We start from the raw sequence: 57671 nt of genomic DNA on the forward strand, positions 1-57671 counted from the left end.
AAGTTAAGACTCCTGTACTTTTAACAGCTATTAAAGAATTAAATGAACCAAGATATATGAACATAAAGAGCATTTTTGAAATGTTCCAAACTAAAGAAGTAAAAGTTTGGAATGCAGCAGATATCGGAGCAGACATAACTCTTCTTGGACTTAAAGGTTCACCAACAAAGGTTAAAAAGTCAATGACTAAAGAACCTAAAGGAAAAGGCGAATTAATAGAATTACCAGCAGGAGAAGCTGCATTATATGTAGTTTCAAAATTAAAAGAAAATCACTATATCTAAGACGTAGGAGGGATTATGTTATGAATTTAGAAGATTACAAAGGCGTATGGGTCTTTGCAGAACAAAGAGATGGAGAACTTCAAAAAATTTCATTCGAACTTTTAGGTAAGGGACGTGAAATTGCTGATAAGTTAGGAGAAAAATTAACAGCTGTATTACTTGGAGATAAAACAGATGATATAGTGAAAGAGCTAGTAGCATATGGAGCAGACGAAGTAATAGTTGCTAGTCATCCATTACTCGGTCATTTTACAACTGATGCATATACAAAGGTTATATGTGACCTTGCAAACGAGAGAAAACCAGAAATAATATTTGTTGGAGCAACTTATTTAGGAAGAGATTTAGGACCTAGAATATCAGCAAGACTTGCAACAGGTCTTACTGCAGATTGTACTTCATTGGATATAGATACTGAAAACAACAATTTAATGATGACAAGACCAGCATTTGGAGGAAACTTAATGGCTACTATAGTTTGTGGAGATCATAGACCACAAATGGCTACTATTAGACCTGGAGTTTTTGAAAAATTAACTAAAGATACTAATAGAACTTGCCCTATAGAAAAAGTTACTGTAAATCTTAATGAATCCGATATCAGAACTAAAAGTATAGATGTTGTAAAAGTTGCTTCAGTTTTAGCAGATATTGGCGAAGCAAATATTATAGTATCTGGCGGTCGTGGAGTTGGGAGCAAAGAAAACTTTATTTTGCTTGAAAAACTTGCAGCTACGCTAGGTGGAGTAGTTGGAGCATCAAGAGCTGCAGTTGAAAATGGTTGGATAGATAAAGCAGTTCAAGTAGGTCAAACAGGAAAAACTGTTAGACCTACAGTGTATATAGCATGTGGTATTTCAGGAGCAATTCAGCATTTAGCTGGTATGCAGGATTCTGATTTTATAATAGCTATAAACAAAGATGCAACAGCGCCTATAATGAAAGCTGCGGACGTTGCAATAGCTGGAGATTTCATAAAAGTTATCCCAGAAATGATAGCTCAAATCAATACATTAAAGAATAAATAATTTAAAGCGATTTTGATGTTTTTTACATCGAAATCGCTTTTTTTAAGTATAAAGTATTATTATATAAATAAAATTCAATAACTCACTTTTCAAATAGGTATAAATAAACTAATATAGTAGTATTAGAGTAACTCTTTAAACACACTATATATTAGGGAGCTGGTTTTATAATGGATTTTGAAAAAGATGCTTTAGAAATATTGAAAACACTAGTAGATAATGCATACGATGGTATTGTCATTGTAGATAATAATGCAATTATAACTATGATTAGCAAATCATATTGTGACTTTATAGGAACCTCGCAGGAAAATGCTGTAGGAAGGCTTGTTACAGATGTTATAGAAAATACAAGAATGCATATAGTTGCGCAAACAGGCGAAATGGAAAATGCTCAACTACAATACATAAAAGGTAGTTATATGATCGCCAGTAGAATAGCTATATTTAAAAATGGCAAAATAATTGGTGCAATTGGTAAAGTTTTATTTAGAAATCTAAAAGAACTTAATAATCTTTATAGCAAAATTAAAAACATGAAAAAGGAACTTGAAACATATAAAACACGTTTAAAAGAACTGAACACAGCAATTTATTCCTTTGATGACATTATAGGAACAAGTGAACAAATTCTTATAGCTAAAGCTATTGCACGCAAAGCAGCTCAAACACATTCCAATGTACTCATACTTGGCGAGAGTGGCACAGGAAAGGAATTGTTTGCCCATGCAATACACTTAGCTAGTGATAGAATGTATGCACCTTTTGTAAAAGTAAACTGTGGGGCTATTCCTAGCGATTTATTAGAGTCTGAGCTTTTCGGCTACGAAGGAGGTGCATTTACTGGCGCTAAAAAGGAAGGCAAAACAGGAAAGTTTGAACAAGCGGATGGCGGGACAATATTTTTAGATGAAATTGGCGATATGCCTCTTCATATGCAAGTAAAGTTATTGAGAGCTATTCAAGAAAAAGAAGTTGATAAAATTGGATCAATAGGTAGTAAAAAGGTTGATATCCGTATAATAGCTGCAACAAATAAAAACCTTGAAAACTCTATGCACGAAGGTAATTTTAGACAGGATCTCTATTATAGATTAAATGTTGTTACTATTATGATTCCATCTCTTCGTGAACGTAAAGATGATATCTTACTAATAGCAAATCATCTTATCAATAAAATCTCTAAGGACTTAAACAAAAAAGTAATAGGCGTTTCCAATGATGCTGAATATTATCTAAAAAATTATTCCTGGGAGGGAAATATTCGTGAACTTGAAAACATCTTGGAGAGAGCAATTAATTTGATAGAGGATAGTAATATTATCTCCCCCATTGACCTCCCTAGAAATATTACAGGAAGAAATGAAATTAAAATTATTAAAAGTCTTGAAGAAACTATTTTCGCAGCAGAAAAACAAGCTATTATAGATGCACTTAAATCAACAGATGGAAATAAAACTAAAGCTTCAAAAATTCTAAAAATTGGAAGAACAAGCTTATATGAAAAAATACAAAAATATAATATACCCTTATAAGTGTTTTAAATTATGAACATTATTCTTAGATTCTAAGAATAATGTTCATTTTTTCGTACAAAATGATAATGTTTACATAATTTATGTTCTACTTATCGTACATATATCCATATTTATCACATGTTTTTTTGTCTAAAACAGTGAAATTACACTAATTATCTGTTTTTATGTATTAATTTGTTTTATTTTGTTGGCATGATTATTGCTCGTTATAAATATATCAAGTCTTAATAATATAATAAAAGAGGGGTATATAAATGAAAAAGATTATGTCAAGTCAAGACGCAATATCCTTAATTAAAAATGGTGACACTGTAGCCATTGGAGGATTTATAGGTTCTGGCCACCCTGAGGAATTGACCATAGAAATTAATCAGTGTTTTGAGCAAAAGGGAGTTCCCAATAACTTAACTTTGGTGTACTCAGCCGGACAAGGAGATGCAAAGGAAAAAGGATTAAACCGCCTTGCTCATGAGGGCTTAGTTTCAAAGGTAATAGGTGGTCACTGGGGTCTTTCTCCTAAACTAGCGAAACTTGCTATTGAAAATAAGATTCAGGCTTATAACCTTCCTCAAGGAGTAATTTCTAATCTTTTTCGAGATATTGCAGCAGGTAAACCTGGAAGTATAACTCATGTTGGTTTAAAAACTTTTGTAGATCCCCGAATTGAGGGAGGCAAACTTAACTCTTGTACAAAAGAAGATATAGTTAAAGTCATTGAAATTGAAAATAAGGAATACTTATTTTATAAAACTTTCCCTATAAATGTAGCACTTATTAGAGCTACTTATGCTGATGAGAGTGGAAACGCTACTATGGAAAAAGAAGCTGTAGTATTAGATGTATTATCTATTGCACAAGCAGCCAAAAATTCTGGGGGGATTGTAATACTTCAGGTTGAAAAAGTTGTTGCAAATGGCACTCTTGATCCTAGGAATGTTAAAATCCCAGGAATACTTGTGGATGCTATAGTAATTTCAAAACCCGAGAATCATATGCAAACTTATGCTGAGCAATTCAATCCATCATATAATGGTGAGATAAAAATGGCAGTTGATAATATTCAAAGTTTAGAACTAAACGTTCGTAAAATAATATCTAGAAGAGCATCAATGGAGCTTATTCCTAATGCCATCACTAACCTTGGAATTGGAGTTCCTGAGGGAATATCAATGGTAGCAAACGAAGAAGGTATTGGTGACAAAATGGTACTTACTTTAGAATCCGGTCCAATAGGTGGAATCCCTGCAGGTGGCTTAAGCTTTGGCGCTTCAATAAATCCCGAAATGATCCTGGATCAAAATAGTCAATTTGACTTTTATGATGGAGGTGGTCTTGATGTAGCCTTCCTTGGTCTTGCGCAATGTGATGCTCGTGGAAATATTAATGTAAGTAAATTTGGTCCTAAAATTGCAGGTTGTGGCGGTTTTATTAATATCACTCAAAACTCTAAGAAAGTTGTTTTCTGTGGTACTTTTACAGCTGGTGGTCTAAATATTGCTATACAAGATGGAAAATTAAAAATAATCCACGAAGGTAAAACTAATAAATTTACGAGCGCCGTTGAGCAGATTACATTTAGTGGTGAGTATGCAGTAGATGTAGCACAAAGTGTATTATATATTACTGAAAGAGCTGTTTTTGAACTTAGCAATAAAGGAGTAGTCCTTACTGAAATTGCCCCAGGAATTGATCTTGAAAAAGACATCCTTGCACATATGGATTTCAAACCAATAATTTCTGAAAATCTACATTTAATGGACGAGCGAATATTCAAAGAAGAAAAAATGGGATTAAAATTATAATTTTTAATTAATATAAAACAAAGGGAGGAACTATCATGTTTGGTCTTATTGGTATTATTATTTCTTTAGGTTTATTAATGTACTTAGCCTACAGAGGAATTACAGTTCTTATTTTGGCACCAGTTTTAGCAATACTTGCCGTTTTATTTCAAAGCGGAGATGCTCATGTTCTAGCAAACTATACTGAAGTTTTTATGGTTAATTTTGCAGCGTATGCTAAGGCATATTTCCCAATATTCTTACTAGGTGCGATTTTCGGTAAAATAATGGATGATTCAGGAGCTGCCAAATCTATAGCTTATGCAATCAGTAGTAAACTCGGAAAAGACAAAGCAATACTCGCCGTAGTATTATCTTGCGCAATATTAACATATGGCGGAGTTTCATTATTTGTTGTTGCGTTCGCAGTATATCCTATAGCTGCAGCATTGTTTAAAGAAGCAGGTATTCCAAAAAGATTTTTACCTGGATCAATTGCTCTTGGTGCATTTACATTTACTATGACAGCATTACCAGGAACACCACAAATACAAAACGCTATTCCAATGCCTTTCTTTGGAACAAATGCATATGCAGCACCTCTAATAGGTCTTATAGGATCAGGTGTAATGTTTGGTGTGGGTATGCTTTGGCTTACAAGGAGAGCAAAGAAAGCTATGGCTACAGGCGAAGGATATGGTAATCATAATGAAGAAATAATCAAAGAAGTTGATTTATCTAAATTACCTAAGTTCCCACTTGCTATAACTCCAATAATTTTAGTTCTAGTTGTTAACTTTTTATTAGGAAAATATGTTTTCGCCTCAATGGATGGAACATTTTTAAAGGCTTTCGGTGGAATTAAGATATCAAGTGTACAAGGTATATGGAGTTTGATTTCAGCATTAGTTGTCTCTATAGTTATTAGTTTAATTTTATTTTGGAAAAACATTGAAAGTGTTACTAATACAGTTAATAAAGGAGCTATAGGTTCACTCCTTGCAATTGCAAATACTTCATCAGAAGTTGGTTATGGAAATGTAATTAAAACACTTGGTGGATTTGCTATTCTCCAGGCTGGTATACTTGCTATACCGGGTTCACCACTTATATCACTTGCCGCATCTACTAGTATTCTTGCAGGTATAACAGGTTCAGCCTCTGGTGGTATGAGTATTGCCCTAGGAGTCCTGGGTGAGACTTATATGCAAAAGGCTATTGTGCTTGGAATTAATCCACAAGTACTCCATAGAATAGCAGCAATAGCATGTGGCGGACTTGATACACTTCCACATAATGGAGCCGTAATAACTCTACTAGGTATTACAGGAATGACACATAAGCAATCCTACTTAGATATTGGAATGTGTACAGTAGTTATACCACTTCTAGCTACAATTGCATGTATTATATTTGGATCTTTGGGAATTGTATAATAATTATTACTATAAATAAGCATTAAATTGTTCATTTATGCGAACAGTATTGATATTTTCAAAAAATACTGTTCGCTTTTAAGTACCATATGATAAGGTTTACATTTAAAGTGTTCTCTTTAATGTACATGTTTTTACACATAACGACATTTTTTTCAAATTAAACGCTAAAAAATCGAGGATATCTCAATTTTTATTATATTTTTCTTGGCACGACAATTGCTATTAATAATTATGAGTAATTTAATTAATAATTATAAGGATTTTGACTAATAATATAGTAAAAAGGAGGTCAAAAATAAAATGAAAAAGATTATGTCTAGTGACGAAGCAATCTCTTTAATTAAAAGTGGAGACACCGTTGCTATTGGAGGATTTATCGGTTGTGGCCACCCTGAAGAATTAACAATAAAGATTAGTGAATGTTTTCTTGAAAAAGGTACCCCTAATAATTTAACTTTAATATATGCAGCTGGCCAAGGAGATTCAAAAGAAAAGGGTTTAAATCATCTGGGTGAAGAGGGTTTAGTTTCTAAGGTAATCGGTGGTCACTGGGGACTTGCACCTAAACTAGTAAAGCTTGCTATAGATAATAAAATTGAAGCTTATAATCTCCCTCAAGGTGTAATATCTCACCTTTACAGAGATATTGCAGCAGGTAAACCTGGAACCATAACTCATGTTGGTTTAAAAACTTTTGTTGATCCTAGGATAGATGGAGGTAAATTAAACTCTTTCACAAAAAAAGATATAGTTAAAGTTCTTGAAATCGATAATAAGGAATACTTATTTTACAAAACTTTTCCTATAAATGTAACACTTATTAGAGCATCTTATGCTGATGAGAGTGGGAATGCAACTATGGAAAAAGAAGCCGTAACATTAGATGGATTATCTATGGCACAAGCAGCTAAAAATTCCGGTGGAATTGTAATTCTGCAGGTTGAAAAAATAGTAGCCAACGGTTCTCTAGATCCAAGAAAAGTTAAAATTCCTGGAATACTTGTTGATGCAATAGTAATTTCAAAACCTGAAAATCATATGCAAACTTATGCTGAGCAATACAATCCATCTTATAATGGTGAGATAAAAATGGCATTAAATGATATTCAAGGTTTAAAATTAGATGAGAGAAAGATAATATCTAGAAGAGCTGCAATGGAACTTATCCCGAATGCCATTACTAACCTTGGAATAGGTGTACCTGAAGGAATATCCATGGTAGCAAATGAAGAAGGTATTGGTAGAGAAATGAAAGTTACCTTGGAATCGGGGCCAATAGGCGGAATTCCTGCAGGTGGTTTAAGCTTTGGAGCCTCAATAAATCCCGAAAGCATACTAGATCAAAGTAATCAATTCGATTTTTATGATGGAGGCGGTCTTGATATCGCATTCCTAGGCCTTGCACAATGCGATGAAAAAGGAAATATTAATGTAAGTAAATTTGGCCCTAAAATTGCAGGTTGCGGTGGTTTTATAAATATAACTCAAAACTCTAAAAAAGTTATATTTTGCGGTACTTTTACAGCTGGTGGATTAAAGATTGAAATACAAGATAAAAAATTAAACATAATAAAAGAAGGCAAATCAAATAAATTCATTAAAAATGTTGAGCAAATTACTTTTAGTGGCGAATATGCAATAGATGTAGCTCAACCAGTATTATATATTACCGAAAGAGCAGTTTTCAGATTAACTAAAGAAGGTGTTACTTTAGAAGAAATTGCCCCAGGAGTTAATCTTGAAAAAGATATTTTAGCACATATGGATTTTAAACCAATAATTTCAGAAAATTTAACTCTGATGGATGAAAGAATTTTTGAAGATAAGATTATGGGATTAAATGTTTAAATTTCAATATGTTTATTTCTAAATATAAAAAATTATAAATTAAGGGAGGACTTATTATGTTGGGACTTATTGGTATTATTATTTCTTTAGGACTTTTAATGTATTTAGCTTACAAAGGAATTTCAGTTCTTATTTTGGCACCAGTTTTAGCATTACTTGCTGTTTTATTTCAAAGCGGCCAGACTCATGTCTTAGCTAATTATACTGAAGTATTTATGGTTAATTTTGCAGCATATGCTAAGGCATATTTTCCTATATTCTTATTAGGAGCAATTTTCGGTAAAATTATGGATGACTCAGGAGCTGCTAAATCTATAGCTTATGCCATTAGCAGTAAACTCGGAAAAGATAAAGCAATTCTTGCAGTAGTTTTATCTTGTGCAATATTAACATACGGTGGTGTTTCATTATTCGTAGTTGCATTCGCAGTATATCCTATTGCAGCAGCATTGTTTAAAGAAGCAGATATTCCAAAAAGATTTTTACCTGGTTCAATAGCTCTTGGTGCATTTACATTTACTATGACAGCATTACCAGGAACACCACAAATACAAAATGCAATCCCTATGCCTTTCTTTGGTACAAATGCATATGCAGCGCCAATAATCGGACTTATAGGGTCAGCAGTAATGTTTGGTGGCGGTATGTTATGGCTTACTCGTAGAACAAAAAAAGCCATGGCTGCAGGAGAAGGTTATGGTAATCATAAAGAGGAAGTAATCAAAGACGTTGATATATCTAAGTTACCTAAGTTTTCGCTCGCTATAATACCAATAATCTTAGTTCTAGTTGTAAATTATTTATTAGGTAAGTATGTTTTTGCTACAATGAATGGAGATTTCTTAAAAAGTTTCGGAGGAATAAAATTAGCAAGTGTACAGGGTATATGGAGCTTAATTTCAGCGTTAGTTGTCGCTATCGTTATTAGTTTAATTATATTTTGGAAAAACATCGAAAACGTAACTAATACAGTTAATAAAGGCGCTATTGGTTCACTGCTTGCAATTGCAAATACTTCATCAGAAGTTGGTTATGGAAATGTTATTAAAACACTAGGTGGATTTGCTATCCTTCAAGCTGGGATACTTGCAATACCAGGAACGCCCCTTATATCATTAGCTGCATCTACAAGCATCCTTGCAGGTATCACAGGTTCCGCATCTGGCGGTATGAGTATCGCTCTTGGAGTACTAGGTGAAACCTACCTTCAAAAAGCTCAAGTACTCGGAATTAATCCACAAGTTCTTCATAGAATAGCTGCAATAGCATGTGGTGGACTTGATACACTTCCACATAACGGAGCCGTAATAACTTTACTTGGTATAACAGGAATGACTCATAAACAATCATACGTAGATATAGGAATGTGTACAGTTGTTATACCACTTATAGCTACCGCAGTATGTATTCTATTTGCATCATTTGGAGTAGTATAATTTATAAAAATAAGGTTGTGTAATTTATAAAAAACAGGAGGAATTATTAATGAAAGGTTTAACAATGAATGAACTAAATATTGGGGATAAGGATTCTTTTGAAAAAACTGTAAGCGAATCTGATGTATATCTTTATGCAGGTATAACAGGAGATTTAAATCCTGCTCACATAAATGAACGAGAAGCACAAACAACAATGTTTAAAGGTAGAATCGCACATGGAATGCTTACTGCAGGTTTTATATCAGCAGTCCTCGGAACTAAATTGCCAGGACCAGGAACTATTTATCTTGGTCAAGAGCTTAAATTTACAGCACCAGTTAGATTCGGAGATACAATAAAAGCCGAAGTTGAAGTTATTGAAAAGAAGGAAGAAAAAAACATTATGAAATTGAGTACAACATGTACTAATCAAGATGGAGTTGTTGTTCTTAAAGGTATTGCAACTGTTATGCCACCTAAATAGTAAAATATATTCTACTATTATAAAAAATGACATTCTTAAAATCTAAGAATGTCATTTTTTTATTCTTCATATGAAATTGTATTATTGCGACCACTTTCTTTTGCTTTGTATAAAGCCTTATCTGCTCTATTAATAAAATCTTCTATTGAACAATCATCACTTGGCAAAATTGTTGCCACTCCCAAACTTATAGTAATGTAGGGTGCTACATTTGAGTACTCATTTCTAAGAGCCAATTCATTAATTTTTTTTCTTACTTTCTCTGCTACGGTTATTGCTCCATCCTTATCTGTTTCTGCCAAAACAATAGCAAACTCTTCTCCACCATATCTTGTTACTAAATCAGTTGGACGCCTTACACTAGAAGCCATAGCTTTCGCTACCTCAATAATAGATTCATCACCTTTTATATGCCCATAATTATCATTGTATCTTTTAAAATAATCAATGTCCGCCATTATCAAAGATAATGGTTTACCTGAACGCCTCCTGCTTTTATATGTTGTTTCTAAATACTTATCAAAATGCCTCCTGTTTGAAATCCCAGTAAGGGCATCACAAATTGAAAGATTCTCTAATCTAGAGTTAGCTTCCCTAAGCTCTAATAATTCCTCAACCTTTAACTTAAGTAATTCTGACTGCTCCTCAACTATTTTCTTTTGATTATAAAGGTCAATAAAAACCCTAACCTTAGATTGTAGTATTACTGGTTCAATAGGTTTAAAAAGATAGTCTACAGCTCCAACCTCATAACCCTTAAATATACATTTTTGCTCCTTACTTATCGCAGTTACAAATATTACAGGTATATACCTTGTTCTAGCGCTACTTCTCATTAATTCTGCGGTTTCGAACCCATCCATATCTGGCATTTGAACATCAAGAAGTACAAGTGCAAAATCATAATCAAGCAATAAACTTAATGCCTGATTCCCTGCTAAAGCCTTTACAATATTACAATTCATATTTTCAAGTACACTTTCCAAAACAAGCAGATTCTCTGGCCTGTCATCTACAATTAATATATTAATATTATCGATTTGGTTCATTCATATCAACCACCAATTCATTAAGTTTATTGCTAATTTCGCTAAGCTTTAATACATAATCCACCTTGGTTAGAGCTATTGCCGCCATTGGCATTGTATTTGATGTTGCTGTTCTTGGATCTTGAACTATAGTAATTCCACCTAGTTCCTTTATACGTTTTAATCCATTACTACCATCACGGTTTGCACCAGTTAATATAATTCCTATAAGTCCATTTCCATATACATTTGCCGCTGAATCAAAGAGCACATCAATAGATGGTCTTGCATAATTTACTTTTGGTTCAACTGTAAGTGATAATGTTTCATCACCTTCTACCAATAAATGATAATTAGGTGGAGCGATATAAGCATTTCCAGGTAATACTTTCTCTTTTTCCTCAGCTTCATATACATTTATATTACATATATCATTAAGGTACTTAACCATATATTTGGAAGGATGTCTTCCTATATGTTGAACTATTAAAATAGGCACACTAAAGTCCTCTTTAAGCCCGCTAATCACTGTACTAATAGCATCTAGGCCTCCAGCAGAGGCTCCTATGACTAAAGCCTTAATTTTCATTCTCTCCCCTCCTATCAATCTTTTTAAAGAAGATATTATTAAAGAAGATATTTTTTACTATAAATTTTCTCATTAGCAACAAATTCTTGAAAATTTTCAGCACTAGTCGTAAATTTAATGTTTTCCTTTGATCCAAGACAAAGGAAACAACCATTGGATAAACTATCTGAAAACAGTTTTATAACACTACTTTGTAATTCTTTATTAAAATATATTAATACATTTCTACAAATAATAACATGCATTTCACCGAAAACTCCGTCTGTTACTAAGTTATGCTCAGCAAATGTAATCTTTTTTTTAAGTGATGAGTTAAATATTACTGACTCATATTGGGCAACATAATAATCTGAAAATGAGGCATTCCCACCTGCCCTCTGATAATTATAAGTATATTCTTTAATATCGTCAATGTCGTAAATCCCCTCTTTTGCCCTTTTCAAAACAGTTTTATTAAAATCCGTTGCATAAATTTGTGCCCGATCATATAGCCCTTCTTCTTTTAATAAAATAGCCATTGAATATATTTCTTCACCTGTAGAACATCCGGCATGCCATATTCTTATAAATGGGTATGTTTTTAGTATAGGAATAACATGTTTTCTGAATTCTATATAAAAAGATGGATCCCTAAACATTTCAGTTACATTAATAGAAAAGTCTGATAATATTTGATTAAAGAATTCCTTGTTATAGATAATTTTGTGCATCATCTCTGATACACTTACAATCCCGGATAATAACATTCTATTGTGAATCCTACGCCTCATATGGGCACTTGAATAGTTTCTAAAATCATATCCATATTTCATATTTATAGCTTCTAGAAGAAGCTTAATCTCTATTTCCTCATTTTCTAATTCTTTATTTATCATTTATATAACCACACCCTTAAAAGGGAGATAAGCTTATCCATATCAATAGGTTTTGTTAGGTAATCATCAGCTCCGGCATCAATACATTTTTGTTTTTCATCCTTCATTGCCTTTGCTGTTATTGCAATAATCGGTTTTCTTTTAAATTTCTCTCCACGTCTTATATTACACATTGCTTCATATCCGTCCATATCCGGCATCATAATATCCATTAAAATCAGATCAATATCCGGATTTTCATTAAGTCTTTTTATTCCCTCAAGTCCCGTTCGTCCTACAACTACTTCTATCCCCTTTTCTTCAAGCAGACTAGTAAGTGCAAATATATTTCGCATGTCATCATCAACCACAAGAACTTTTTTATTTTTTAATGAATTTTCCATTTCATGTTCACATTTTATAATATTAATTTTCTTTCCCTCTATCTTAGAATCTAAATCATGGAGAAAAAGACTCACCTCAGAAACAAGTCTTTCAGTTGATCGTGCCCCTTTAATAATAATGCTTTGAGTATATTTTTGAAGTTCTAGTTCATCGTCTTGCGAAAGTTCATCTTCCGTGTGAATAATTATTTGCAAACCGAAAACATTATCTCTGTTTAACTTAGCTAGCAAGTCAAACCCAGAGATATCTTTAGTCTTTAAATTCAGTATTAAGCAATCAAACAGTTCAGTCTTTAACAAATTATAGGCCTCTAGTCCACTGTCTGATAATGTTATCTGATAACCTTTTTTACCTAAAACATCTTCAACAGTTCCAAATTCATCTATATTTACATCTAAAATAAGTATTTTTTTTACCGGTTTTAAAATATTATGTTGAATTTTAATAAATACATCCTCAAGCCCCTCTAAACTTACTGGTTTTTTAAGGTAACTCAAAACATTATTTATTTTTTCTGATGAATTACAATAATTACCACCAGATATTACATGCACTGAAATATTCATTGTCTTCTTATTTTTCTTAAGATTCTCTACTACCTTCCATCCACTAATATCAGGAAGTCCTATATCTAGTAAAATAGCATCTGGCTCATATTTAACTGCAAAATCTATGCCTGTTAATCCATCTTTTGCAATTAAACACTTATAGCCCTTTTCATGAGCAAGTTCTAAAAGTACCTTTGCAAAATCCTCATCATCTTCGATTATAAGTAAAAACCTTTCATTTGAGTTTATAATTTTTATATCATTGATACTATCATTTTTAATAGTAGTATCATATTCTGATATTTCGTTTTTCACTCTAATATTTTCTATAATAAAATCTTCTGCTGACTGTTTTTGACCATTCCCTATAAGTGGAAGTATTAACGTAAAGGTACTTCCAAGTCCTTCATTACTCACTAGATAAATCCAGCCTCCAAGCAATTGTGCTAATTCAGTTGAAATTGAAAGCCCCAGACCAGTACCTCCATACTTTCTGCTAGTAGTACCATCAGATTGTTTAAAGGCATCAAAAATAACTGATTGCTTATCAATTGGTATTCCAATACCGGTATCTGTAATTGATATTCCAATAAAATCTTGAATATCGTTGTAAGAATTTAAAACACCAAGATTTTCAGCAGCATGAATAGTCATTGTAACATCACCATTACTAGTAAATTTAATTGCATTAGATATCAAATTATTCACTATTTGTTGCACCCTTTGTGAATCAGATACAATATCTTCTGGCAATCCATCTTCAATTTGGAATTTAAAACTAAGTCCCTTCTGAGTTGCTACTGCCCTAAAAGTTCGATCAACATACTTAGCCAATTCTGATAAATTTAATTTTTCAAAATTTATATCCATCTTTCCTGCTTGAACTTTTGATAAGTCTAAAATGTCATTTATAATAGTTAATAAATCCTTACCAGATGAATGTATGGTTTTCGCAAACTCTAGCTGTTTAATCGTTAGGGGTGTAGTATCATTTTTGCCAGCAAGCATTTGAGACAGAACCAAAATACTATTTAGAGGAGTTCTAAGCTCATGAGACATATTTGCTAAAAATTCTGATTTATAGTTACTTGCGATTTCGAGTGCTTTAGCCTTCTCTTGAATTTGTATCTGTGCTTTTTTCAAATTTTCATTTTTATTATATATATCATTTTTCTGTTTAACAAGTACTTTTGTATGCTCTTCAAGCTCTTCATTAGCAACTCTGAGTTGTTCCTGTTGCTTTTGAAGGTATGCTTCTGACTCCTTTAATGCCCTTGTCTGTTCTTCTAACTCCTCATTATTTTGCCTTAATTCCTCTTGTTGCGATTGCAATTCTTCTGATTGCTCCATGGTTTTATAGAGTAGTTTCGCCACCTTAACTCTAACCTCTTGAGAATTCACAGTGCTTGCAATACCAGAACTCACTACTTCTAAAAAATTTAATTGTACCGCAGTGAATTTATTGAAAGATCCTAATTCTATGACCCCTATAACTTCATTATCATATACAAAAGGTGTAACAAGAATATTTCTAGGTGTAGCCATCCCCATTCCTGATTCTATTTTAATATAGTCCTCAGGTACATTTTCAACCACAATAGTATTTTTTTCTAAAATAGCTTGTCCTATAATTCCTCGACCTGCTATAATTTTCTTTGATAAATTCTCAGGTTGACTATAGGCATAACTTCCAAATAAGTTAAAGGTATTATCCGCTGCTTTAATATATACTGCACCAACTTGAGCATTTAAATATTTAGATATATATGTAATTATGTTACTTGATAATGCAACTATATCTTGTTCTCCTCTTGTTTTTTCATTTAACTCAGCCTGACCTGTTTTAATCCAACTATAATTTTGATTTTCAATAATAAGTTCCTTTAACTTTGTCATAAAAGTGTTAAAATACCTTGCCATCTCTCCAAGTTCATCATCAGAACTAGTCTTTAACCTAACATCTAAGTCAACATCTCCATCTGATATTTCCTTAAAAGTATTAGTTACTGTCACAATTGGCTCAACTACCATTCTAATTACTAAAATTGATATAACAATAGACAGTAACGTAGCTAAAAGACCACCCAATGACAGTACAATTGCAGTTTGGCTTTCCATTTTAGCAAGCTTATTTTGCCTCTCAACTAGTATCTGCTCTTCCTCTTTGACAATATCATCAAGTATTATGCGCGAAGTATCCATCTGGTCTTTACCTTCTCCAGATGCAATAATTGCTATCAAATCCTCCATTTTAGCCAGACCTACAGTTATTTTTCTTCTAACATCTAATATTTTAGTATTCTCCCATTGTAACCATGTTTGATATGAGTTATTAAGATTTTCTAGCCTATCCTGCTGATGATAATTATCTGTAGTAAGTTGTTTAATCTTGTTATAATGCATCTCATAGCTAGCTTTTCCTTGGTTAAAAGGTTCTAAAAATTTTTCATCTCCTGTAAGTGCAAAACCTCTTGCCCCTGTTTCCATGTTTATTAGACTTATAATCATAGTGTCTGTTTCTCTTATTACATTGTATGTTTGAAGATTGAGATTCACATCTTTGCTTTGTTTACTAAAATTAATATATGAATATCCAAGTATGGTAAGCATTAAAATTGTAATCATGCCGAAACCTAAGAACATCTTTTCACCTATCTTTAGTTTTTTTAAAAACACCCTTCATCCTCCTTTACTAATACATTTTCAATAAATACCTTTACCATTTCAGGATCAAATTGACTCCCTGAATTGTTTTGTAACTCGTCTATTGCACTCTTTTTTGGTATTGCAATTTTATAACTTCTCACACTTGTCATAAAATCATAGGCATCTGCTATAGCTATAATTCTTGATGTTACAGGGATTTCATTTCCTTTTAAACCCTTTGGATATCCTGTTCCATCCCATCTTTCATGGTGTGACAATACACACATAGCTATATCCGTCATATCGTTTACTGTATTTAGTATTCTATATCCTATTTCTGGATGACGTTTAATTTCTTCCCATTCGTAATCTGTAAGTTTACCTACTTTATTTAGCAATTTTTCGTCAATTGCTATTTTTCCTATGTCATGAAGTAGTCCCGCTGACTTAAGCTCTTCCTTTTCATATCCATTCATACCTAGTACCTCACCCATTGTTTTGCATAATTCTGAAACCCTATTGGAATGTTCTTCTTCACCTTGATCTTTTTCATGAAGAGTATTTATTATAGCCTTGATTGTTTTACCTCTCATACTTGGACCTTCAAATAGTTTTTTCTTATACATATTATCCTCAGCATCTTTTAATATATCTTCATTTTTTTCTTTCTCATTTTTCTTAGTTTTGTAACCAAAAGAAATAGAAATATCAACAAATCCCACTTTTTCGCTAAGTGACAATTTAGTGATTCTTTTAATTATTTGCTCTGCTTCAAAATCATCTGTTTTTGGCAATATAATAACAAATTCATCCCCTCCCAGCCTAGCAACAATGTCATTAACCCTGCACCCTACAATTATCACTTCTGCTACTTTTTTAAGAAGGTTATCACCCATGACATGTCCAAAGGAATCATTTATAAGTTTTAAACCATTTACATCACCCATAACAATTGTCAGAGGATAATTTTGAATAGTATCAAGTCTATTTAACTCTTCCTCATAAAACCTACGATTGTATAAACCAGTTAGCTGATCATGATAACTTAAATAGTAAATTTCTTCATTCTTTTTTTTATTATCCGTTATATCAATACCTACACCTGCTAGATACTGCTTACCATCCAAATATAATGCACTAGCTGTAAGATGCAAAGCCACTGTTGTACCATCCTTTCTTTGCAGGTTCGCCTCCGCATCACCATACCCCTCAGTTGCTGCCTTAGTAATACCCTCTATGACAGCCTTCTGACTTTCTTCATCACCCTTAAACCAATCCATTATGTTAATTTTAGATAATTCCTCTGATGAGTACCCTGTTAAATCTTCATGTTTTTTATTCCATCTAACTAATCTACTCTGATCATCATAGAGGTAAATCATACCTGGAGCACTTTGAAATATCGCATCTGTTAGTATTCTCTCGTTCAATAGTTCATCTTCTGCCCGTCTACGCGATATAACCATGCCTAATTGCCTTGAATATACTTCTGCCAAGGTATCCTTATTAAAGGTTTCACCTTTTTTCATAATTAAAGTAAAATGACCAAGCATAATATTATTTCTTAAAATGGTTATTAATATTATTTCCCCCAGATTAAATGTTTTCTCAATTAAAACAACTAATGGCGCTGGTATAACCTTCCCTACTAATTCTCTGAAAGAATTAAAACGTGAAATAGTTGAATTCTTTATTTTTTCGCCAATTAGGGTGTCAGCATCCCACTTCTTTCCCTCAATTTTAAATCCAAGCAAAAGAGAAATTTTTTTAATCATTCCCCTATCCCCAGAGATTGATATGGTTGTGAAACTCTTTCCGCCTTCGTCAAATAAATTAAATGCAGCATATTTAGCTCCGCATATGTTTAAAAAGTCATCTGATATCTTTTGATAATTAATTTTATGATCATTTATTTGTAAAAATTCTTCTGATATCTCAATTAACCTTTCCATATCAGATAATTGATTCATCTGCTTGGTTATATCAATTAAATATGTAGCAAAATAATATTTTTCAGGTGAGTGGACAATTATCTTATACCAACGCTGTAAAAATTCGTAGTACTGCTCTATTTCTTTTTCCCCACCATTGATAGCAACATCTCCATATAAGCGAACTAAATTAATATTACTTTTTACGATTTCTGGTAAAACACTACTAACTTTTCGACCAACTATATCAAACTTGTTTAGACCAGTGAGTTTTTCAAAGGCATCATTAACTTCAATAAATTCATAATCACACGGAATACCGTCTTCATCACATATTATTTTGTGGTATGCATACCCTGTTGGTGATGCTTCAATTAATTTTTTGTAAAAATTATCATTCATTTTGCATACCCCTTTAATTGATATTTATAACTAACTATCTTTTTATATATTATATCGTTAATTTCGCACAAATTCTACATTTTTTTTACTATATATTACTAATAAACAAGACCTATACTTAAATAATTAAGAACAATAAAAAATAAAAAACACATTGAATTTCTTAAAAATATTAAAAATGAAGAAAATGTAAAATCACACACTTTTCACATAATTATAAGATATTTACAATAAGATTAGAGGTTATAATTACATTATTAATAAAAAAAGAATAAAAACAATACAATTACTGGAGGCAAATAATGAAGAGTAAAACAATTAAAGCAATAATAATAGGTATAGTTGTGATTGTAATTGGTACTGGTAGTTATGCTGGATATAATAAATTTTTTAATAAAACTACAGCAGTTGCTACCACAAAATTTTCATCCTCAATTGTTAAAACTATGAGTTTATCAAAAACAATTCAAGGTACAGGAGCGGCTTATGCTGGTACAAGCTCCGAGGTGGCACCTAACAATAATGGCAACATACAAGGTATAACTGTCAAAGCTGGCGATACCGTTACTAAAGGTCAGAAACTTTTTGTTTGCACAAATACTGATCTTACAAAAGCTGTAACTACTGCAACAAGAAAATTAACAAAGGCAAAAACACAACTTGCAACTGATCGAAGTACTCTTGCTACTTCAAAGGCTTCACTTGTAACCGATTCAGCTGCTCTTACAGCTGCAAATACTCAACTTGCAACCGATCAAGGTGCTACACCTGTTAATTCAAATAGTGTATCCTCTGATGAAAAGACAATATCTGAAGCTACTAGTAAAATAGCAGATGATAAAAAAACAATAACTGATACCACTAGTAAAATAACAGATGATATTGATTCAGTAACTGATGCTAATGCTGAACTAGTTGATGCAAACAATGCAGTTGCCAATATGACTGTTAAGTCTCCTATAGCTGGTCTTGTAACATCTGTAGTTAGTGGTAATGGTTCTACTGGAAAAGCTGGCGAAGTTTCACTTACTGTTTCTGATATGAGCACAATGAAAGTTAAGGTTTCTGTAGATGAACTGGATATAACAACTGTAGCAGCCGGCCAGAAAGCTACTATTAAATTTGATGCATTAGCTGATAAAACTTTTACTGGCACTGTTGAGTCAGCAGCGCAATCTGGTACCACTACTGATAATACTACAACATACGATGTTATTGTAAGCGTTAATGCTCCAACAGGAATAAGACTTGGCATGAATGCAAATGTTACAATCGCAATTCAAAGTAAAGAAAATGCAATTGTAATACCAGCGGAAGCTCTAATTGAGAGCAATAATAAAAAATTTGTAAGAGTTGCAGCTACCGATACTACAACTAGCGATGAAAAGAGTAGTACCTCTACTGCATCTACTGGTAAATTAGTAGAAATTACAACTGGCATAGAAACTGAAGACTATATTGAAGTTACAAAAGGTGTTACAGAAGGACAATCATTGATAGTCCAATTAGCTTCAAGTACCAGCAGCACTAATACTCGAGGTGGTATGGGCGGCCAAATGGGTGGCGGTGAACGGCCAAGTGGTGGTCAAATGCCAAGTGGCGGTGCCCAATCAGGCGTTACTAGTGGAGGAACAGGTACTAAATCAACAACTGCTAAATAATATGGCTCAATACAGGAGGGTAAGTGCATGTCAGAAATATCAAATAGTGATTACTTAATTGAAATAACTAATGTAGAAAAAATATATAAAATGGGTAATGGTACTTTTAAAGCTATAGAAAACGTTAATTTAAAAATATCTAAAGGAGAATATGTAGCAATTATTGGGCCCTCAGGCGCAGGAAAGTCCACGCTAATGAATATTATTGGATGCCTAGACAATGCCTCTGCCGGAGAATATTTTTTAGATGGTGAAGACACTAAATGCAATGACAACAAACTCGCAGAAATAAGAAATAAAAAAATAGGTTTTATTTTTCAAAACTATAATTTAATATCGAAACTAAGTATATTAGATAACGTAACATTACCATTATTGTATTTAGGATATACAAATAAGATTGCAAGAGAAAAAGCAAAAGCACAACTTGAAAAGGTAGGACTAGGTACGCACATAAAACATAACCCAACAGAGTTATCTGGTGGACAAATGCAAAGAGTTGCAATTGCCCGCGCTTTAGTTACCAAACCACAGATGATACTTGCGGATGAACCTACAGGTGCACTTGACAGTAAATCTGGAGATGAAGTACTTAAAATTCTAGAAGATTTAAATAATGAGGGAAATACAATAGTAATAATTACTCACGATAGAGATATAGCATCCCATGCAAAACGAATTATTACCGTTAGAGATGGTCACATAACTTCCGATGAATTAAATTACAACGAGGTGACGGCATGAGAATATCACAATTATTTAAAATAGCGCTATATTCTGTGTGGTCAAACAAAATACGTTCATTCCTTACAATGCTTGGTATTATTATCGGTATATCATCTGTAATTATTCTTGTAGGAATGGGTAAAGGTGCAGAAAAAGAGATTAGCGATCAAATAAGCAGTTTAGGAACAAACCTTATAACAGTGTCACTAACTAAAACTGCAACCATAGATGATGGGGACTTAAAAGAACTTAAATCTAAACCAGGTATCAAAGCTATATCACCACAAGTTTCATCAAGCAATGTTAATATAAAAGCAGGAAGTAAAACGAGTACTACATCAATAGAAGCATCAAATGAAAGCTATGCCGAAGTAAAGAGTTATACAGTTAGTTCTGGTAGATTTATAACCTCTAGAGATGTTAAAAACAGATATAATGTACTTGTAATCGGAACTGAAACTGCCAATAATATTTTCGGGACTACAAATGTTGTTGGTGAGACAATGTATGTTAGTGGTATTCAGTTTAAAGTAGTAGGAGTTCTTAAATCAGCTGGAACTTCAACTACTGGAAGCAGTGATGACAAAATAATACTTCCATTATCAACAGCACAGAGACTACTTAAGTCAAGTAGTATAAAAACCTATTATATCGAGGCTAAAAGTCAAGCAGAAGTAGATACAGCAATGTCATATATCAAAATGTTCCTAAACAAAAAGTATGGACTTAACAATTTAGCAATTAGCACAACTACTGATACCTATTACAGGGTATTAAGTCAGACAAGCTTACTTACTACTGCTACATCAACTACTAAAAGTATGAGTAACATGTTAAGTGGTGTTGCCGCTATATCCCTTTTAGTTGGTGGAATTGGAATTATGAACATAATGCTTGTTTCAGTAATTGAAAGAACTAAAGAAATAGGAACAAGAAAAGCAATTGGAGCTAAAAGAAGAACTATACTAACACAATTTTTGATTGAAGCAGCGATTGTAAGTGGTCTTGGAGGACTTTTAGGGGTGCTCATCGGCTATTTAGGCGCCTATGTTGGAAAGACATTCTTTGCCACATCAATTGTAATTTCAGGCAATATAGTAGTTGCCGCTTTCGCATTTTCAGTTGTTGTAGGATTGGTGTTTGGAATTTATCCTGCAGATAAAGCTTCAAAATTAAATCCAATTGATGCATTAAGATACGAATAGTGTTTCTTATTAAATAAGTTTGAGGTACAAAATAAAAAGCTCTGATAATTCAGTGCTTTTTATTTTTTAATATTTTTTATAGAACAACTTGACGAATGTATCGGTAGGTGATATATTGTTATTACAGTAACCGATATATCGGTAGTAGTAATATTAGGAGGTTATGATATGGGTGAAAGTTCAGAAAGAGGTGCTTTAACAGAAGCTGTTTTTTACATTTTACTATCCCTCTATGCACCAATGCATGGGTATGGAATAATGCAAAATATAAAAAATTTAAGTAATGAACGTGTTAATCTTGGTGCTGGTACCTTATATGGTGCAATTAATACACTACTTGAAAAGGACTGGATAAAGTCTGTAATAGGCGCGAAAGATTCCCGTAAAAAAGAATATAAAATAACTGATTTGGGGAAATCAATTATGCAGATTGAATTAGATAGACTTGAAGAATTGATAGGCAATGGTAAAAAAATTATTGGGGGCGAGCTATAATGGACCATGTCATCCGTAAAATATATTCAAATTATGAAAAAGAAGAAAACTGGCTCAATGAGATGTCTGCTAAGGGAATGTCTCTCACGAACTACACCTGGGGTAGATATACTTTCACTGAAACTCCAAAAAATGAATACACCTATAGAATTGAACTTCTAGAAAATTTGCCCACTCATCCTGAAAGTATTGCATACATTAAGTTTTTAGGTGAAACAGGAGTTGAATTCGTTGCCTCATATATGCGCTGGATATTTCTTAGGAAGAAATCATCAGAAGGCACGTTTGACGTCTACTCAGATATAGAATCTAAGATAAAACATTACATGAGAATTAACGTATTATGGATAACTGTTATGTGTCTAGAATTTATACCATCGATTTATAATCTAGTCATAGGCATGTTAACTTTAGATAGCAGTTATAAATTAGGAACCTTTAGAATCGCTAATTTTAATATTTTTTTTAGTATACCAACATTCTTATTTGGGTTAGTATTTTTAAGGTTATGGTGGCAGAACAGAAAAGTGATAAACAAACTTAAGCTAGAAAAATCTATAAGAGAATAACCTAATTATGTTCCAATTTAATACCATAAAAAAAGCTAGGCTTTTGCCTAGCTCATAATATTATACCTTTTTAACAAACTCAGATTTTAATTCCATAGCTCCAAAACCATCGATTTTGCAATCGATATTATGATCACCATTTGTCAAACGAATATTTTTAACTTTTGTTCCTTTTTTAATAGCTGTTGGACTTCCTTTTACTTTGAGGTCCTTTATTATTGTTACGGAATCTCCGTTGCTTAGGATATTTCCATTAGCATCTTTTACAATATTTTCGTCTTCACTATTTTCTGTTTCTAATTCTAAAGTCCACTCATGAGCGCACTCTGGACAAACAAAAAGACTTCTATCTTCATAAGTGTATTCTGAATTACATTTTGGGCAATTAGGTAAATTAGACATAATTTCATTTCCTCCATTCATTATCTTTTTTATTTTAATATATAAGGATTCATTAATTTCTTTTTTAAATCTCCATCGGATATTAATTACGAACTTGGAATTTACAAAAAAAAACATAAGGAAGCTCCTTATGTGCTTATACATCTATATATTATCATAGTCTTGTCATATTAACAATTCTAGTATCTTGTTTTACGTTTGATAGAATGTAGGTATAAAAAGTATGGCATTTAAAATGATACATATACCTGTAACACTTGTGCCTAACAAAATATATTTAATACCTTTTTTATTATACTCATCTTTTTTAAGATACTTAACTCCATTAGCCCAAAAAGCTAATGCTATCATTGTCACTATTGCAACCATTACAAACAATATTTTAATCATTTTCACCTCCAAAGTTGTGTATTAAATCACTATACTTCTATTCTAAATTATACCTCTCTACTTTCTATAAACAAAGTATAAACAATGTATAAACTTATTTTATATTTAACAGTATAATATATATATAAAAGCTACTACATTACTTATGTTAAGCAATATAGTAGCTTTTTATACATTTCCTTTAAAATATCTATTATTTAAATTTGAGATTCATTTCTACTATTTCAGATCGACTACCTAATCTAATCGGCGGTCCCCAAGTTCCATAACCTGAAGATACAATGAATTGAGAATTTTTCTTTTTTAAATACCCATAGTCTATTTCAAAGATTGCCTTGGTTATAATGTTTGCAGGAAATAGCTGCCCTCTGTGGGTGTGTCCTGAAAGTTGTAAATCAATCTTCTGATTTTCAGGCTCGCTTAAATTTCCTGGCTGATGATCCATCAGTAAAAGTGGTTTAGACTTATCTAAATCTTTTATTAAATATGACAGATCTTTTCTTTTAACCTTTGTAGCTCTCTCTAGAGATGTATCTTCTCTACCTATAACATAAAAACTGTTATTAATTAAAACTGCCTTATCTCTAAGCACATTTATCCCAGCACTCTCAAAGTTCTTAACAACATCATCTACGTTGCCGGCTATCCCCTCATGATTTCCAAGACAAGCATATACTCCATACTTACTTTTAATCCTCTTAAAGTTATCTCCCATCTTTTCTTTTACAAAAGGATCAAGATTACTATCTATTATATCTCCTGGTATAAACACAATATCAGGATTTAATTCATTAATTTTATTTACCATATCAGTAAGTCTATTATTGTCTACTATAACTCCAAGATGTATATCTGATACCATAATAACCTTTAATGTCTTCTTCTTACTTACAATTTTATTACTATTAAGATCATATTTTGTTACTATAGCATTTCGAGCACTCCACGTACCATAGACCATTATACCAAAAATAAATACACCTACTACTATCGTTACTATTAATGAAACATTAGCAGTTTCAAATAAACTTCTAGGAATAAAAACAAATTTTTTATTTAAAATCTTTATTAAATCTATTATAGATAACATTAAAATAAGATAAAACATCATTGCCATCCAATATGACCCTATAATATTCAATCTATTTGATATTATAGATGGTAAAAATGAGGGTAATAATGTAGTGAATATATATGATACAGCTACTATTGAAAATAGTACCCAATATATCTTTGCATTTAAATAAGGAATATGAATTCCTAGATTTTGCCATACCCTTAACCCAATATAATAATTTATACTTCCATATAAGAAAGCAAATAATATAGCAACCAATATTATTACACCATTCATTTTACACTCCCAAGAAACGACTTAACTATTTCTTCCTTTTCGAAAAGCACACATCCGCCTATATGATCTTCCATTAAAATGTCATTATCACGTAGTCTTTTAAATAGTGGTGAATTAATTGCTTCTCTTAAAGACGTATTTTTTAAATTCGTATCTGAGTAGGGTGAAAAAGGACACGGTTCTGCACCACCATTAGAATTGATATGAAAAAAACCTCTTCCTGCCGCAAGGCATCCTCCAGAAGTCTTTTCATCACCTGGAAACGATATAAAAATCATATCATCATAGCTTTTCCTAAGTAGTGATAATTTTTCTATTAGATATTCTCTTTCTTCTTGTTGCGGTGCTAACTCCTTTGTATCCTTATCTACTGGAACATATTCCACATAAAATACAACCTTGCAACCTCTTTCATATAACTTATTTAAAAAATTCTGCGTCGTGACTTCTTTTAAATTATCCTTTGTAACGGTTACTGATGCGCCATACATTATTTTATTATCATTCAATGTATCCATCACTTGAATCAATTTTTGATAAACACCACTACCCCGTCTATCATTTGTTTTAATCTCATTACCCTCAATGCTTAGAACAGGCAATAGGTTACGATGTTTTGCAAATAAATTTATATATTCTTGCTTTATCATTGTACCATTAGTGAATATTGGAAATACTATCTCTCGGATTTTACCTGCTGCCTTTATTATGTCGGCTCGCATTAGAGGTTCCCCACCAGCTAATAATATAAATCCTACCCCTATGTTCTTTGCATCTTCAAAAATTTTTAACCATTCAATATCTGTTAGTTGATCTTGTACTTCTTTATCTGTACAAGCATTATTCTCTCTTGAATAACATCCAGCGCAATGTAAATTACACTGACTTGTAATACTAGAAATTAAAAATGGTGGAATGTGTTCTCCATTTTTCTCCGCTTCAACTCGAAGTTTTCTAGCGTTTTTACTTGCAAGAGCAAACTTTGCCATAAATATACTTTCTTTGGGATTGCTTAGGGATGCTTTTATAGCACCTTTTATAATCTTCCCCACTCCGTCACTTAAATAATTCTCTAAATTAAACTCATTATTATTATTATTCATATTATTACTTAATTTAAGAATTTCTTAGCGAATTCTTCCACATGGTTCAAATCTTCAGCATTAGGTCTGTTTTTATGGAGTAATGTAAACTGCCCTCTACAATAGAAATTATTATTTTCTACAGTAATGCCCTTTGCCTCAAGCCTATCTTTCATTTGTGCATAAGCATTTTCTTTCATAGCTGACGTACTAAATACTACAGCCTTTCCTACCATATTAGGTGACAAAGAATCAATAAACTTTTTCATATTCTTATCAATTCCACCCCAGTATACAGATGCTCCTATAAACAGTATGTCTACTTTTTCATCAATTGATTTATCTATAGTTGAGGCTTTTATGCCCGCAGTATCAGCTATTCTTAATGCTAATTTTTCTGTATTCCCTGACTGTGTGTAATATCTTACTGCAATTTTTGCTTTATTCATATTTTTTCTCCCTCTGATCTTTATTTTTGTTATAACATTTATTTTAATAATTTATCCAATAACTAATATAGCGTTATCATTAATATTCAACTCGTTCTTGTTTCATTGCGTTTAATTCAATTGTACTCAATGTAATTTTCATTGTCAAGTGTTTTGGTTAATTAAGCCATCTTTTACAGTACATATTTTTCGTTAAAATTAGTACCTACATCAAAATACAGGAAAAAAAGAAACTACTTATCAAAAGTAGTTCCTTCTAATTAAATTAAAATACATTATCATTTAAATTAAAATACATTATCATTTAAATTAAAATACATTATCATTTAAATTAAAATACATTTAACACTCTTCTATACATTTTCTCATCGTAAATTCAAAGTGAATATCCTTTGAAGAGTCTATAAGATATTCATTGTGAACTGGCGCTCCCCAGCTGTCATCTCCACCTACTCCCATTTGCTTTGCTGCAATGGTTACTACTGTATAATTCACTTTTGGGAGTTCATTATGATGCAATGCATTTTGAAGTTCAAACGCTGTATATGGAGATACTCCGAGTTCAAATGTCGAGTTAATTGCATTAAACTCAATTCCAAATCCATTTTTATCTTTTATTCTCGCCCATCTAACTCCAGTATGGTTGCCACTTTCCTGAGGTACGATATACCCTGCAACATTTTGCGCTACGGATTTTTCATAAATCCCTATAGAAGCTCCATGAAGCCTATCCACATAATTTTCTTCCGGTCCTTTACCATACCACTTGAAGGTATCATAATCTACTGATAATTTAAATGCCATTGCGAATATTGGAAGGTCTGGCAACCCTTTAATTCCTTTATAATCACAACTTACTTTAATTTCACCATTAGAATATACAGTATAAGCTACCTTTACTTTACTAAGTGTCGTAGCTAATAATTCATATGTATATACTACGCTAATACTAAAATCATCTTCAATTACCTGAACATCTATAAATCGTTGGAACATACTAGCTTGAAGCCATTGTCCACACCTAAACCCATGGTTAGTTCCCTTGTCATTATCAGTCATTGCTCTCCAATAAATTGGCATAGGTGTACGGGTTATCATTTCTTTTCCATCATATCTAAGCGATACAATCCCACCTTCTTGTTTTGAAAATAAGACACTGAAATTATCATTTTTAACCCCAATATTTATATCTCCATGAACAACTTGGGGTTTAATTAACTTTTTAGGGACCATGACTCCCTCTAATTCAAAAACATACTGATCACATGCTACCACATGCCCCGCCTCAGCCCAAATAGTATTATTTTTAAGTTTAAATGATGTATTTAATAAATATTCTCCTAAGTCATCCACCTGTGGTAGTTTAAGACTAATATATTTTTCTTGGCCAGCATTAACAACAACTGTGATAAAGTCAATATAAATTTCTTTTCCATTAAAATCTAAGGAATACTCTAAAATATAATCAGAGGTATCCACAAACAAGTTTTCATTTTTAACCTTAACTCCATTTCTATCTGTAATTAATTTGATATTTTGATAAAGTTTCTTTACTTCTTGTGCCTTTGGAGAGGGTTTTCTGTCCGCATAAACTATTCCATTACCACAAAAGTTGTAATCTGTAGGTCTATCATCAAAATCTCCTCCATATGCAAAAACTTCCTCATTAAATCTGTCCTTTTTAATTATAAACTGATCTATATAGTCCCAAATAAATCCACCTTGATAAAGCTGATATTTACTTTCTAGTTCAACATATTTGTGCATTGCTCCACAGGAGTTTCCCATAGCGTGCATGTATTCACAGCTTATATACGGTTTTTCTGGATCATTATTTAAATACTCTTCAATCTCAAAAACCTTAGCATACATTCTGCTTTCCATATCACTAGTTTCATTAAAACTTCTATCCCAGAATACCCCTTCATAATGAACTAATCTTGAAGGATCTTTTTCTCTAAAATACTTTGACATCTTATATATGTTTTCTCCACCAAATGATTCATTACCACAAGACCATATTAAGATGCTGGGATGATTCTTATCTCTTTCTAGCATTGAACTTGCCCTATCAAGTACTATGTCTAACCACTCTTTTTTATTGCCAGGAATAACCCAATCTGGTTTGATTTTGCCCATCTTTTGCCAAGATCCATGAGTTTCTAAGTTAGTTTCATCTATTAAATATATTCCATATTCATCGCAAAGGTCATACCAATAACTTTGATTTGGATAATGGGAAGTTCTCACTGAATTTATATTGTTTTGTTTTAAAAATTTTATGTCCCATACCATATCTTCTTTAGTTATAGCTCTACCTGTCCTAGCGTTAAATTCATGACGATTTATACCCTTAAACACTATTCGTTTACCATTTATGTGCATAACCTTATTTATCATTTCAAAACTTCTAAACCCAACCTTTTGTGGTACTATCTCCACCACTTTTTCGTCAATTCCTCGAATGACAGCTAAGAGAGTGTAAAGGCATGGATTTTCAGCGCTCCAAAGCTCTACATTATTAACATTTAACTCTAAATACATCTTACTTTCTAATGAGTTTCCTATGCTTTTGGATACGCATGTACCATTTTTATCAACGAGTTCTAAATCTATGGTAAAATTAGTTTCTCCCTTTATCTTTAATTCTAGCTTTAAAACTGCATTTTTATAAGACTTATCTATGTCTGTTTTCACGAATAAATCTTCAATATGAGTTTTGGGAATAGAATATAAATATACATCCCTAAATATTCCTGAAAAACGCCAAAAATCTTGGTCTTCTAGCCAGCTGCCTGTTGATCTTTTATATACCTCCACGGCCAGCTTATTTTCACCTTCTTTAATATAGCTAGTTAAGTCAAACTCTGATGGAGTAAAACTATCCTCACTATATCCTATAAATTCACCATTTAACCAAAGGTAAAAAGCATTTTCCACACCCTGAAAAGAAATATATATAGGTCCCTCTTTAATATTTTCATCAATATTGAAATACTTTACATAACTTCCAACAGGATTGTATTCCTCTGATATCTCTGGTGGTTTTATTTCACTATGGCCATCAAAGGGATACATGGTATTTATATATTGAGGTTTATCATAACCTTGAAGCTGTATATGCGCTGGAACTTTTATATCCCTAAAACAATGACAATCAAATTCAGGTTTATAAAATTCTTTAACTCTAGAACTTGGATTTATTGCAAAACTAAACTTCCAATTTCCATTTAAACTTTGTCTAAGGCTCATTGCGCCTGTTGTCTCTTCTTCTTTTCCCTTATAATATTTATGATCTGAATGAGCCTCAATTCTGTTAACAGCAAAAACTGAAGTATCAGAAAGCCAATCTAAAGTTGGATCTTTAAAATTCATATATATATCAACCTCCATTTTCATTCTAGTTATACAAAGTTTTACTAGCCTTTAACAGAGCCAAGCATACCCGCAACAAAATGTTTTTGCATCAAAAAGAAAACTAATGCTGTTGGAAGGGTTGCTACTACAATCCCAGCCATAATCATTCCATAATCTGGAGAATAAGATGATCCCATGGTAGAAATAATGAGTGGTACTGTTCTTTTTTCTGGACTTTGTAGTGCAATTAGAGGCCACATATAATTATTCCAACTGCTCATAAATGTAATAATTGCAGCTGCCGCATATGTAGATTTCATTGTAGGCACATAAATCCTTGTAAATATTTGAATTTCATTTAATCCATCAATACGCCCCGCTTCTAAAATATCTTTTGGGAACGATTTTGTATTTTGTCTAAAAAAGAATATTAAAAATGCAGTAGATATACTAGGAATAATTACTGCTGCTGTAGTGTTTAACCCAAAAAATGTAAAAGTACTAAACATCTTAAATAAGGGTATCATAAGTGCTGCAAATGGAATCATCATAGACAGTAATAATATATTAAAAATTCTATCTCGCACTTTATTTTTATATATCTCAAATCCATATCCTGCAAGAGAGGCTACAATTAATGCTAAAATTGTTGTTATTATTGCAATTTTACCTGAGTTCCAAAGCGACATTGAAAAATTCAAATCAGACTTAAAAAGGTTATTTACATTTTCAAATAAATGCGTACCTGGCATTAATGATCCTCTAGACACATCTACTGATTTATTTGTCATACTTATAATCATCCAAATAAACGGAAAAATAGAAATTATAGATACTATACTTAAAAATATATATTTAAATGAGTTTCTTATCTTATTCATTTATTTATCATCTCCCGCCACTTTAAATTGTATTAATGATAATACAATTATCATAATTACAATAGTATAAGATACCGCTGCCGCGTATCCAAAATTCGGAGTATATTTAAAACTTAAGTTATATATGTACTGTGATATTGTAGTTGTTGCATTTCCTGGACCACCTTTTGTTATATTCATTACCTCATCAAATAATTGCAAAGTACCCGTAGTTGACATAACTGTAGTAAATAAAATAATTGGTTTTAATAGGGGAACGGTAATACTAAAAAACTGTTTTACTGATGTCGCTCCATCTATTTTTGCTGCTTCGTAAATACTTGGATCAATATTTTGTAATCCGGCTAAATAAAATATCATGTTATATCCAGTCCAACGCCAAGTTATAGCTATTATTATAGTTATTTTAGCCCAAAATGGACTAGTAATCCATTCTATTGGTGAATTTAATAAATGTAAATTTAATAGTATTTTATTCATTAACCCGTCATTTGAAAATAAACTTTTGAATATTACAGAATAAGCAACCAAGGATGTTACACAAGGCAGAAATATTGCAGTTCTAAAAAAGGCCTTTCCTTTTAGCTTATCATCATTTAAAAGTACAGATATAAACAATGCAAGTAGAATCATTATAGGAACCTGTATTGCTAAATAAATGAGGGTATTAAAAACTGATTTTTGAAATATATTATCAGTAAACAATCTAGCATAATTAGCAATTCCTACAAATCTAAGATTATTTCCCATACCTGATTGTAATGACGTAATAAACGCTTGTATCATTGGATAAAAAACAAAAGAACCAATTATAAGTATACTAGGCAAGGTAAATAACCAACCTACCTTATCATAATTTTTGTTTAAATTATTCTTTTTCACAAATTTCATGGATTCAGCCTCCTTTTTATAAGTTAATCCTTTGCTAATCTATGATTAACAAAGGATTATAAAACTGTAAGTTCAGCTAGTTAATTGCAGCGGCTTCTGCTTGCTTTTGAGCATCTTTAAGCGCTGTACTTATATCTGCACCATCTTTTACTATAGATTGAACTGTTCCAGTTAATATATCTTCTATAGTATAAGTGTATAAGCCATAGTTAACTGAAGGTATTTCTGATGTCCATTTAGATAAATCCTGTAATATCTTTTGTCCACCATAAAATTCAACAGATTTTTGATAGTTTTCTGTAGTTGAAGAAGCTTTTAAAGTACTTGTAAGATTAATCTTATCTGCTAAAGTATTCATAAGGTCTTTATTTGTTCCAAAAGTTTTAGCAAGAAAATCTGAAGCTAGTTCTGAATCTCCCACCTTATCTAAAACATACCAACTTGCTCCTCCAATATTAGAAGCATTTACTGATGATTTCACAGCGCCGAGTTTTGGTATAGCTGCAACTGCCCATTTTCCACTTTGATCTGTTGCTTTAGTTATTGAGCTTGAAATCCAGCATCCTGTTGGTACAGAAGCAACCTCACCCTTTTGGAAAGCACCTACAAATTGATCCCAATCAGAAATTTGTTTTACTATTCCCGATTCCATAAGCTGTTTATATACTTTAATACCTTCTTTTAATGCCTCGTTATTTTCTAAATTTACAGTTGTTCCATCCTCTTTTACATACCATTGACCAGCTGATTGCATCATTATTCTTAATATTCCTAAGTCATTAGGATCCATGGTAAGCATTGCCTTTCCTGTTTTAGCTTTTACTGCTTTACCAATTTCTATAAATTTTTCCCATGTTATGTTTTCCATGTCTGATTTTTCATATCCAGCCTGCTTTAATAAATCCGTTCTATAAAATAAAGCAGCTACACCACTATCAAAAGGAACTCCGTAAAGCTTTCCATTTGAACTGTCTGATTTAAGCTTATATTCCATAAAATCTGTTGCCTTAATTTTACTAGACATATCTGTAAAAGAATCAGGATATGAAGTCAAAAAGTTTTGTACTCTATAATCTTCAATAAGAACTATATTAGGTAGCCCTTCAGTAGTATTTGAACTTAAATTTGTATTTAACTTTTGTACTATATCATCTTGAGCCATTTCTACTATTTGAACTTCTACCCCTGGATTTTCCTTTAGGTAAATTGCTTTTGCTTCTTTAGCCGCAACCACATTAAAAGTTCCATCCCATGCCCATATTACAATTTTTTTATTTGTGGTATCTGCTTTAGTATTTTCTTTAGTATTTTCTTTAGTGCTTTTTGCACAGCCTGCTATACCAAGTGCCATAACAACAGTTAGAGCAATAGCTATTAGTTTTTTAGTTTTCATAATTAAAATCCCCCTTTAAATTTGGTTTAGATTAGTTTAAACGGTTTCATAATCTCTAACTTAATTTTATATCAAATCTTGAAAATCAAATAGTATTATGTTTATATAAATTTGTGCTATTTTAATAAAGATGATTTAAATATAAATATAAAATTTGTACTTTTTTAAGATTCTATAATTATTTTAATATATATTGCATTTACATTAGTTTGAGTTTTAGTCCCAATTGAATTAACTTTAATATTACTATATACTGTAATAACAGTATACAACTCAATTAAAAAGAAATAATTTAAAAGGATTTGATCTATTGAGTAACCTATGTAAAATTTTAATAGTAGATGATGAATATTTGTTAAGACAAGGTATTAAGCACCTCGTAGATTGGAATAAAGAGGGTTTCGAAATCATAGGGGAAGCATCTAATGGAAAAGAAGCTTTAGATTTTATAGAAAAGCTTAAGCCTCACATAATAATTTCAGATATAGTTATGCCCGTTATGGATGGCGTAGATCTCGCAAAGATAGTGAAAACAAAATATCCTGATATACAAATAGTTATTTTAAGTGGTTATAGTGATTTTAATTATGTAAAAGATACATTCAAATTAGGTGTAAAGGATTACGTTTTGAAACCAAAATTAAATCCCGAGGAGCTTGTTTTGCTTTTAAAAAACACTGCTAGTAATATTCCTAATTTTATTATGCCTACTCCTGAAAATAGTAACACCTTAAATATAAACAATCTCTTATCCAAATTAATTTCTGGCTTTTATACAAATTTCAATGAAAAAACTGTAGAGGATACTTTCCCTCTTGAATCTTTTTTTCTAATAGGAGACAATATTAAAAAAATAAACAATATAAATTCCATGAGCCTTTTATCTTTAAGATCTATTTTATCAAAGGCCGCAAAAATATATCTTAAAGACTTAATATATTATGAAGTAGAGGCCGACAGTAATTTATTTTTACTTATAATAAATTTAAAAGCAGAGAATTATTCCAAGGTATTAGATCAGATTAACCTTATGCTAAGCGAAGTTTCAAAGGACATTCCCGAAATATTTTTCGTATTAAGTAAGCTTTTTAATTCCTTATATGAATTAGAAGATGTTTATATAAATAATCTAAGGCCACTACTTGGGTATAAATTTTATTTTAAAGGTAAAAATCTTATTACTTATGATGATTTACCTAAAAATAACTTAAAACAAAAATTCGATTTTAAGTACTACGCTGACCAAATATATTTGCTTAATATAGATAACGCTTTAAATTATTTAAAGGAGTACCTTTGCAAGTCGATAACAAATAACAATATTAATGAATTTGAATTAAAAACACTTTTTGAAAATGCCCTATATAATATTATAAATATTTTAGATGAACTTAATTTCAATATGGAAGAGATGAACAATTCAAAGTTAGAATATTTTCAAAAAATAGATGAAACTAAATCTTCTGATGAATTATTACATTTACTAGATATCATAACAAAAGAGATACGATTATTATTAAATAATCAAGAAAGTAAACTAAATGATCATATGATAAATAAAATTATTGAATACATCTCAAATCATTATTATGAACAATTGTCCCTTAAACAAGTGGCTGATATATTTCATTTTAACTATTACTATTTATCCTCATATTTTAGTTCTCACAACCCAGAAGGATTTAGCGAATATCTAAATAAAATTCGCGTACAAAAATCTGTTGATCTTTTGAGAAATGAAAAAATTCCGGTATCAGAAATAAGTTTTATGGTGGGATATTCCGATCATAGTTATTTTTGCAAGGTATTTAAAAAATTCAAGAATCTTACTCCAAGTAAATTCAGAAGAAATATTCAAGATGGTAAAAGAGGTTAACTTATGTCTAAAATTATAAACAAATTAAAAAGCAACAGCTTATTTTTCAAGTTAACATTGATTATGTTAATTAGCACCATCAGCATTTCTATTATAACTGCATATACAATAATGAATATTTCTAAGAAAGTATTTATTAATAACTTTAGTATTACAAACACTAAAATTTTAAATCAAATTGGATCTAACTCTGCTGATTTAAACGATAAACTTATAAGTCTTATGAATACCGTGAACAATAGTTGGGCCTTTAGACGATACCTTAGTGAATATAATACTAGTATAATAGATCAATCAAATATTATATATAACATTAAGCAGCATTTAAAAGTTAATGATGCCAACTTGGATTCTAAAGACATTGATTTTTTATTGATTGGATCTAATAATTCCACATATATAAGAAGCTCTGCTTTATTAACAACTCCAGTACATGATATTAAAGAAAATCAAATAACAAAAAACTCTCTTAAAAATCCAGATAAGTTATTATACCAATATAGCAACTCCGGATTTAACAGTTTGACTGAGCATAAAAATGTTATTATCGCTACAAAGGTATTACAAGATCGAAGGACAAAAAAGCAATTTGGGATGCTGTACGTAAGTATAGATGAACATACTTTTAAAAACCTCTATTCTAATTTTACGACTAAGAGCAATGACGTTGTTATAATCTCCTCCGATGGTACTATTGTTTCTTCTAATAAACAAAGTATTATCGGAACTAAAGATAAAAATCTGCTTAATGTAGCAAAACAAATAAGAACCGATAACCTTAAGTTTAAAAATTTAAAATTAAATAACAAAGATTACACCGTTCTAGCAGAGTATATGCCCATTTATAATTTCTACTTAGTAAATCTTATAGATACAAAACTTGCTTTAGAAGATATGTATAATATAAATGAAATAGTTCTGAACTGTGCAATAATAATAATTATTTCAGTTGCCATACTATTTGTAATTACAAGAAAAACTATAAAACCCTTAAGAGTTTTAGTAAAAGAGATGTCTAAGGTGACACAAGGTGACTTCAATAATCACATAAATCTAGCAGGCTGCTCTGAAATAAAAAACTTAAGCAGTTCATTTAACTATATGTTAGACGACTTAAACAGTTATGTAGAAAAGTTACTTATGGCCCAAAAGGAGCAAAGAAAATCAGAACTATCTGCACTACAAATGCAAATTAATCCTCATTTTATCTATAACACCCTAGCCTCTATTAAATTGCTAGTTTTAAAAGAAGATAAAGAAAAAACAAACCAAACCATAAATTCATTTATTTCATTATTACAAAATACCATTAGCGAAACCAGTGAAACAATTACCGTAAATCAAGAAATAGAAAATTTGGAAAACTACGTCTTTATAAATGAAGCTAGATGTGGAGATAACATAAAGGTTAATTTCCATGTACTCGAGCAGTGCACGAGTTACAGACTTCCAAAGCTAGTACTTCAGCCATTTGTTGAAAATGCTCTTTTCCATGCATTTACAGGAAATACTGAAGGTCGAATACATGTTTTTATATCGGTTAAAAACAATAATTTGCTTTGTGAGATAATAGATAACGGGATAGGCATAGATGAATCCCAACTACAAAATTTATATTCTCATCCTACTTCTAAGCATAAACATTTTACAGGAATAGGAATTAAAAATGTTGATGATAGGATTAAACTTCTTTATGGAAATGATTATGGGGTTACTATAACTAGCATAGTAAATGTAGGAACTACAGTTATTGTGTGTTTGCCTTTAATTGATAATAAGTGAAAAACCTCAACTAAAGAGTTGAGGTTTTTCACTTATTTAGGATTTACTAATCACCTATCAAATATAAACGAGTTTATTACTGCGAAGTATTCTCTAACAAAACATGAAACCACTAGCATTCGATTAAGTGGTGCCGGATATCCATATGCCTTTAACCCCTGCCTTTTAGCTAAAAACTTAGATCTAAACATATGAAAATTATTTGTTACAATAGTTACATTTATATTTTCTTTTTTATCTAATTCTTTTAAAATCTCTGTTGTAAACTTAAGATTTTCTAAAGTGCTTGTCGACCTTTCTTCCTTTATTATCTGATCCACCGCTACTCCACGTTTTATTAAAAATCTCTTCATAGCTTCTGCCTCAGTAATACTTTCGTCAATTCCTCGTCCTCCTGAAACTACTATCTTAATATCAGGATTTATTTTGACATATTCTAGACTGGCATTAAGCCTTTGAAGAAGTGGTATTGATGGGCTTTTACCTCTAAGCCCAGCCCCCAAAACCACCAAATAATCACTTTCTTGAGTATGCTTTACTCTACCTGATTTAACTATCAATATTTCAACTAATATAAAAGAAACTAGACTTATAAAGAAGCATATCTCCATCAACATTCTAATCGCTTCTGGTATTATGAAAATAAAGTCTTTTTTACTTATCAGATTATATAATCCCATAACACTTAACACACAAAGGAATACATGCATCTTTACATGTTTTCTCATAATTCATCATAGCCTCCTTATTAGTATGTAACAATTAATATATCTATAATAATTCTATATACGCTTATAATTATCCTTTTTAATTTACACATAAAAATACCCTATAGAGTGATTTTTAGCTATCTACTCTATAGGGGCCATTATAATAAGTACCTTTTATTCCACTTCTCTATCCAACGGTTGTTAAATCCCATTTTTCATAAATCTTAGGTACGTCACCAATTAGTCGCTTGGTGTACTCCTCTTTAGGATTACATATAACCTCATCTGCACTCCCATGTTCTACGAATTTACCGTGCTCCATAATATATACATTATCAGACACATAATATGCAAGTCCAATATCATGAGTAATGAATATAATTGTCATGTTGTTTTCATCCCTAAGTTTCAGTAGCATATCAAGTATTGTAGCTCTTGAGCATGCATCCACCATGGATGTAGGTTCATCCGCTATTAAAATTTTCGGTTTTAATAAAAAAATTCTCGCAATCATAAGCCTCTGCATTTGCCCACCTGATAACTCAAATGGATATTTATTTGTAAGTTCTGCAAATTTTAAGTTTACGAATCTACAAGCCTCTGTTATAAGCTCTATCTTTTTTTCCTTTGGCAAATTTTTTCCGTCTCTCATATTTATACAGTCTAAAAGTACAGAATCTACCTTATAAAACATATTGAAAGATGCGAATGGGTCCTGAAATACGGCTTGTATTCCCATCCAGTAGGCCTTTTTCTTCTTATGAGAGGATATATCTCGCCTCTTACCTTCAAACCCTATTTCACCCTCAGTTACATTACTAAGTCCTAATAACATCTGAGCCAAGGTGGTCTTACCGCTTCCACTTTCACCTACAATTGAGATAACTTCACCTTTATAAAAGTCGAAATCTATGTGATCAACGGCAACGGTGTTTATTTTACTACTCCCAAATATCTTAGTAACGCCTCTTCCACTTAGGCATGGAATCAATTTTTCTTTATTCATCTGCGTAAACCTCCTTAAGCTGCCCAATTGAGTAGACACAGCGGTACATCCTATCATTACCAAATACCTTTGTAGAAACATTCGCAAGCGTGCATTCAGGTTTTACGTATTTGCAACGTTCTGCAAACCTACAGCCATCAGGAGGATGCTTCAAATTTGGAGGAGTACCAGGGATAACTGAAAGTTTTTTATCGCGAATCCCAGCTTCCGGAACTATTATTGAGCCCATGAGGCCTTTTGAATAAGGATGCATAGAATCAAATACCATTTCCTGGGCAGTTCCCTTTTCTACGATCTGTCCTGCATACATAACCATGATATCATTAGTTACATTATAAAGGAGTGGAAGTTCATGGGTAATGAAAACCATTGATTTTATTAATCCCTTTTCCATAAGGTTTCTGAGCATCTTGATAACCATCTTCTGAGAAGTAACATCAAGTGCGGATGAAGGTTCGTCTGCTATTAACACTTTTGGTGAAAGTATTGTTGAAATCGCAATGACAGTACGTTGTTTCATACCACCTGACAATTCTACTGCATGCTTCTTTAGTACCTCAGGAGGCAACCCTAGTAGTTCAAATCTTTCTCTTGCGAGATCATGAATATCTTTAATTGCTGCCTTTGGGTTATGTGCATGAATAACATCTTCTATTAAACTTATAATTTTTTGTGTAGGATTTAATGCATTCATAGCTGCCTGTGGTATATAAGAAATTTCATTACCTAAAATATTTTTACGTACATCTTCAGGCTTCATTCCAGATATATTTCTGCCATCTATGATTATATCACCACTTATATAGTGAAGCGGTGATAAATAATATCCCATCATGCTAAGTGCCAGTGTGGACTTTCCACATCCAGATTCTCCTGCTATTCCAAGGGATTTACCTTCTTCAACCTTTAAGGAAACATCGTTAACTGCATAAATACCTTCTCTCGACCTAGTTACATATTTTGTATTTAGATTGTTTACCTCCAACATTATTTTCCCCATAGCTGCCTCCTTAATCTCTTAACTGTGGATTGAATACCTGATCAAGCCCTGTATTCATCAAGTTAAGTGAAAATGATATTAATGTAATTGCTAGTATAACTGGCAAGAAAGCCCACCATGATCCAGTAAGGGGTGCTTTATATGCCATTGCCCAGTTTAGCATTAGACCAAGTGTAGAAACTTTAGTCGTAGCTGGTCCTAGACCTATCATAGACAACTGTGCCTCTGCAAGAATACCAGAAGATATTTGAAGGATAAATGCCATAACCACATAAGAAGCTACATATGGCAGGATATCTGTTAGAATAATCCTTGGCAAGCTATGGCCCGATAATTTTGAAAGATTAACATGATTACGGTTTCTTAGGGATATAACCTGAGAACGTACGGACCTTGTCGTCCATGGCCATGAGGTGAACCCTATAATCGCTGCCGTAAGCATAACCCCCCTTGCACTTTCACCTACACTAAAGGATATTAGCACCAAAAGTATAAATGAGGGAATGACCGTAAAAATATTCGTAATAAACATAATGAAATCATCTAGTGTTCCTCCAACATATCCTGCCAAAAGTCCTAGTATTAAACCAAAAAGAGTAGCTATAGTACCTGCAACCAGACCAATTTTCAAGGATGTTCCCATAGCTGCCACAAGTTCTGTAAGTACGTCACGACCAAAGTTATCTGTTCCCAAAATAAACTTTCTCTTATTTACAATATCCTTCGTATTGACAAATGCCTGTGAATCAAGTGGTTTAGTTGAAGCTAATACTCCATCCTTATCCTTAGTGGCTATATATATATCACCACTATCAATTATTTTGTTTATCTTGTTATTTAATCTCACATAATTCATCTTCTCTGCTGCTAATAAACCTGTTTGATCAACTTTAGAGTTATAATTCTTCTTCCATGAATTTACAAGTACTTCCACATCATCTATATCTACTTCAGTTTTTTTAACATTTCCAAATTTGATAAGCCAGTCTAACATACTTTGTTTATCTGTTATTGATATAGCTTTAAGTTTCGCTGAATTCGTGTTTATCTTCAAAGTATATTCATTAGTCTGTACTACATCTTTTACGGCTATATAGGTACCTGGTTTATAAAACAGTCCACCTACCATATCCAGTGGATCTGTTTTTATAAACAGAGGGTAAAATATAATCATAAAAAATATAATAATAAAAATTACAAACCCAACAACAAATTTAGGGGAGTGAAATACTTGTTTTATCAGATTCTTCATAATAATACCTCCTATATTAGTCCTGTTGCGCTGCCTTAACCCTTGGGTCTATAAACCCATAAAGTATTTCAACAGCCAAATTTGCAATTAGCACCATAATTGTAATAATCAACGTACATCCAGAAATGAGCGGATAATCTCTTCCACTTATAGCTGCAAGTAGTGTAGTTCCAAGTCCTGGATAACTAAAGATAATCTCTGAAACTAATGCGCCACCCACCATCGTTCCAAGTGATAATGCAAGACCTGTAATTTGAGGGAGCATTGAATTTCTAAAAACATATTTAACAATCTTTGAGTCCTTAATACCTAAAAATCGGCTATATTTTACATAATCTTCATTAAGTTCATATATTGACATAGAACGCATTCCAATTGCTTGCCCACCTATGGTAATAAGTACAATGGACCAAAATGGAAGTTGATAATGATAAATAACTGAACCTATAAATTTAAGGCTTAGATTAGGATTCATGTCATACCCATATCCAAGAGCTGTTGGAAACCATTTTAAATAAACTCCAAAGAAAAATTGTAATAAAATGGCCATACCAAATGCTGGCATATTGCTTAAAAATAAGAAAGATGGAAGTATTCCTTTGTCCCATACTCCCCTTACATATGCAGCTATAGCACCTAAGATATTACCTAAAAACCAACCCACTATAATAGCTGGTAGTTGCAGGCATATTGTCCACCATACGGATTTAGCTAATATATCTGATACGGTTCTAGGATAATACATAAATGAAATACCTAAATTGCCTTTGAATAAATTCTTAATAAATTCAAAAAACTGTACATACAAAGGCTGGTTTATTCCAAATGTGTTTGCATATTCTTCATAAACCTTTTGTATAGCTGTTTGATTCGTCATGCCTTTAGTTGCTCTTATTGCAATAGCCGATACTGGATTACCCGGCATAAGGCGAGGCAATATAAAATTTAAAATCACTGCAACTACAAGCGTCAATAAATACCATAAAACTTTGTTAGAATAATATTTTTTATAGCCTTTCAATACATCACCACCTCATATGTAGTTAGTATAATTTAAAATTAAAACTAGCCATGCCTTCATCTTACTGCTTAAGAAGCATGGCTAATTATATATAATTTAATTACTTGCTTAGATATTATTTAACTAATTTCATTGTGTACAGCCCTGCTATACCATAACCATCTGTTAAATCATATGGAGGTATTCCAATGCCTTTATCAGATTTCGAGCCCTCTTGAGGGTAATTTGTCCATACAGTTTCATTAACTGTGTAGAATAATTCTGGTCTATACATTAATGAGAAGGATGGTACTTCGGTTAAATAAATCTTAGATAATTCTGTATAGTATACTTTAAGTTTTGCTTGGTCTGTTTCATGAGGAATTAATTCTAATAACTTATCAACTCTTGCATTTGCATATCCTCCAAAGTTACCAATCATCTGAGTTTTCATTTTGTTATATGAACTTGATAATATACCAAAAGCACGCGTCCATGGATTAGAAATACCTGCTGCTGATGGACTGTACATAGCAATATCAAAGTTTTTATTTCCTAAATCATCATAAAATGTATTGGCATCTGGGAAATATGTGGTGATATCAATACCAATTTTTTTACCTGCTGCTGCAACGATTTCTAGAGAAGCATTCCAATCAGACCATCCTGCCGGACATTCAGCCTTAAATGAAAGCTTAGTGCCTTTGTATTCTCTAATTCCATCTCCATTTGTATCTTTGATTCCTGCAGTATCTAAAAGTTTTTTAGCACTCTCAATATCATTTCCAGTCCACTGAACACTCTTTAATGCAGTTTGATCTACTAATGCCTGCTCAGCTTTTGATGGACTCATTAAAGTACGAGGCACTTCTGTAAATGATGGAGAATATCCACTCATAGCAGTTTTAATAATTTGGTCGTAGTCAACTGCTAAGGCAATTGCTTTACGAACTGCAACTTGGTCTAGTCCTGGTTTCTTTATATTAAAGTATGCAGTTGGCATTGTAGCTGCTAAATAATATGGCGATTCAGGCAAATATGTTGATATTTTTCCTCCTGACATCATACTTGCTACATCACTTATAAACTGCTGGGAAACATCAACTTCACCAGCTTTGAATGCTGTATCTCCAGCGGCATTGTCTTTGAAGATATTATGGGCAATATATTTAGGAACTGGAAGTTTACCCCACATGGAGGTTGCTTTTCCCCAGTAATTATCGTCTCTTTGAAATACAACTTTTTGATCATTTGATATAGAGGGTTTATATGGACCAGAGCCAACAAAATCTTCCATCTTATCAGTTTTAATCTTAGTAGCATCTTTGTTATTTCTAGCTTCAACCTTCTCTAAGTATGCCTTTTGCATAACATACTGCTTTGGAAGGTACTCTGTAACTTTTAATGGATTTAAAGCAGCACCTGAACCATTTAATTTTGCTGTAAGTACTACAGTAGAATCATCTGTAGCTTTTATACTTTCTATATAAGTTTTATAATCTGATCCACCTGGACTTTCATATTTAACATTTGTATCAAATGTGTAAGCAACATCATTTGCAGTAACTGCAGTTCCATCACTCCATTTTGCATCCTTATTCATTTTTACTGTAAGGGTTGTATGAGCATCATTCCATACTGCATCCCCATCTGCAAGAAGTGGATACATTTTACCATCTAGCATGTTATACATGTATAGTGTTTCATACAATAATGTCCTAGCAGAATCCTTCTGTCCAACTCCCATTGCATTATTTGAGTTACTAGATAGTGGGTTCCAATCTGTGATTGCACCCCATTGCTGTCCATTAAAATAAACTGTTTCGTTTCTTGGAATAGAACCCTTATCAGTAGTTTTTGGCTCTTCGGTTTTTGTTACTGGAGCTTTTGGAACGGTTTTTGTAGATGTTGAGCAGCCAATAGCCATCGTTGCGACCATTGTTGTAATTGTCAATAAAGAACAGATTTTTTTCCAGCGATTATTCATTAAAAAACCCCCTTTAAAATATAGTTTTATATTGAGTATTTTATAGCACATTTATATTATACTACTATTGTAAACGTTTTAGAAGAAATATTTTTAAAATATTACATATTCTTTTATATTAACCTTTATTTTATTTTACCAAATTTCATTCCCAAAACCCTTTAAAAATATACTAAGTTCAAAAGCCATTTGCTCAGCTTCTGGCGCCCTAATGCATAGTGAAGTTCCTCGTCCATTACATATGTAGAGAAAGTGATGGATTTTAACATCATTAATATTAAGGCATATTTGGCCGATGGCACGATCCCATGAAGGGTGATGGTTTTTAATTGTAGTAGTAAGCACTATAAATGCACTTGGGTAACATCTTCTAATATTTAAAACAAATTCTCTGTAATGCTTTTTCCATTTTTTTGCCTTTTCACCATTTTCATCTTCCTTCATGTAATCCAGTGGAACTGAATCATTTTGACCAATATCAATTACCACTACTTGTGGGGTATACCTTCTAAAATTCCAACTAGTAATATCGCCAAAATCAGGATTAAAATGGAGTTTATCATATATGCTTTCCATTCCAATGCACTCAGGTTTTTGGAAATATCCCTTCCCATCAAGAAGGGATATTCCTTCCTGGGCTATGATACTAACCTGTGCTTTTAAATTTCTAGCTGTGACCATAGCATAAGAATGCCAAGCATTTGAATATTGTCCATTGTGTTTTGGATTTTGTTTGGCTAGATAATCCACATCATCAATGAGCTCCCCTGCAACCGCTGAGTCTCCATAAAATTCTATGCATTTTCTAGGTATTTTAGAAGCGATTAATATTTTACTTTCTTTAGATACATTAAAACCATAGAAGGTGAATTCATGGCAACCATCTTGTCTTTTAAAAACTATTACTTCATGGGATTTATCCTTTTCTAAATCAATTGCCAATGTTATTTCCTGCATGCAACTATCATTGGAGAGGAGAATTTTTTTCTCCTCTCCGTCTATAATATAACCTATATAGTTATCATAATAACTATGGTTATTTTCTACTAATAATTTAAGGCTTACCCCTGTAAAACACATTGATACTGAACTTGCGGGAAATATAAATATTGGTGCTAAAGGATTCGTAAAATCTATTCTTCCGTTATATATTAGATCTTCTGAGTTTGGTTTAATAAGTTTGCAAATTTCTGTTATCTCCATGTTTTCACCTTCTTATTTGATGTCATAAACGCTTCTAAGCCTTATTCCTTCTGGTTTTCCACTTAAAATCTTAATCCTTCTTTCATCTCCATTTATATCAAAATAGTTATCGCCTAGGAGCATATCATCATTTTTATTTATTATCTCTACACTTCTTGCATAACTTTTGGCCGAAATTATAATTTCATCTCCATCTATTTTATAATTTAATTTTGGATCAATAAACTTAAAGTGTTTTGGAACAGAGAATATTACAGTGCCCTTAGATATTACCTTTCCCTCTTTTAACATTTCATAACTTACATAGTCTTCATAAAGAGACGCTTCCTGCATATTGACAATATCAAGCCACTTACTTGATAATTTTTCTACTATAACCTCCCAGCATCCTTCCTTCTTTATTTCTGCTTTATTATTACGAAGTGCCCACCTCACTGTAACCTTTTCATTATTCAAAGATTCATTTGCTACACAGAGCTGAATAGATTTTATTACCTCATAAGGCTCAGCATTAACATTTGTATTCTGAGTTAATATTCCTTCTTCTTTACATGAAATCATAAGAGGCGAAAAAAATCTCTTAGCATAATAGTGGAGCGCCTTCCATCTTCCACAATAATCTATGGATGACCAAGATGCAACCGGCCAACAGTCATTTAGTTGCCAGTAAATAGCTCCCATACATCGGCCCCTATTTCTACGAAAATGTTCCACACCATATCGAATTGCATCTGCCTGAAGTAGTTGTGACGCATAGATCAACTTATCAAAATCATTAGGATATAAGTATGTGTCACCCATATAGCTCATTATCTTGCTATTAGCTCCATTATTTCTCTGATGCTTTTCCATAACATATGAAAATATATTCCTGTCTGGCGGCTGCGTAAATGTTTCTACGGTTTTAAGTGCAGGAAATGACTGGAATCCAAACTCAGAAATATATCGAAAGAAGAACTTTCTATATTCAGTGAAAGGTTTATTCCCATGCCATACATCCCAGTAATGTACGTCGCCTCTGTTTTCATCATTTGGGTTATCAAATCCCCCTCCTGATGATGGGCTTGCAGGCCAGTAAAATGTCTGTGGATCATTTTCTTTTAATATCTTAGGAATAATATATTCATATATTTTTATATAATCACTCTTAAGTTTTGGCGTAAGATCCCAAATACCAACGTCTACGAACATTTCCATCTCATTATTTCCACACCAAAGAGCAAGTGACGGATGACTCCTAATCCTCTTAATATTGTCTTTAAATTCCGCCTTAATATTTTCTTCGAATTCCTCCGTGAGATTATAATTTGCACATGCAAACATAAAGTCCTGCCATACTATAAGCCCTAATTCATCACAGGCATCCCAAAATGCATCATAGGGATAATTGCCTCCTCCCCATACACGTATTACATTAAAATGTGCGTCGTTGCACTGTTTCAAGAGATTATATGTTCTATCCGGTGTGACCCTGCTTAATATATTGTCTTCTGGTGTATAGTCTGCACCCATAGCAAATATCTTTATACCATTTACTTCATGTGCGAAGCTCTCCCCAAACTCATCCTTTTCAATGTTCATAGTCATAGTGCGAAGTCCGATTCGCCTATCCCAGATATCCAGCTTAACACCCTCCTGCATTAGTACTACTTTTATCTTATATAAAGGCTGATCTCCATATCCATTAGGCCACCAGATTTTCGGATTATCAACTACAATTTTTTTAGGTGAATTGTTATAAACTTCTTCTTCACCATCAGAATTTGTAATAATAACCTTATATGAATAACCACGTCTTATTGCTTTATTTCCATCATCATTAAATCTTATACCAGTTTTACCCTGTGTCCGCGTTATGTCCACCTGAAACCCAAGTGTTACCTTACCCTCTCTGTGATCTTGGTCGATATAGACACTGTCTATCCTTGCACTACTTATTCCCAAAAGTAAAACATCTCTCCAAATGCCCATATCTGGAAGCCTTGGTCCCCAATCCCACCCGAACATACAGTGTGCTTTTCTAAGCTGTGGAAATCCTATCATAGCATCATCAGAGCCCCCAATATGGAGTTTTGCATCTGCCTCTTTAATAAACTTTGTTGGTGAATGAAATATTATTTTTAATTCATTTCCTTCTTCTTTAAGATATTTCTTTACTTCAAATTCCCAGGTTCTATGCATATTATTAACGTATCTTATATGTTGATCATTTAAATAAATATCTGCAATGGTATCCAATCCATCAAAATGTAGCATCACTTCTTCACAACTTAGCATATCCTTTGAAGTACTAAAGATTCTTTTATATTCATAATCCTGCTCCATAAGCTTTAAAGCTTTTAACTCATTGTCACGATAATATGGGTCCTCCATTTTATTATTTTTAAGTAGGTCACTATAAACTGAACCTGGTACAGATGCATGCATATATTGCCCATCACTCATAGTTTTCATTTTAAATCCATCATTTAGTTTTTCAATAAGCATATTTTCCTCCATATGCCACCTAGCTACGCGGATGGCATTCTTTTGTGTTATTTTTCATATAGTTTCTTGTTTGTATCATCTACAATCTGTGTGATTTCATCGTATGTTATGCTACCACCTCCAAAGCTTAGAATTCCACGTATAGGCATATATTTTAGCATAGCATTACCCATGTCATCACTTATTGCATCTGAATTTTCTTCATCTTTGCCTTTTGTCATATCTTCCATGGATACTTTTACTATATCTATGAGTGATTTTAGCTCCTCTACGGCTTCTGGCCTTTCAAGCAAATCTCCAAAGGTAGTATTTACTGTTAATTTAAATGGTAGTTTTTTCAAAGCTTCTACATGTATCGTATCTTTTAATATAATATCTCTTGATGACTTTCCAATAAGGATCTGATAATCTCCAGTTTCAACATACCAATCATGTATTTGTGTATTGTAATATGAAAAAGCACGTTTACTTAAACTAAATGTTACATTCTTAGTCTCTCCCTTATTCAAACTTATCTTTTCAAAACCACGCAATTCCTTCAAAGGTCTTATGATATTAGAATCTTTCGCCCCAACATATAATTGTACAATTTCTTTACCTTCTTTATCTCCAGTGTTTGTAATATCCACTGTAACTGTAAGAATATCTGAGTCCTTCATTTCTTTAGAACTTAACTTCAAATTGGAGTAATCAAATGTTGTATAGCTAAGGCCATAACCAAATGGGAATAATACGTCCATATCCTTTTTATCATAATATCTATAACCTACGAATACACCTTCCCTATATTCCGATTTGTCCCCTTCTCCACCATAATACAGGTAAGATGGATTGTCTTGAAGCTTCCTTGGAAATGTCTCAGGTAATTTACCACTTGGGTTTACATCTCCAAAGAGTACGTCTACGCAAGCTTCACCAACTGCCTGGCCTCCAAGATACGCTTCTAATATTCCTTTAACATCGTCTGCCCAAGGCATTTCAATTGGAGACCCATTATGAAGCACAACTACCGTATTTGGCTGTACTTTGGCAATTCTCTTAATCAGTTCATTTTGGCAATTAGGCATAGACATATGAATTCTGTCATATCCTTCAGATTCGAACGAATCCGGAAGTCCCGCAAATACAACTGCAACCTCTGCATTCTTTGCTACATCGCAAGCCCTATTAAGCATCTCTTCATTAATTATGTCCTGATTATCCTCATAACCCTGTGCATATATGATATCTGCTATACCCTCTGCAGCCGTAAGTGCACTTACTATTTTAAAAGAGTTAACATGAGAACTACCGCCACCCTGATATCTCGGACTGCCCGCAAATTTCCCAATTAATGCAATTTTGCCACCCTTCTTAAGAGGTAAAATGCCTTCATTTTTAAGAAGCACCATGCATTCCCCTTCAATCTTTCTGGCAAGATCGTGATGCGCCTCCATATCCCACTCAGCATCCTCTTTTCGGTTTTTGGTATATCGATTTATTATATTTAAAATTCTCTCAACTGCCTGATCTACTATTTTCTCATCTAATCTTCCCTCTTTTACTGCCTGCACAATTCTGTTATCGTTTACGCCATTAGAACCAGGCATCTCAAGGTCAAGTCCTGCTTCTAAGCCTTTAACCCTGTCATTAACCGCTCCCCAGTCACTCATAACATAGCCTTCAAAGCCCCATTCCCCTCTTAATATATCTGTGAGATATTTTTTGTTTTCAGAGGCAAGTGTTCCATTTATCCCATTGTAAGAACACATTATTGTCCAAGGTTTTGCATTTTTTACTGCGCCTTCAAATGCTGCAAGATAGATTTCCCTAAGTGTCCTCTCATCAATTTCAGAGCTTGCACTCATTCTTCTGTGTTCTTGGTTATTAGCCAAAAAATGTTTCATGCTAGTCCCTACATTTTCGCTCTGTACACCTTTTATATGGTTTGTTGCCATTTCAGTTGCTAAATATGGGTCCTCAGAGAAATATTCAAAATTTCTACCACATAACGGAGATCGTTTTATATTAACGGCAGGCCCTAAAATTGTACTTACGTTCTCATGCTGGCACTCCTCTCCTAGAGCTTTTCCCATATCATAAATAAGTTCCCTGTCAAAAGACGCAGCAATGGCACAAGCCGCCGGAAAACATATTGCCTTAATACTATCATTAATACCTAAATTATCTTGGCTTTGGTCTTGTTTACGTAGGCCATGAGGACCGTCACTTAGCATAACTTCAGGAACCCCCAACCTCTCTATAGCCTTTGTATGCCAAAAATCACTACCTGAACATAAACCTGCTTTCTCCTCAAGAGTCATTTCTAAAATAATTTCTTTTACATTCATATTGTCCCTCCTCATATATTTGCACTTGAAAATTCTCTTTATCCCAATATTCTATTAATTTAATATCTCTATATAGAATAATTTCTACATTATTTTTTAAATTCCTTCTATTAATTTCAAGTTATTATAATATCATATATTATATTAGGCCTAAAAATTTTTTCTTATAAAAGGGATTAATATCCTTTACTACATTTTTAGACTAATCTAAAATAAACCAATAAGTTCTTTTCTTAAAAGTCTGTCTATGCAGTATTTAAAATGGTACACTATATTAACGTTGATAAATCAATTTATAAAGGAGGAATATTATGCTACCATTAAAGAAATCCAATCGCTGGATTTGGGTTTTTATAATTTATACGACTATAATATTTACGGGTTTGCTTACAACTAGATTTATACTTGGTAGCGAAATCTTTGTTAAATATATCCTTAGCCTACTTCTAATATCCGCGGTATCCGCTTTAATTCCTTGTATAGGAGGTTTTCTAGGTAAACGAGTATTCTTTATAATTTATACGTTCTGCACCATAGTAGGTATACTTTACATGTTTTATGTGGTATTAGGAAATACTGCCCCAGGATGGGGTGATTTGACTAGCATTGTAGGTTTACTATTCATGGCTAGTGTTGGAGCCGCTTCAGGAATAGTTGTAGAAGTAATTCTTTACATTGTTAAAAGAAAACAAAATTAAGTAACTATATAACATTTGTGAAGTGTAGGTATACATAACTAATTTTTATAATATACCTACACTTCACCATCTATTAGTTGTTTGAAATTTATATTTTCTAGTTCTGCATTTAAATTCTTTTGTATTTTTGTCATAGCTCTATGCACAATACAAACACCACTTATATTTAAATTACAAAAGCTTGGCTGAATTACACATCTATTAACACATATTGGACCGTCTATAGCTTCTATAACATCTTTTAAGCTTATTTGCTCAGGCAATTTATTTATAGCATATCCGCCCTTTACTCCCCTGTAAGATTTTATGATATCTGCTTGTATAAGCTTTCTTAAAAGTTTTAAAAGAAATCTTTGGGGTATACCCTCTTTTTCTGAAATTACTTTTGATTCTACCTTTTCACCATAACCTAATTTACATAAGTAAACTACTACTCTAAGACCATAATCTGCTTCTTGCGTTATTTTCATATTATATTTATTCTCCCTAAGGTATACTCATTTGGTATACTTTTACTTTAAGATCTTTAAGCTGTTTTGTCAATACTTTTATGTTACTTACCATTATTTACAAATTCAACAAAATGGCTGCCTCAATCTACTTTATGATTTGAGACAGCCATTTACTTTTGTATTATATATATTTATGTTTCTTTAAAATTACTTCATTGATTCAATAATGCTATCCGCAAGTGACTCCATTAAATCAACATCATCTTCCTTCATAGTTGAGTTCAATGATACCTCATTTTCTAAAATAGTCATTTCTTTCATCTCATCCAATAGTTCACGCATCAATTTTCCAGATTGAGGAGCCCATGAGCCATTTTCTATAAGAGCGAAAGTTCGTTTTTGCAGATTTAATGATTTCATATCAGTTATATATGCATGCATTGGTGGATAAATCTTTAAGTTATATGTTACACTAGCAAGTACCACATGACTATATTTAAATGTCTCAGAAATCAAATAAGAAACATGAGTTTTTGAAACATCATACATTACAACATTGGTCATTCCCTTTTCCACAAGCCTTGTTGCTAGATCGCTTGCAGCGGCCTCTGTATTTCCGTACATTGTTCCATAAACTATCATTACTCCATTTTCTTCAGGTTCATATCTACTCCACTTGTCGTATTTTTCAAGCAAATACCCTAAATCATTACGCCAAACTGGTCCATGTAGAGGACAGATAATCTTTATGTCTATAGTGCCAGCCTTCCTCAAAAGATCTTGAACATGCGGACCATACTTGCCTACGATATTTGTATAATACCTTCTGGCATCATCAATCCAATCACGATCAAAGTTCATCTCATCATTAAAGAGTTTTCCGTCCAGCGATCCAAAAGAACCGAAAGCATCAGCAGCAAATAATACACCATTGTAAGTATCAAAAGTAACCATAGCTTCTGGCCAATGTACCATTGGAGCAGCTACAAATGCTACGAGATGTTTACCGAAAGACATTGTATCTCCTTCTTTAACTTCCTCTATTTTGCCATCAATAGCGAAACCGAACTGATGCATGAACAATGCAGCTTTTTGGGTGCATACGATTTTCACATCAGGATAACGTAGAATAATCTCTTCAATGCATGCTGCATGATCTGGCTCCATATGGTTGATAACCATATAATCTAAATGTTTGCCTTTTAATATTGATTGAATATTTTCAATGAACTGACGGCAAATTGACCAGTCTACTGTATCAAAAAGTACTGTTTTCTCGTCCATTAACAAATATGAGTTATAAGAAACTCCTCTTGGAATTGGGTGGATGTTTTCGAAAAGGGCAAGGCGGCGATCGTTGCCACCAACCCAATAAAGATCCTCAGTTATATTTCTAACACAATACATATATATAATCCTCCTTTATACTAAAAACAAGTTATTATATTTAATTATTATAAAAATTAGACTTCTATAAACATATCTTTTTCTTCACAACAAGCAGGGCAAGTCCACTCCTCAGGTATGTTTTCAAATAGAGTTCCGGGATTTACTTCACCTTCTGGATCACCCATACCAGGATCGTATTCATAACCACATCCGTTACATACATAATGTTTCCAAGTTGGAACTATTTTCTTAGGAGCAGCTGACTTCATCTTCACCATTGGTGGAGCGTCTTTCTTTGCCTCCCCATTATCTAAGGCCTCAGTGAGTAATGGTAATATCTCCATTAAATCTCCAACGATACCGTAATCTGAGTTCTTGAAAATTTTAGCTTTTGGATCTATATTTATAGCAACTATTGTAGCCGCATCCTTTATGCCCTTTAAATGTTGTCCTGCACCTGAAATACCACAAGCAATATAAAGATTTCCTTTAAATTTTTGACCAGACATACCAACATAACGGTTGAGTGGTAAATATTTAAGTGTTTCAGCTACTGGACGCGAAGACCCTATAGCTGCACCAGCTTGAATTGCTAAATCTTCTATAAGTTGCATATTTTCCTTTTCGCCTATACCTAGTCCTACGCTGACAACTCTTTCAGCCTTAGTTATAGGAGTATCCATTGGGATTCCAACTGTAAAATCATATTTATCTGCCTTAAGAGCTTCCACAAGTGCATATACTTTTTCACTTGCAGTTCCTTCCTTGAAAATCACTTTCTTACGATAACCTGTAGCAGGTCCACGTTTAGTAGATTTCCCTGTAGTCTCATTTTTAGGCATCTTTCCTATGATATGAGCAGCAATAACTACACGATGAATTTCATTAGTTCCTTCATATATTGTACAAATCTTAGCATCTCTGTATGCTCTTTCAACTTCCATACCTTTTAAATAGCCGTTTCCACCAAATATTTGAAGAGCGTCATTTACAATCTCAAGACAAACGTCAGAAGTGTATTGTTTAGCCATAGCAGCTTCCATACTGTAACTCTCATGATTCTGTTTTAGCTCTGCTGCACTGTAAATAAGTAATCTAGATGCTCTAAGTTTTGTCGCCATATCTGCCAACTTAAAAGAGATAATCTGTTGCTGACATATAGGTTTTCCAAATTGAACTCTTTCTTTTGAATACTCTAAAGCATTTTCATAAGCGCCTTGAGCTATTCCTAGAGCCTGAGCTGCAATTCCAATACGACCGCCATCCAAAGTTGACATAGCAATCTTGAACCCTTCATTCTCATTCCCTAATAGATTTTCCTTAGGGACTTTCACGTCATTAAACACTAGTTCTGCAGTTGCAGATGATCTAATACCCATCTTATCGTAATGTTGTCCAAAGCTAAAGCCTTCTGTATCTTTTTCCACAATAAATGCACTTATACCACGAATACCTATGTCCGGCGTAGTAACAGCGAAAACGATGTAAATATCAGCCTTACCAGCATTTGTAATGAATATTTTTTCACCATTCATGATGTAATTATCACCATCGAGCACTGCAGTGGTTTCCGTACCACCAGCATCACTACCAGCATTCTCCTCGGTAAGTCCGAATGCACCTATTTTCTCTCCTTTTGCTAGAGGAACTAAGTATTTTTGTTTCTGCTCTTCTGTTCCATAGGCATAAATTGGATATGAACCCAAAGATGTATGAGCGGAAAGAATTACGCCTGTTCCACCATCCACTCTTGATAATTCCTCAACAGCGATTGCATAACTCATTACGTCAAGACCTGCTCCGCCATACTCTTTTGGATATGGAATACCCATCATTCCCATTTCACCTAGCTTCTTAATTGCTTCCTCTGGGAATTTATTTTCTTGATCTAACATAAATGCAATAGGTTTAACTTCCTCTTCTGCAAACGTTCTGATCTTATTCCTCAAATCTTCATGATGCTCATTAGTCTTAAAAAACATAAATATACCTCCCTTTAATTAGATACGGTTTCATGAATGTCGCTGCATTAAATCTCTGTAAAACCATAACATTAGCTTCAGCAAGCAAAACTCAAACTACTTATAGAATGTTTTGCATCTTTAAAATTCATGTAAACGTTATGTTTAACTTTATCAATCATACTTGTAAACATCTTCCTTAAATGTATACCTAAACCGTATAGATTCATTGTATACCTAAGGAATAGACATTACAACCCTAATCCAAACTTTTTTTGTAATTAATAGTGTTGTTACTTATACCATATGCTTCGCACATTCCTTATATCCCAAACTACTGCCATATTATAATTATTTGATAAGTATCTAGTAGTTAAAGTATAACTTGCACCTTGAATATCCAAAAAAAAATGAAAACCCCTAAATAAGGGTTTTCATTACTAAAGTATATTATTTTTCTAATATATTTTTAATTGCTTCTTTCATTTCATCACATTTACAATTAGCAAAGAAATATTCTTTGAATTTTTCTCCGCCTATAGCGCCCTTTAAAAGATCCTGATCTATATCTTTTAAAATTGTTGCCATATCTTTATATGTTACTTTTTTAACTTCATCTAATATCTTTTTATTTCTTTGTTCTGGAATAACTCTGTCCTTTGGATACCCTTGACCACTTTCACCTTGGAATAACTGTTCAAATATATATCCCAAATTTAATTCTGCTCCCCATCCAAATCCTTTTGCGAAAGGCAGTGCTATTGCATTTCCATCATTAACTTGTGCAAACATAAAAGCATCTGAAGGATCTTGTGCATGACCGCATATTACTCCAGGGAATGAATTACATGCAAGCATTGCCCCTTCTCCAGTACCACATCCAGTTATTACATAATCAGCTGCTCCTGAATTTAATAAAATAGCCGCTAAAATACCATTTTGAACATATGTTAGTTGTGCTTTATCGTCTGCACTATACATTCCATAATTAAATACTTCATGACCTTTTGGCTCTACCACTTTTTTTAATGCTTCGTATATTATTCCATTTTTTCCTGCTTGACTGTTTTCGTTAATTAATGCTATTTTCATTTTATATTCCCCCTATTATTGATAGTGTAAATACTATCTTATTCTGGTTGTTTTCCAAGAGTAGCTAATATTCCACCATCTACATATAACACATGACCATTTACAAAATCTGATGCATCAGATGCTAAAAAGACAGCTGGTCCTACTAAATCTTCTGGTGTTCCCCAACGTGCAGCTGGAGTTTTTCCTATAATAAAATTATTAAATGGATGTCCTTCTACTCTAAGTGGTGCAGTTTGAGGTGTTGCTATATATCCAGGTCCTATTCCATTACATTGAATATTGTATTCGCCATATTCAGCTGCAATATTCTTTGTTAGCATCTTAAGTCCACCTTTTGCGGCTGCATAAGCTGAAACTGTTTCACGTCCAAGCTCACTCATCATAGAACATATATTTATTATTTTACCATGTCCCTTTTTAATCATTGAAGGTAATACAGCTTTAGCTACTATAAATGGTGCATTTAAATCTACATCTATAACTTTTCTAAAATCTTCAGCTTTCATGTCAATCATTGCCACACGCTTAATTATTCCAGCATTATTTACAAGAATATCAATTACTCCAACTTCTTTTTCTATTTTTGCAACTAATTCATATACCTTATCTTCATCTGTAACATCACATATATATCCAAAAGCTTTAATACCCTCTTCTTCATAAGCTTTTATTCCCTTATCCACAAGATCTTGGTTAATGTCATTAAACACTATTGTTGCTCCTGCCTCTGCATAAGACTTTGCAATAGCAAAACCAATACCATATGATGCACCAGTAACTAATGCAACCTTACCTTCTAATGAAAATTTCTTAATTATATTCATGAAATATTCCTCCTTAAAATTATAATATTTATTTATATCAAAGAAATATATATTATTATATGTTTCTTTAATTCTTTAATTATTTTTAATGAAATCGTAGTATACCATTAGTATTGTATCATTTATAGTATTTCACTCATTTTTTACAATGTAGATTCATTCCAATTTACAATACAATCTAATACTTGTTGACCATTTTCCTCGTTTTTACATTCAATTTGATCAATTAAGATACTTGCTGCTTGTTGTCCTTCCTTAAATGCAGGCTGCACAATAGTTGTTATGCTTGGCGAGGCAAAGTTAGTCCACTCTATATTATCGAATCCCATAAGACCTAAATTAGGCATCAAATGATAATAATCTTTTAGTGCTATAAATACCATTGGTAAAGCCCAACAGTTAGGAACGAAAATTAATTCCTTTTCTTTTTCATTAATGTGCTTAATAAGGAAATCCAGTATTTCTTTAGGGTTCTTTATATTACCATCTTCAACAATTAATTTTTCATAAGCTAAATCATTATCTAATAAAGCATCTATATAACCAGAAGTTCTTTCAATACGAGTGCTTAATAAACTCGGATCTGCTGTAATTAGAATAAACTTCTTATATCCCTTTTTTATACATGAAACAGTTGCTTCATAAGTGGCCTCATAGTTATTTGTTTTTACCCATTTTGTTTTATAATCATAAACATTACTATCAAAAAAAACCATTGGTTTTTTTGCTTTTTTAGTAATTTCTTTAAATTGAATTGTAGGTTGTACAATAAACCCATCAACACCCATAGATAACATTCTATCTATATATTTTTCTTCCCTACCATAATCATAATTGCTATTTGCTACAATAAGTTGATAACCTTTTTTACTTGCTACATCTTCAATTCCTTTAACAATTTGGTTTGAAAATGTATTTGTAATATCTCCAATCATTATTCCTAATAGTTTAGTACTTTTTGAATTTAGACTTCTAGCAGCAACACTAGGTTTGTAATTTGTCTCTTTAATTACCTCTGATATTCTTTGTCTAGTTTTTTCAGACATTTTATCTGTTTTACCATTTAAATAAAAAGAAACAGTCGTTTTAGAAGTACCTGCTAAATGCGCAACTTCTGTAATCGTAATCTTATCGGTATGTTTCATATCTAACCTCGTATTTCAAAATATTTATATTCTTATACTAACATATATATATGGATTAGTAAACTAGTTTACTAAAATAATATTATCTGTTTAATTGTAGTAAAAAAATATATAGACTACTAAATTAATATTTAGTAGTCTATATCACTATATATATGTGCATAAACAAACAAAAAATTTGCTACCAGTATACATTAAATGTTGTTTTTTTTACTATTTTTACTTCGGCGAGTAAAGTCTTCATCAATCTCCGCTTTCCAACTCTCCGTAATTGGCCTACTTGAACGAAGTTCACAAACAACATTACTCACTGCCTCATAATTCAATCTCGTTCCTTCGCCATCAGCATTATAATTGGCTGCTCGGTCTGAACTAATACCAAATTTTGCAGCTGTT

46 protein-coding genes (1 of these 46 running past the window's edge) are annotated in these 57671 nt (G+C 32.5%); 16 read left to right on the plus strand and 30 right to left on the minus strand.

The window, feature by feature from the left end; all coding sequences use genetic code 11:
* From KPL55_RS15295 to KPL55_RS15330, 8 genes are all read left to right on the plus strand, one after another.
* On the plus strand, positions 1-284 hold a 284-nt coding region (locus KPL55_RS15295; protein ID WP_376770455.1), incomplete at its 5' end, for an electron transfer flavoprotein subunit beta/FixA family protein.
* 20 nt (positions 285-304) lie between these two features.
* Positions 305-1312: an electron transfer flavoprotein subunit alpha/FixB family protein gene (locus tag KPL55_RS15300; RefSeq protein ID WP_216307613.1), complete on the plus strand. Its 1008-nt coding sequence runs from the start codon at positions 305-307 to the stop codon at positions 1310-1312.
* Positions 1313-1482: 170 nt separating this feature from the next.
* The gene (locus KPL55_RS15305) at positions 1483-2847 is read left to right on the plus strand and encodes a sigma-54 interaction domain-containing protein (protein ID WP_216307614.1); all 1365 of its coding nucleotides are present in this window, start codon (positions 1483-1485) and stop codon (positions 2845-2847) included.
* A 257-nt stretch (positions 2848-3104) separates the two neighbouring features.
* Positions 3105-4652 (plus strand): acyl CoA:acetate/3-ketoacid CoA transferase, encoded by a 1548-nt coding sequence (locus KPL55_RS15310; RefSeq protein ID WP_216307615.1) that lies wholly within the window; start codon positions 3105-3107, stop codon positions 4650-4652.
* 35 nt (positions 4653-4687) lie between these two features.
* Positions 4688-6067: a GntP family permease gene (locus KPL55_RS15315; RefSeq protein WP_216307616.1), complete on the plus strand. Its 1380-nt coding sequence runs from the start codon at positions 4688-4690 to the stop codon at positions 6065-6067.
* Positions 6068-6370: 303 nt separating this feature from the next.
* Positions 6371-7918 (plus strand): acyl CoA:acetate/3-ketoacid CoA transferase, encoded by a 1548-nt coding sequence (locus KPL55_RS15320; protein WP_216307617.1) that lies wholly within the window; start codon positions 6371-6373, stop codon positions 7916-7918.
* Positions 7919-7974: 56 nt separating this feature from the next.
* Complete coding sequence (locus KPL55_RS15325; RefSeq protein ID WP_216307618.1) at positions 7975-9354, plus strand: GntP family permease; 1380 nt, start codon at positions 7975-7977, stop codon at positions 9352-9354.
* Positions 9355-9403: 49 nt separating this feature from the next.
* Complete coding sequence (locus tag KPL55_RS15330; RefSeq protein WP_216307619.1) at positions 9404-9820, plus strand: MaoC family dehydratase; 417 nt, start codon at positions 9404-9406, stop codon at positions 9818-9820.
* A 59-nt stretch (positions 9821-9879) separates the two neighbouring features.
* Here the strand turns inward: KPL55_RS15330 and KPL55_RS15335 are convergent, their stop codons facing one another.
* The 5 genes from KPL55_RS15335 to KPL55_RS15355 are packed head-to-tail and all read right to left on the minus strand — an operon-like array spanning position 9880 to position 18223.
* Positions 9880-10869: a diguanylate cyclase gene (locus KPL55_RS15335; RefSeq protein WP_216307620.1), complete on the minus strand. Its 990-nt coding sequence runs from the start codon at positions 10867-10869 to the stop codon at positions 9880-9882.
* The gene (locus KPL55_RS15340) at positions 10853-11437 is read right to left on the minus strand and encodes a chemotaxis protein CheB (RefSeq protein ID WP_216307621.1); all 585 of its coding nucleotides are present in this window, start codon (positions 11435-11437) and stop codon (positions 10853-10855) included. The genes KPL55_RS15335 and KPL55_RS15340 overlap by 17 nt, the downstream gene beginning before the upstream one ends.
* 38 nt (positions 11438-11475) lie before the next feature.
* Positions 11476-12312 (minus strand): CheR family methyltransferase, encoded by an 837-nt coding sequence (locus KPL55_RS15345; protein ID WP_216307622.1) that lies wholly within the window; start codon positions 12310-12312, stop codon positions 11476-11478.
* Positions 12309-15920 (minus strand): response regulator, encoded by a 3612-nt coding sequence (locus KPL55_RS15350; RefSeq protein WP_216307623.1) that lies wholly within the window; start codon positions 15918-15920, stop codon positions 12309-12311. The genes KPL55_RS15345 and KPL55_RS15350 overlap by 4 nt, the downstream gene beginning before the upstream one ends.
* Entirely contained in the window at positions 15911-18223 is a 2313-nt protein-coding gene (locus KPL55_RS15355; protein WP_216307624.1) for an HD domain-containing phosphohydrolase, read from the minus strand. Before KPL55_RS15355 ends, KPL55_RS15350 begins: the two co-directional genes overlap by 10 nt.
* A gap of 302 nt (positions 18224-18525) precedes the next feature.
* Here KPL55_RS15355 and KPL55_RS15360 point away from each other — a divergent pair, with 302 nt between their 5' ends.
* The 5 genes from KPL55_RS15360 to KPL55_RS15380 all read left to right on the plus strand — a co-directional run bounded on the left by KPL55_RS15360 (position 18526) and on the right by KPL55_RS15380 (position 22879).
* Positions 18526-19884 (plus strand): efflux RND transporter periplasmic adaptor subunit, encoded by a 1359-nt coding sequence (locus KPL55_RS15360; protein WP_216307625.1) that lies wholly within the window; start codon positions 18526-18528, stop codon positions 19882-19884.
* Between the two features lie 27 nt (positions 19885-19911).
* A complete protein-coding gene (locus KPL55_RS15365; protein WP_216307626.1) occupies positions 19912-20628 on the plus strand; it encodes an ABC transporter ATP-binding protein in 717 nt (238 codons plus the stop codon).
* Positions 20625-21815 (plus strand): ABC transporter permease, encoded by a 1191-nt coding sequence (locus KPL55_RS15370; protein ID WP_216307627.1) that lies wholly within the window; start codon positions 20625-20627, stop codon positions 21813-21815. The genes KPL55_RS15365 and KPL55_RS15370 overlap by 4 nt, the downstream gene beginning before the upstream one ends.
* Before the next feature lie 168 nt (positions 21816-21983).
* Complete coding sequence (locus tag KPL55_RS15375) at positions 21984-22310, plus strand: PadR family transcriptional regulator (protein ID WP_216307628.1); 327 nt, start codon at positions 21984-21986, stop codon at positions 22308-22310.
* Positions 22310-22879, plus strand: a complete 570-nt coding sequence (locus tag KPL55_RS15380) for a DUF2812 domain-containing protein (protein WP_216307629.1) — start codon at positions 22310-22312, stop codon at positions 22877-22879. Before KPL55_RS15375 ends, KPL55_RS15380 begins: the two co-directional genes overlap by 1 nt.
* Before the next feature lie 60 nt (positions 22880-22939).
* On the opposite strand, the gene KPL55_RS15385 is transcribed toward KPL55_RS15380, so the two are convergent.
* From KPL55_RS15385 to KPL55_RS15425, 9 genes are all read right to left on the minus strand, one after another.
* Entirely contained in the window at positions 22940-23281 is a 342-nt protein-coding gene (locus KPL55_RS15385) for a zinc ribbon domain-containing protein YjdM (RefSeq protein ID WP_216307630.1), read from the minus strand.
* Between the two features lie 192 nt (positions 23282-23473).
* Positions 23474-23671: a hypothetical protein gene (locus KPL55_RS15390; protein WP_216307631.1), complete on the minus strand. Its 198-nt coding sequence runs from the start codon at positions 23669-23671 to the stop codon at positions 23474-23476.
* Positions 23672-23864: 193 nt separating this feature from the next.
* Entirely contained in the window at positions 23865-25025 is a 1161-nt protein-coding gene (locus tag KPL55_RS15395) for a metallophosphoesterase (protein WP_216307632.1), read from the minus strand.
* Positions 25022-26128, minus strand: a complete 1107-nt coding sequence (locus KPL55_RS15400) for a radical SAM/SPASM domain-containing protein (protein ID WP_216307633.1) — start codon at positions 26126-26128, stop codon at positions 25022-25024. Before KPL55_RS15400 ends, KPL55_RS15395 begins: the two co-directional genes overlap by 4 nt.
* Positions 26129-26136: 8 nt before the next feature.
* The gene (locus KPL55_RS15405) at positions 26137-26556 is read right to left on the minus strand and encodes a flavodoxin family protein (RefSeq protein WP_216307634.1); all 420 of its coding nucleotides are present in this window, start codon (positions 26554-26556) and stop codon (positions 26137-26139) included.
* Between the two features lie 342 nt (positions 26557-26898).
* A complete protein-coding gene (lacZ, locus tag KPL55_RS15410) occupies positions 26899-29931 on the minus strand; it encodes a beta-galactosidase, LacZ type (RefSeq protein WP_216307635.1) in 3033 nt (1010 codons plus the stop codon).
* 44 nt (positions 29932-29975) lie between these two features.
* Positions 29976-30794 (minus strand): carbohydrate ABC transporter permease, encoded by an 819-nt coding sequence (locus tag KPL55_RS15415; RefSeq protein ID WP_216307636.1) that lies wholly within the window; start codon positions 30792-30794, stop codon positions 29976-29978.
* Positions 30795-31685, minus strand: a complete 891-nt coding sequence (locus KPL55_RS15420; protein ID WP_216307637.1) for a carbohydrate ABC transporter permease — start codon at positions 31683-31685, stop codon at positions 30795-30797. It abuts the gene before it with no gap.
* A gap of 76 nt (positions 31686-31761) precedes the next feature.
* On the minus strand, positions 31762-33078 hold the full coding sequence (locus KPL55_RS15425) for an ABC transporter substrate-binding protein (protein WP_216307638.1): 1317 nt from the start codon (positions 33076-33078) through the stop codon (positions 31762-31764).
* 310 nt (positions 33079-33388) lie between these two features.
* Here KPL55_RS15425 and KPL55_RS15430 point away from each other — a divergent pair, with 310 nt between their 5' ends.
* Positions 33389-34954, plus strand: coding sequence for a response regulator transcription factor (locus KPL55_RS15430; RefSeq protein WP_216307639.1), 1566 nt, complete (start codon positions 33389-33391; stop codon positions 34952-34954).
* Positions 34955-34957: 3 nt separating this feature from the next.
* Positions 34958-36736: a sensor histidine kinase gene (locus tag KPL55_RS15435; RefSeq protein ID WP_216307640.1), complete on the plus strand. Its 1779-nt coding sequence runs from the start codon at positions 34958-34960 to the stop codon at positions 36734-36736.
* Positions 36737-36786: 50 nt separating this feature from the next.
* Here the strand turns inward: KPL55_RS15435 and KPL55_RS15440 are convergent, their stop codons facing one another.
* The 9 genes from KPL55_RS15440 to KPL55_RS15480 all read right to left on the minus strand — a co-directional run bounded on the left by KPL55_RS15440 (position 36787) and on the right by KPL55_RS15480 (position 49711).
* Positions 36787-37464: a YdcF family protein gene (locus KPL55_RS15440; RefSeq protein ID WP_216307641.1), complete on the minus strand. Its 678-nt coding sequence runs from the start codon at positions 37462-37464 to the stop codon at positions 36787-36789.
* 169 nt (positions 37465-37633) lie between these two features.
* The gene (locus KPL55_RS15445; protein WP_216307642.1) at positions 37634-38452 is read right to left on the minus strand and encodes an ABC transporter ATP-binding protein; all 819 of its coding nucleotides are present in this window, start codon (positions 38450-38452) and stop codon (positions 37634-37636) included.
* Positions 38445-39452, minus strand: a complete 1008-nt coding sequence (locus KPL55_RS15450) for an ABC transporter ATP-binding protein (protein ID WP_216307643.1) — start codon at positions 39450-39452, stop codon at positions 38445-38447. The genes KPL55_RS15445 and KPL55_RS15450 overlap by 8 nt, the downstream gene beginning before the upstream one ends.
* A 10-nt stretch (positions 39453-39462) precedes the next feature.
* Positions 39463-40704 carry an ABC transporter permease gene (locus KPL55_RS15455; protein ID WP_216307644.1) on the minus strand — a complete coding sequence of 414 codons (1242 nt, stop codon included), beginning with the start codon at positions 40702-40704 and terminating at the stop codon, positions 39463-39465.
* Positions 40705-40720: 16 nt separating this feature from the next.
* On the minus strand, positions 40721-41725 hold the full coding sequence (locus KPL55_RS15460; RefSeq protein WP_246599542.1) for an ABC transporter permease: 1005 nt from the start codon (positions 41723-41725) through the stop codon (positions 40721-40723).
* Between the two features lie 115 nt (positions 41726-41840).
* Positions 41841-43691, minus strand: coding sequence for an ABC transporter substrate-binding protein (locus KPL55_RS15465; RefSeq protein ID WP_216307645.1), 1851 nt, complete (start codon positions 43689-43691; stop codon positions 41841-41843).
* 135 nt (positions 43692-43826) lie between these two features.
* Positions 43827-44894: an SGNH/GDSL hydrolase family protein gene (locus KPL55_RS15470; RefSeq protein ID WP_216307646.1), complete on the minus strand. Its 1068-nt coding sequence runs from the start codon at positions 44892-44894 to the stop codon at positions 43827-43829.
* Between the two features lie 12 nt (positions 44895-44906).
* Positions 44907-47381 (minus strand): beta-mannosidase, encoded by a 2475-nt coding sequence (locus KPL55_RS15475; RefSeq protein ID WP_216307647.1) that lies wholly within the window; start codon positions 47379-47381, stop codon positions 44907-44909.
* Between the two features lie 47 nt (positions 47382-47428).
* Complete coding sequence (locus KPL55_RS15480; protein ID WP_216307648.1) at positions 47429-49711, minus strand: glycoside hydrolase family 3 C-terminal domain-containing protein; 2283 nt, start codon at positions 49709-49711, stop codon at positions 47429-47431.
* 311 nt (positions 49712-50022) lie between these two features.
* On the opposite strand from KPL55_RS15480, the gene KPL55_RS15485 reads away from it, so the two are divergent.
* Complete coding sequence (locus tag KPL55_RS15485; protein WP_216307649.1) at positions 50023-50409, plus strand: hypothetical protein; 387 nt, start codon at positions 50023-50025, stop codon at positions 50407-50409.
* Positions 50410-50465: 56 nt separating this feature from the next.
* On the opposite strand, the gene KPL55_RS15490 is transcribed toward KPL55_RS15485, so the two are convergent.
* The 7 genes from KPL55_RS15490 to KPL55_RS15520 form a co-directional block, all read right to left on the minus strand.
* Positions 50466-50879, minus strand: coding sequence for an RrF2 family transcriptional regulator (locus tag KPL55_RS15490; protein WP_216307650.1), 414 nt, complete (start codon positions 50877-50879; stop codon positions 50466-50468).
* Positions 50880-51068: 189 nt separating this feature from the next.
* Entirely contained in the window at positions 51069-52268 is a 1200-nt protein-coding gene (locus tag KPL55_RS15495; RefSeq protein WP_216307651.1) for an FprA family A-type flavoprotein, read from the minus strand.
* Positions 52269-52324: 56 nt separating this feature from the next.
* Positions 52325-54232, minus strand: coding sequence for an acyl-CoA dehydrogenase family protein (locus tag KPL55_RS15500; protein ID WP_216307652.1), 1908 nt, complete (start codon positions 54230-54232; stop codon positions 52325-52327).
* A gap of 429 nt (positions 54233-54661) precedes the next feature.
* Positions 54662-55303 (minus strand): RpiB/LacA/LacB family sugar-phosphate isomerase, encoded by a 642-nt coding sequence (locus tag KPL55_RS15505; protein ID WP_216307653.1) that lies wholly within the window; start codon positions 55301-55303, stop codon positions 54662-54664.
* Between the two features lie 38 nt (positions 55304-55341).
* Complete coding sequence (locus KPL55_RS15510) at positions 55342-56130, minus strand: gluconate 5-dehydrogenase (RefSeq protein ID WP_216307654.1); 789 nt, start codon at positions 56128-56130, stop codon at positions 55342-55344.
* A gap of 143 nt (positions 56131-56273) precedes the next feature.
* Positions 56274-57275: a LacI family DNA-binding transcriptional regulator gene (locus KPL55_RS15515; RefSeq protein ID WP_216307655.1), complete on the minus strand. Its 1002-nt coding sequence runs from the start codon at positions 57273-57275 to the stop codon at positions 56274-56276.
* A 194-nt stretch (positions 57276-57469) separates the two neighbouring features.
* Positions 57470-57671, minus strand: the end of a protein-coding gene (locus KPL55_RS15520) for a vWA domain-containing protein (protein WP_216307656.1). It continues 467 nt past the right edge of the window; the window shows 202 of its 669 coding nt (coding positions 468-669); the start codon falls outside the window, past its right edge; it ends in the stop codon at positions 57470-57472.

Source organism: Clostridium lacusfryxellense, from assembly GCF_018861735.1.
In the GTDB taxonomy this organism is placed as follows: domain Bacteria; phylum Bacillota; class Clostridia; order Clostridiales; family Clostridiaceae; genus Clostridium_AD; species Clostridium_AD lacusfryxellense.

Excerpts from the sequence above, each read along its gene's own strand:
- KPL55_RS15355 (WP_216307624.1), bottom strand. The coding sequence starts at position 18,223 with ATGAATGATAATTTTTACAAAAAATTAATTGAAGCATCACCAACAGGG.
- KPL55_RS15420 (WP_216307637.1), bottom strand. The coding sequence starts at position 31,685 with ATGAAATTTGTGAAAAAGAATAATTTAAACAAAAATTATGATAAGGTA.
- KPL55_RS15390 (WP_216307631.1), bottom strand. The coding sequence starts at position 23,671 with ATGATTAAAATATTGTTTGTAATGGTTGCAATAGTGACAATGATAGCA.
- KPL55_RS15445 (WP_216307642.1), bottom strand. The coding sequence starts at position 38,452 with ATGAATAAAGAAAAATTGATTCCATGCCTAAGTGGAAGAGGCGTTACT.
- KPL55_RS15340 (WP_216307621.1), bottom strand. The coding sequence starts at position 11,437 with ATGAAAATTAAGGCTTTAGTCATAGGAGCCTCTGCTGGAGGCCTAGAT.
- KPL55_RS15495 (WP_216307651.1), bottom strand. The coding sequence starts at position 52,268 with ATGTATTGTGTTAGAAATATAACTGAGGATCTTTATTGGGTTGGTGGC.
- KPL55_RS15375 (WP_216307628.1), top strand. The coding sequence starts at position 21,984 with ATGGGTGAAAGTTCAGAAAGAGGTGCTTTAACAGAAGCTGTTTTTTAC.
- KPL55_RS15485 (WP_216307649.1), top strand. The coding sequence starts at position 50,023 with ATGCTACCATTAAAGAAATCCAATCGCTGGATTTGGGTTTTTATAATT.
- KPL55_RS15370 (WP_216307627.1), top strand. The coding sequence starts at position 20,625 with ATGAGAATATCACAATTATTTAAAATAGCGCTATATTCTGTGTGGTCA.
- KPL55_RS15500 (WP_216307652.1), bottom strand. The coding sequence starts at position 54,232 with ATGTTTTTTAAGACTAATGAGCATCATGAAGATTTGAGGAATAAGATC.
- KPL55_RS15480 (WP_216307648.1), bottom strand. The coding sequence starts at position 49,711 with ATGAATGTAAAAGAAATTATTTTAGAAATGACTCTTGAGGAGAAAGCA.
- KPL55_RS15325 (WP_216307618.1), top strand. The coding sequence starts at position 7,975 with ATGTTGGGACTTATTGGTATTATTATTTCTTTAGGACTTTTAATGTAT.
- KPL55_RS15505 (WP_216307653.1), bottom strand. The coding sequence starts at position 55,303 with ATGAAAATAGCATTAATTAACGAAAACAGTCAAGCAGGAAAAAATGGA.
- KPL55_RS15440 (WP_216307641.1), bottom strand. The coding sequence starts at position 37,464 with ATGAGAAAACATGTAAAGATGCATGTATTCCTTTGTGTGTTAAGTGTT.
- KPL55_RS15310 (WP_216307615.1), top strand. The coding sequence starts at position 3,105 with ATGAAAAAGATTATGTCAAGTCAAGACGCAATATCCTTAATTAAAAAT.
- KPL55_RS15335 (WP_216307620.1), bottom strand. The coding sequence starts at position 10,869 with ATGAACCAAATCGATAATATTAATATATTAATTGTAGATGACAGGCCA.
- KPL55_RS15345 (WP_216307622.1), bottom strand. The coding sequence starts at position 12,312 with ATGATAAATAAAGAATTAGAAAATGAGGAAATAGAGATTAAGCTTCTT.
- KPL55_RS15515 (WP_216307655.1), bottom strand. The coding sequence starts at position 57,275 with ATGAAACATACCGATAAGATTACGATTACAGAAGTTGCGCATTTAGCA.
- KPL55_RS15330 (WP_216307619.1), top strand. The coding sequence starts at position 9,404 with ATGAAAGGTTTAACAATGAATGAACTAAATATTGGGGATAAGGATTCT.
- KPL55_RS15475 (WP_216307647.1), bottom strand. The coding sequence starts at position 47,381 with ATGCTTATTGAAAAACTAAATGATGGATTTAAAATGAAAACTATGAGT.
- KPL55_RS15405 (WP_216307634.1), bottom strand. The coding sequence starts at position 26,556 with ATGAATAAAGCAAAAATTGCAGTAAGATATTACACACAGTCAGGGAAT.
- KPL55_RS15465 (WP_216307645.1), bottom strand. The coding sequence starts at position 43,691 with ATGAATAATCGCTGGAAAAAAATCTGTTCTTTATTGACAATTACAACA.
- KPL55_RS15395 (WP_216307632.1), bottom strand. The coding sequence starts at position 25,025 with ATGAATGGTGTAATAATATTGGTTGCTATATTATTTGCTTTCTTATAT.
- KPL55_RS15415 (WP_216307636.1), bottom strand. The coding sequence starts at position 30,794 with ATGAATAAGATAAGAAACTCATTTAAATATATATTTTTAAGTATAGTA.
- KPL55_RS15510 (WP_216307654.1), bottom strand. The coding sequence starts at position 56,130 with ATGAATATAATTAAGAAATTTTCATTAGAAGGTAAGGTTGCATTAGTT.
- KPL55_RS15380 (WP_216307629.1), top strand. The coding sequence starts at position 22,310 with ATGGACCATGTCATCCGTAAAATATATTCAAATTATGAAAAAGAAGAA.
- KPL55_RS15320 (WP_216307617.1), top strand. The coding sequence starts at position 6,371 with ATGAAAAAGATTATGTCTAGTGACGAAGCAATCTCTTTAATTAAAAGT.
- KPL55_RS15315 (WP_216307616.1), top strand. The coding sequence starts at position 4,688 with ATGTTTGGTCTTATTGGTATTATTATTTCTTTAGGTTTATTAATGTAC.
- KPL55_RS15450 (WP_216307643.1), bottom strand. The coding sequence starts at position 39,452 with ATGGGGAAAATAATGTTGGAGGTAAACAATCTAAATACAAAATATGTA.
- lacZ (WP_216307635.1), bottom strand. The coding sequence starts at position 29,931 with ATGAATTTTAAAGATCCAACTTTAGATTGGCTTTCTGATACTTCAGTT.
- KPL55_RS15305 (WP_216307614.1), top strand. The coding sequence starts at position 1,483 with ATGGATTTTGAAAAAGATGCTTTAGAAATATTGAAAACACTAGTAGAT.
- KPL55_RS15400 (WP_216307633.1), bottom strand. The coding sequence starts at position 26,128 with ATGAATAATAATAATAATGAGTTTAATTTAGAGAATTATTTAAGTGAC.
- KPL55_RS15360 (WP_216307625.1), top strand. The coding sequence starts at position 18,526 with ATGAAGAGTAAAACAATTAAAGCAATAATAATAGGTATAGTTGTGATT.
- KPL55_RS15300 (WP_216307613.1), top strand. The coding sequence starts at position 305 with ATGAATTTAGAAGATTACAAAGGCGTATGGGTCTTTGCAGAACAAAGA.
- KPL55_RS15435 (WP_216307640.1), top strand. The coding sequence starts at position 34,958 with ATGTCTAAAATTATAAACAAATTAAAAAGCAACAGCTTATTTTTCAAG.
- KPL55_RS15490 (WP_216307650.1), bottom strand. The coding sequence starts at position 50,879 with ATGAAAATAACGCAAGAAGCAGATTATGGTCTTAGAGTAGTAGTTTAC.
- KPL55_RS15470 (WP_216307646.1), bottom strand. The coding sequence starts at position 44,894 with ATGGAGATAACAGAAATTTGCAAACTTATTAAACCAAACTCAGAAGAT.
- KPL55_RS15385 (WP_216307630.1), bottom strand. The coding sequence starts at position 23,281 with ATGTCTAATTTACCTAATTGCCCAAAATGTAATTCAGAATACACTTAT.
- KPL55_RS15455 (WP_216307644.1), bottom strand. The coding sequence starts at position 40,704 with ATGAAGAATCTGATAAAACAAGTATTTCACTCCCCTAAATTTGTTGTT.
- KPL55_RS15425 (WP_216307638.1), bottom strand. The coding sequence starts at position 33,078 with ATGAAAACTAAAAAACTAATAGCTATTGCTCTAACTGTTGTTATGGCA.
- KPL55_RS15365 (WP_216307626.1), top strand. The coding sequence starts at position 19,912 with ATGTCAGAAATATCAAATAGTGATTACTTAATTGAAATAACTAATGTA.